Origin of the sequence: Pseudomonas asturiensis (assembly GCF_900143095.1) — a bacterium.
GTDB lineage: Bacteria > Pseudomonadota > Gammaproteobacteria > Pseudomonadales > Pseudomonadaceae > Aquipseudomonas > Aquipseudomonas asturiensis.
Window position 1 is genome coordinate 171,549 of record NZ_FRDA01000002.1, and the last position, 57,671, is coordinate 229,219.

48 protein-coding genes and 1 pseudogene (2 of these 49 cut by a window edge) are annotated in these 57,671 nt (G+C 56.6%); 22 read left to right on the forward strand and 27 right to left on the reverse strand.

The features are described from left to right. The 7 genes from BUB69_RS03915 to BUB69_RS03945 form a co-directional block, all read right to left on the reverse strand. Positions 1 to 216: the 5' portion of an ABC-three component system protein gene (locus BUB69_RS03915; protein WP_245825257.1), read on the reverse strand. Its footprint begins 1,005 nt before the window's first position; 216 of the gene's 1,221 nt are visible here — the first part of the coding sequence; it begins with the start codon at positions 214 to 216; its stop codon lies beyond the left edge, outside the window. A 73-nt stretch (positions 217 to 289) separates the two neighbouring features. Next, complete coding sequence (locus tag BUB69_RS03920) at positions 290 to 1,342, reverse strand: ComEC/Rec2 family competence protein (RefSeq protein WP_073162558.1); 1,053 nt, start codon at positions 1,340 to 1,342, stop codon at positions 290 to 292. A gap of 231 nt (positions 1,343 to 1,573) precedes the next feature. Continuing rightward, positions 1,574 to 5,806, reverse strand: a complete 4,233-nt coding sequence (locus tag BUB69_RS03925) for a HEAT repeat domain-containing protein (RefSeq protein ID WP_073162559.1) — start codon at positions 5,804 to 5,806, stop codon at positions 1,574 to 1,576. Positions 5,807 to 5,893: 87 nt separating this feature from the next. Next, on the reverse strand, positions 5,894 to 7,198 hold the full coding sequence (locus tag BUB69_RS03930; RefSeq protein WP_073162562.1) for an RES family NAD+ phosphorylase: 1,305 nt from the start codon (positions 7,196 to 7,198) through the stop codon (positions 5,894 to 5,896). A gap of 34 nt (positions 7,199 to 7,232) precedes the next feature. Then, positions 7,233 to 9,002 carry an alkaline phosphatase D family protein gene (locus BUB69_RS03935; RefSeq protein WP_073162564.1) on the reverse strand — a complete coding sequence of 590 codons (1,770 nt, stop codon included), beginning with the start codon at positions 9,000 to 9,002 and terminating at the stop codon, positions 7,233 to 7,235. A 5-nt stretch (positions 9,003 to 9,007) separates the two neighbouring features. Next, the gene (locus BUB69_RS03940) at positions 9,008 to 10,132 is read right to left on the reverse strand and encodes a DUF4062 domain-containing protein (RefSeq protein ID WP_073162565.1); all 1,125 of its coding nucleotides are present in this window, start codon (positions 10,130 to 10,132) and stop codon (positions 9,008 to 9,010) included. 118 nt (positions 10,133 to 10,250) lie between these two features. Further along, complete coding sequence (locus tag BUB69_RS03945; protein WP_073163221.1) at positions 10,251 to 13,181, reverse strand: DEAD/DEAH box helicase; 2,931 nt, start codon at positions 13,179 to 13,181, stop codon at positions 10,251 to 10,253. Between the two features lie 424 nt (positions 13,182 to 13,605). On the opposite strand from BUB69_RS03945, the gene BUB69_RS03955 reads away from it, so the two are divergent. Further along, positions 13,606 to 15,729, forward strand: a complete 2,124-nt coding sequence (locus BUB69_RS03955; protein WP_073162569.1) for an ATP-binding protein — start codon at positions 13,606 to 13,608, stop codon at positions 15,727 to 15,729. Beyond that, positions 15,693 to 18,662 carry a HEAT repeat domain-containing protein gene (locus BUB69_RS03960; RefSeq protein ID WP_073162571.1) on the forward strand — a complete coding sequence of 990 codons (2,970 nt, stop codon included), beginning with the start codon at positions 15,693 to 15,695 and terminating at the stop codon, positions 18,660 to 18,662. The genes BUB69_RS03955 and BUB69_RS03960 overlap by 37 nt, the downstream gene beginning before the upstream one ends. A 414-nt stretch (positions 18,663 to 19,076) precedes the next feature. Here BUB69_RS03960 and BUB69_RS03965 read toward each other — a convergent pair. Then, a pseudogene (locus BUB69_RS03965) lies at positions 19,077 to 19,687 on the reverse strand (substrate-binding domain-containing protein); the annotation flags it as partial. 320 nt (positions 19,688 to 20,007) lie between these two features. On the opposite strand from BUB69_RS03965, the gene BUB69_RS03970 reads away from it, so the two are divergent. The 3 genes from BUB69_RS03970 to BUB69_RS03980 are packed head-to-tail and all read left to right on the forward strand — an operon-like array spanning position 20,008 to position 23,084. Further along, entirely contained in the window at positions 20,008 to 20,931 is a 924-nt protein-coding gene (locus tag BUB69_RS03970; RefSeq protein WP_073162574.1) for a TIM barrel protein, read from the forward strand. A 20-nt stretch (positions 20,932 to 20,951) separates the two neighbouring features. Continuing rightward, the gene (locus BUB69_RS03975) at positions 20,952 to 22,121 is read left to right on the forward strand and encodes a Gfo/Idh/MocA family protein (RefSeq protein ID WP_073162577.1); all 1,170 of its coding nucleotides are present in this window, start codon (positions 20,952 to 20,954) and stop codon (positions 22,119 to 22,121) included. Between the two features lie 60 nt (positions 22,122 to 22,181). Beyond that, a complete protein-coding gene (locus BUB69_RS03980) occupies positions 22,182 to 23,084 on the forward strand; it encodes a sugar phosphate isomerase/epimerase family protein (protein ID WP_073162579.1) in 903 nt (300 codons plus the stop codon). Between the two features lie 273 nt (positions 23,085 to 23,357). On the opposite strand, the gene BUB69_RS03985 is transcribed toward BUB69_RS03980, so the two are convergent. Both BUB69_RS03985 and BUB69_RS03990 read right to left on the reverse strand, forming a co-directional pair. After that, entirely contained in the window at positions 23,358 to 24,227 is an 870-nt protein-coding gene (locus BUB69_RS03985) for an NmrA/HSCARG family protein (RefSeq protein WP_073162581.1), read from the reverse strand. 34 nt (positions 24,228 to 24,261) lie between these two features. Continuing rightward, the gene (locus BUB69_RS03990; RefSeq protein ID WP_073162584.1) at positions 24,262 to 25,197 is read right to left on the reverse strand and encodes an NADP-dependent oxidoreductase; all 936 of its coding nucleotides are present in this window, start codon (positions 25,195 to 25,197) and stop codon (positions 24,262 to 24,264) included. Between the two features lie 101 nt (positions 25,198 to 25,298). On the opposite strand from BUB69_RS03990, the gene BUB69_RS03995 reads away from it, so the two are divergent. After that, positions 25,299 to 26,174: a LysR family transcriptional regulator gene (locus BUB69_RS03995; protein ID WP_073162586.1), complete on the forward strand. Its 876-nt coding sequence runs from the start codon at positions 25,299 to 25,301 to the stop codon at positions 26,172 to 26,174. A gap of 41 nt (positions 26,175 to 26,215) precedes the next feature. Here the strand turns inward: BUB69_RS03995 and BUB69_RS04000 are convergent, their stop codons facing one another. Continuing rightward, positions 26,216 to 26,746 (reverse strand): hypothetical protein, encoded by a 531-nt coding sequence (locus BUB69_RS04000; RefSeq protein WP_073162588.1) that lies wholly within the window; start codon positions 26,744 to 26,746, stop codon positions 26,216 to 26,218. A 299-nt stretch (positions 26,747 to 27,045) separates the two neighbouring features. On the opposite strand from BUB69_RS04000, the gene BUB69_RS04005 reads away from it, so the two are divergent. Then, a complete protein-coding gene (locus BUB69_RS04005; protein ID WP_073162591.1) occupies positions 27,046 to 27,678 on the forward strand; it encodes an SMI1/KNR4 family protein in 633 nt (210 codons plus the stop codon). Between the two features lie 37 nt (positions 27,679 to 27,715). Continuing rightward, positions 27,716 to 28,321, forward strand: coding sequence for a DMP19 family protein (locus tag BUB69_RS04010; RefSeq protein WP_073162593.1), 606 nt, complete (start codon positions 27,716 to 27,718; stop codon positions 28,319 to 28,321). A gap of 144 nt (positions 28,322 to 28,465) precedes the next feature. Here the strand turns inward: BUB69_RS04010 and BUB69_RS04015 are convergent, their stop codons facing one another. From BUB69_RS04015 to BUB69_RS04025, 3 genes are all read right to left on the reverse strand, one after another. Further along, positions 28,466 to 29,722, reverse strand: coding sequence for a DUF4303 domain-containing protein (locus BUB69_RS04015; protein ID WP_073162595.1), 1,257 nt, complete (start codon positions 29,720 to 29,722; stop codon positions 28,466 to 28,468). Positions 29,723 to 29,749: 27 nt separating this feature from the next. Continuing rightward, positions 29,750 to 30,103, reverse strand: a complete 354-nt coding sequence (locus BUB69_RS04020; protein WP_073162597.1) for a hypothetical protein — start codon at positions 30,101 to 30,103, stop codon at positions 29,750 to 29,752. An 85-nt stretch (positions 30,104 to 30,188) separates the two neighbouring features. Further along, positions 30,189 to 30,605, reverse strand: a complete 417-nt coding sequence (locus tag BUB69_RS04025; protein ID WP_073162599.1) for an immunity 22 family protein — start codon at positions 30,603 to 30,605, stop codon at positions 30,189 to 30,191. A gap of 156 nt (positions 30,606 to 30,761) precedes the next feature. Between BUB69_RS04025 and BUB69_RS04030 the strand changes: the two genes are divergently transcribed. After that, a complete protein-coding gene (locus BUB69_RS04030; RefSeq protein ID WP_175561647.1) occupies positions 30,762 to 32,018 on the forward strand; it encodes a M20/M25/M40 family metallo-hydrolase in 1,257 nt (418 codons plus the stop codon). Between the two features lie 49 nt (positions 32,019 to 32,067). On the opposite strand, the gene BUB69_RS04035 is transcribed toward BUB69_RS04030, so the two are convergent. From BUB69_RS04035 to BUB69_RS04050, 4 genes are all read right to left on the reverse strand, one after another. After that, positions 32,068 to 32,340 (reverse strand): hypothetical protein, encoded by a 273-nt coding sequence (locus BUB69_RS04035; RefSeq protein ID WP_073162601.1) that lies wholly within the window; start codon positions 32,338 to 32,340, stop codon positions 32,068 to 32,070. A gap of 105 nt (positions 32,341 to 32,445) precedes the next feature. Beyond that, the gene (locus tag BUB69_RS04040) at positions 32,446 to 33,267 is read right to left on the reverse strand and encodes a hypothetical protein (protein WP_073162603.1); all 822 of its coding nucleotides are present in this window, start codon (positions 33,265 to 33,267) and stop codon (positions 32,446 to 32,448) included. 152 nt (positions 33,268 to 33,419) lie between these two features. Then, positions 33,420 to 33,824 carry a hypothetical protein gene (locus tag BUB69_RS04045; RefSeq protein ID WP_342744002.1) on the reverse strand — a complete coding sequence of 135 codons (405 nt, stop codon included), beginning with the start codon at positions 33,822 to 33,824 and terminating at the stop codon, positions 33,420 to 33,422. A 364-nt stretch (positions 33,825 to 34,188) separates the two neighbouring features. Then, positions 34,189 to 34,758: a hypothetical protein gene (locus tag BUB69_RS04050; protein ID WP_073162608.1), complete on the reverse strand. Its 570-nt coding sequence runs from the start codon at positions 34,756 to 34,758 to the stop codon at positions 34,189 to 34,191. A gap of 411 nt (positions 34,759 to 35,169) precedes the next feature. On the opposite strand from BUB69_RS04050, the gene BUB69_RS04055 reads away from it, so the two are divergent. From BUB69_RS04055 to BUB69_RS04065, 4 genes are all read left to right on the forward strand, one after another. After that, positions 35,170 to 35,544, forward strand: a complete 375-nt coding sequence (locus tag BUB69_RS04055) for a hypothetical protein (RefSeq protein WP_073162610.1) — start codon at positions 35,170 to 35,172, stop codon at positions 35,542 to 35,544. A gap of 10 nt (positions 35,545 to 35,554) precedes the next feature. After that, entirely contained in the window at positions 35,555 to 35,683 is a 129-nt protein-coding gene (locus BUB69_RS29285; protein ID WP_281250894.1) for a hypothetical protein, read from the forward strand. Between the two features lie 114 nt (positions 35,684 to 35,797). Then, positions 35,798 to 36,127 carry a DUF7716 domain-containing protein gene (locus BUB69_RS04060; protein ID WP_073162612.1) on the forward strand — a complete coding sequence of 110 codons (330 nt, stop codon included), beginning with the start codon at positions 35,798 to 35,800 and terminating at the stop codon, positions 36,125 to 36,127. 228 nt (positions 36,128 to 36,355) lie between these two features. Next, the gene (locus BUB69_RS04065; RefSeq protein WP_073162615.1) at positions 36,356 to 36,961 is read left to right on the forward strand and encodes an SMI1/KNR4 family protein; all 606 of its coding nucleotides are present in this window, start codon (positions 36,356 to 36,358) and stop codon (positions 36,959 to 36,961) included. Positions 36,962 to 36,968: 7 nt separating this feature from the next. On the opposite strand, the gene BUB69_RS04070 is transcribed toward BUB69_RS04065, so the two are convergent. The 9 genes from BUB69_RS04070 to BUB69_RS04110 all read right to left on the reverse strand — a co-directional run bounded on the left by BUB69_RS04070 (position 36,969) and on the right by BUB69_RS04110 (position 46,687). Beyond that, positions 36,969 to 37,589, reverse strand: coding sequence for a DUF7716 domain-containing protein (locus BUB69_RS04070; protein WP_073162618.1), 621 nt, complete (start codon positions 37,587 to 37,589; stop codon positions 36,969 to 36,971). Positions 37,590 to 37,902: 313 nt separating this feature from the next. Then, complete coding sequence (locus BUB69_RS04075; protein WP_073162620.1) at positions 37,903 to 39,225, reverse strand: MFS transporter; 1,323 nt, start codon at positions 39,223 to 39,225, stop codon at positions 37,903 to 37,905. 82 nt (positions 39,226 to 39,307) lie between these two features. Beyond that, positions 39,308 to 40,186 (reverse strand): SMP-30/gluconolactonase/LRE family protein, encoded by an 879-nt coding sequence (locus tag BUB69_RS04080; RefSeq protein WP_073162622.1) that lies wholly within the window; start codon positions 40,184 to 40,186, stop codon positions 39,308 to 39,310. A gap of 57 nt (positions 40,187 to 40,243) precedes the next feature. Beyond that, the gene (gene kce / locus BUB69_RS04085) at positions 40,244 to 41,176 is read right to left on the reverse strand and encodes a 3,5-dioxohexanoate:acetyl-CoA acetone transferase (RefSeq protein WP_073162624.1); all 933 of its coding nucleotides are present in this window, start codon (positions 41,174 to 41,176) and stop codon (positions 40,244 to 40,246) included. Positions 41,177 to 41,268: 92 nt separating this feature from the next. Then, positions 41,269 to 42,057 carry an SDR family oxidoreductase gene (locus BUB69_RS04090; protein ID WP_073162626.1) on the reverse strand — a complete coding sequence of 263 codons (789 nt, stop codon included), beginning with the start codon at positions 42,055 to 42,057 and terminating at the stop codon, positions 41,269 to 41,271. After that, complete coding sequence (locus tag BUB69_RS04095; RefSeq protein ID WP_073162628.1) at positions 42,054 to 42,776, reverse strand: GntR family transcriptional regulator; 723 nt, start codon at positions 42,774 to 42,776, stop codon at positions 42,054 to 42,056. Before BUB69_RS04095 ends, BUB69_RS04090 begins: the two co-directional genes overlap by 4 nt. Positions 42,777 to 43,017: 241 nt before the next feature. Further along, positions 43,018 to 45,258 (reverse strand): TonB-dependent receptor, encoded by a 2,241-nt coding sequence (locus BUB69_RS04100; RefSeq protein WP_073162630.1) that lies wholly within the window; start codon positions 45,256 to 45,258, stop codon positions 43,018 to 43,020. A gap of 110 nt (positions 45,259 to 45,368) precedes the next feature. Beyond that, positions 45,369 to 45,770: a ParB N-terminal domain-containing protein gene (locus tag BUB69_RS04105; RefSeq protein ID WP_073162632.1), complete on the reverse strand. Its 402-nt coding sequence runs from the start codon at positions 45,768 to 45,770 to the stop codon at positions 45,369 to 45,371. A 26-nt stretch (positions 45,771 to 45,796) separates the two neighbouring features. Then, the gene (locus tag BUB69_RS04110; protein WP_073162634.1) at positions 45,797 to 46,687 is read right to left on the reverse strand and encodes an HpcH/HpaI aldolase/citrate lyase family protein; all 891 of its coding nucleotides are present in this window, start codon (positions 46,685 to 46,687) and stop codon (positions 45,797 to 45,799) included. A 612-nt stretch (positions 46,688 to 47,299) separates the two neighbouring features. Here BUB69_RS04110 and BUB69_RS04115 point away from each other — a divergent pair. From BUB69_RS04115 to BUB69_RS04155, 9 genes are all read left to right on the forward strand, one after another. Beyond that, complete coding sequence (locus BUB69_RS04115; protein ID WP_073162636.1) at positions 47,300 to 48,694, forward strand: Y4yA family PLP-dependent enzyme; 1,395 nt, start codon at positions 47,300 to 47,302, stop codon at positions 48,692 to 48,694. A 14-nt stretch (positions 48,695 to 48,708) separates the two neighbouring features. Continuing rightward, positions 48,709 to 49,752: a PLP-dependent cysteine synthase family protein gene (locus BUB69_RS04120; protein WP_073162638.1), complete on the forward strand. Its 1,044-nt coding sequence runs from the start codon at positions 48,709 to 48,711 to the stop codon at positions 49,750 to 49,752. 28 nt (positions 49,753 to 49,780) lie between these two features. Continuing rightward, positions 49,781 to 50,941, forward strand: a complete 1,161-nt coding sequence (locus tag BUB69_RS04125) for an NAD/NADP-dependent octopine/nopaline dehydrogenase family protein (RefSeq protein WP_073162640.1) — start codon at positions 49,781 to 49,783, stop codon at positions 50,939 to 50,941. A gap of 39 nt (positions 50,942 to 50,980) precedes the next feature. Next, positions 50,981 to 52,831: an IucA/IucC family protein gene (locus BUB69_RS04130; RefSeq protein WP_073162642.1), complete on the forward strand. Its 1,851-nt coding sequence runs from the start codon at positions 50,981 to 50,983 to the stop codon at positions 52,829 to 52,831. A gap of 13 nt (positions 52,832 to 52,844) precedes the next feature. After that, positions 52,845 to 54,089, forward strand: a complete 1,245-nt coding sequence (locus BUB69_RS04135) for an MFS transporter (protein ID WP_073162644.1) — start codon at positions 52,845 to 52,847, stop codon at positions 54,087 to 54,089. Between the two features lie 12 nt (positions 54,090 to 54,101). After that, positions 54,102 to 55,286 carry an aminotransferase class V-fold PLP-dependent enzyme gene (locus BUB69_RS04140; protein ID WP_073162646.1) on the forward strand — a complete coding sequence of 395 codons (1,185 nt, stop codon included), beginning with the start codon at positions 54,102 to 54,104 and terminating at the stop codon, positions 55,284 to 55,286. A gap of 75 nt (positions 55,287 to 55,361) precedes the next feature. After that, positions 55,362 to 55,877: a sigma-70 family RNA polymerase sigma factor gene (locus BUB69_RS04145; protein ID WP_073162648.1), complete on the forward strand. Its 516-nt coding sequence runs from the start codon at positions 55,362 to 55,364 to the stop codon at positions 55,875 to 55,877. Continuing rightward, entirely contained in the window at positions 55,878 to 56,855 is a 978-nt protein-coding gene (locus tag BUB69_RS04150) for a FecR domain-containing protein (protein WP_073162651.1), read from the forward strand. A 96-nt stretch (positions 56,856 to 56,951) separates the two neighbouring features. After that, a protein-coding gene (locus BUB69_RS04155; RefSeq protein ID WP_073162653.1) for a TonB-dependent receptor crosses the window boundary here: on the forward strand, positions 56,952 to 57,671 show its start. 1,695 nt of this gene lie beyond the right edge of the window; the window shows 720 of its 2,415 coding nt (coding positions 1-720); its start codon is at positions 56,952 to 56,954; its stop codon lies off the right edge, out of view.

A 57,671-nucleotide genomic window follows, 5' to 3' on the forward strand; every position in this document is an offset into this window, starting at 1 on the left:
CAAGTGAGCGGCACTCCAGGATTTCTGAGATAGGTCAGCCTGATGCGTAATTTTTAATACTGCGCAATCTAAGGATTCCTGCTGACCCACCTTGGGGAAAACCAAGACGCCCAGCACTTCAATGGAATTCTGATTATGGTCAACTACCACGTTACGAGCAGCGTCTTCAAAAACGGCGTGCCTGGCCGTGAGCACGTAGGAAAATTCCTGAGTCATGGCATTCACCAGAACACCGCTTCCGCCATTAACCATTACACAGTATGACTGCATAATTTCCGAAACTGTCTTATTAGAATCTGATTTCATCATCGAGCACTTCTAGACGCGAGGAGTATTCCTCAATTTCATGAGCTAGTAGCAGGGGAGCGACCACATGATCATAATTAAAACACACTTTACCCCGAGTAGATTTTATGATTCTGGCGATCGTCCTTTTGTTCGGAAGCCCATGCCTAGATCCATCAGTGGACACAATATAAATCGGCGAATCCAGAACCCCCAACAAATCGCTACTGGTATTGTATTGGCTTCCGTGATGCGACAATTTTACAAGATCCAATTGAAGCTTGTTGGTTTCGCTGTGATCAAAAGCCCGTAAGCTTTCGCACACTACGCCATCGTGTGCATCTCCTAGAAAAAGCATGCGCCTACCATCTGCCTCGAGTATAAATGCTATAGAGCTACCGTTATAAATAGAGGCATCAGAATGAAACTTATCGTCTAACCAGATATCTTGAAACGCTAAATGATAGTCAGTGTCGTGCGCCGAGGTCTTTCCTGAATCAACTTCGAAAGGCCAAACATTCAATAACTTCATAAGTTGCTCACGACTAGGCGACAACACCTTGAACGTAAAGGGGCCAGCTTTATAAGTTTGCCCTGCCATTACGAGCGGAGCTCGAACGCAGCCAATCTTATCAAGCAATTCTTCCAGGTCTTTTCCTTGCTTGACCGATGTTTGCGGATCGTCATCAAGCAGCTTGATATTATTTTCGGGTATTTCGGGCACATCAAAATGACGTGTGATCAATCGCGAAGAATTAAACCAGATGGATTTGACCATATCACCTAGATAACCAGGTTTCTCAAAGGCTTTGATAAGTCCATTGATATGATCGTCATCAATGTGGGTGAGGATGGCTAGATCGATGTGCTGCCCTTTGGCTTTCAAATCATCGAGGGTATTGCACAGCGCACCGGCGTAAAGCTGCCGTGGCCCATGCCTGAAGGTCGTAGACGTTCCTCCATCTATCAGCAGATTGAACACCCCGCCAGGCCCCTCATGGCTGACGAGAATGCAGTCTCCTTGCCTCGCTTTGAGAACGCGGACGATTATAGCCATCAGGACTCCCTGTCACTGCCTGGCTCTGCCAGGCTGTCAAGATGCCAGTAGCATAGGCCCTACGCGGAAGACTTCCAAGGAAAGCGTCCAAGCCAATTTCTGGCGTCAGACAACCTACAGATTTTTCCCCTCATTTCGTACACTGCCTAGGCACTAGTCAGATAACAACAGATCTTTATGCTGACTAACCGCGCGACAGTCTACGAGTCCGTTTGCGCCTTAATGCCGGGGTCACTCCATTCCCCCTAACATCTCGGCAAACGTCATAATAGGCATGCCCTTCCTCCGCCGGAGCGACCACGGCTCGAAGGTGTCCTCGATGAATGATAGCCCCGTTCGAAGGGTCATCATCCACAAAAGCGTCGACTCGACGTCGGCTCCGCCCTGCATGGAAGACAGCCAAGTACGGCAGGATGAGGATAGTGCCCAGCGAGAGAGCTGAGCATCATCTGTAGAGAGGTCATCGCTGTCGTCAAACAACGGGTGGCTAGTCACCAAAAGATCGTGCTTGATGGCCAGCGCCCGTGCCACTCCTTGATCGTCGATCATAGATAGCGCGAGCGCCACGCGAGAATCGGAGGTATTCGTGCCGCGAAGGGCTTCCAAAGAATCAGCATCGCAGCAACGTGCCAGCTTCGCGCCAAGCGCCAGAAGCAGCGGCGCAGCTAACTGCGGATCAATGTGGTCTACCGCTCGATTAATCACTGACCAAGGCACGAGAGTGAGCTCGGAGGGATGATGGCTGAACCTGTGCACAGCGCTCCAAGCCGCCGCGTAACGTACGGGATAAAGATTTTCCTCGCCGCTACCGACCACATGGTTGTCGCAAAGACAGTGTTCGATCACCGTCCAGGCCGTCGGATAGTCTGGAGTGATCATGAGGTCGAGCAAAGCCCCGTGTAGAAGGGCATCAATGGCCTTGTCGTCTTCGCGGATGAGGAAAGCCGTGATGCGGTCTAAGACTGCCACCGGTAGGGAGTCTAACTGACCGAACGCATTCGTAGCAGCACGGGCGACGTGATACTCGGGCTCCTCTCGGTGCTGATGCATAAAATGCCTAGCATAGTTTCGACGGTCGCCAAGAAGCGTTAGGAGAGCCTCGAGTCCTTCAGCCCAGCGATGCTGACCAATGACAACGGCCAGTGCCTCTCGAACTGGCGCGCTCCTGTCTGTGACCAAGTCCAATAGTGCCGCCTTTTCAGCCCAGTCGGCCTTCGGGGCCAAGGCCCCTATGGCGGCGCGTCTTACCCTGTAGTGCGGATGAACGAGCGCCTTGGCGATCAAACGACGGGCCGTTGGGCTGCCGATCGCGGCTAAAGCCCCAACGGCCGCCTGGGCATCGTCTTCATCCTCAGATCCGACCCATTTTTCAGCTAATACTTGGACATCCTCGCCTTCAACAGCTGAGGCCTTAAGCAGTAGACGCGCCAGACCCCGGGGCCCTTCATTCAGCAGGGTTTGTCTCTGGTCCAGCGGGATATCCTGGAAACATTTTAAGAGGGTGGCGTCTTCAGCTCGGAGCTCACGCGAAAGCGCCAGGTGCAAGGCGGCCTTAGCATTGGGCGGGCTCGCGGTCAAAATGCGCTGCGCAAGCGTAGCCGCCTTTTTCCCGTACTCCAGGCTGGCAATCTTCGGTGCTAGCAGCACGGCGCGAACTGGCGACAGTTGCGGTAAAAGGCCCAACAGAATGCTCTGCGCCGATGGCTTTCCCGATCCCCCTTCCCCGTCGCTTTCAAGAAATGAAAGAGCCCGGACGGCGGCGTCGATCGCCTTGGTACCGCCGCCAGTCAGTGCTCGCATAATGCGGTCTCGCCCAAATTCGAGGCGCCGGTCAGCAATGATGCTCAGCCCTGCGGCCTGAAGCCAGTCGTCCTCACCAGCGGCCCCGAAAAAGGCGTCAAGCTCGACGGCCTTGACCGTGGGCCGACTGTAGCGCATGACCTCGGCCCAAAGCGGCAGAATAATATCCGGTCTAGGATGTTTCGCGATCCATTCGTGGCCTTGCAGGCGCCGGCGCGCGCTGACATAGCCTATGGCAAAGTGATCAGCCGAAGAAGGCCCTTCCTCCTCGGCGCGCTCCTGGATGGAGAGACTTACAGCAAAATCCAGCTCTCCTTGCCAAGCTTGACGGCGCTCCTCGCTGGACCGAGCCAAGGTAATGTCAACGCTCGCCCGCATGTCCATAATCTGATCCCACACCGCATCATACGGCGGCTCAGCACCCGCCAAGGCGCATTCCGAAATCGCGTCGGCACTCATTGCAAATTCGGCTCTGTTGGATACCATCTCACCTGCTGCCAGGAAAGCCTCGGTAAAATCCACCGCAAAAGGCCGCAGCCAGGAAATTAGATCCTCGGCAGCATAGTCGGTATCCGTCCATGGCAAGCAATAAGCGATAAATCCATTGACGATGCGCAGTTCTGGATCGGCGGCGACCACGGCATCGCGATCAGTCTTGGAAACCTTGGGTGGTTGCCAGCCGACAGCACCGAAGCCATCTTTCTTTCTCGGCCCACCACGCTCGAGCCAGTCTACGAGCCTGCGAATCGGAGAATCCGGGCTAAGTAGTCGAGTGGCCGAGCTCCACGCCCCTCTGAAGTTGTTGGCATCGCCCGCAGCCTTGATCAGGCCGTCAATCAGAATGCTATCGAAGGCTGCTACAACGGCCTCGTCGGATTCAACCCCATCGTCCTCAAGCGCCCTCGCCCCGGTCACCAGACGTTCGACTGCACCTAGGAACTCAAGATCTTTCCTGGCCAGGACGAGGGCCGCTCGGGCAGACGCATTGATCGCATCTTCAGCCGCGCGAGGCTGTTCACGAGCCAACTGTTCCATTGCTTCAACGACTTTGGCATGAGCGGTGTAGTTGCCCTTGCCGTCCTTGGTCAGTTGGGTCAGAGCCAAATGTTTAGCCAGGTCGTCGAGCCCGATCTCGACCACGCGCTCGCGATCAACCTCACGGCGAAGCTGGACAAGCTGGCTAGGTGGTAGGCTGCGCGAATTACGCAGCAGTGCCCAGAGCACGGCGGCGCCGCGGACGCCTCGATCGCCAAAGCCGCCAATCTGATCACGGACCACCTGCAACCGGCTATCACTGAGCGCCCGATCCACTAGCCGACTGATGTCCACTTCAGCGGGCTCGGAGACGGCTATCAGTTCGCGTGCAAAAGCGTTCAGCTCGAACGGCGACTTCAAGGCACGGAGCAACCATTTTTCATGCTGGCGCGTGAGGTCTTGGCGCCACGCGCCGGTAGCAACCAAGGGACCCATCAGGATCACCTTGCGCGCCGCCTCAACGTAGGCGTCGTCGTCGATGACGACGGTACAGTCAGCCCACACTGGCGCTGGCGCTGCGCTGAGAGCCGCGCGATAGATCTCACTCCGCGACGTGATGACGAACTGCTTGTCAGGGCCTCTATGGTGAATGAGGGCGCTGATCCGTTTGGTCCAATCCTCGGCCTCGCCCCTCTTTAACCCGGACTGACCCCATGGGTCTTCTAGATGGAAGAGCACCCGACCAGGAGCGGCGAATGCCTCTTCGATCGCTGGCAGCCCCGCGCTTTCGCGGACCACTTTATAAGGCGGATCAGCCTGGCGGCGGTCGAAGGCCAGTTTTTCGGCTGTGAGACTCTTGCCATAACCCGATGGGCCGATCAGCAACACTGCGCCGAGCTTAGCCAAGTAAGCTTCGGCAAGAGGAAGGTTGGAGGGAGGAACGTACCGGGCGAGCTGCGGGCTGGCGTGCGGCATACCACCGAAACCTTCGGCAATCTTCTGGATATGCGTCTTGCGCAGTGGATCGGGGACTGTGAGAAAACGATCCTCGACGGCCCGTTTGAACCGTTCAACGCAGGCATCAAGGCCCTGAGTAGGGACATGCAGCGCGCCACCGAGGATTGTGTCGATTTGTCGCCGCGTCTCCTCATGGGTCATGCCTTCGATCAGGGCGAAACGACCGGCTAGGCTAAGTTTTCCCGCTGCATCGAGATTGAGATTCTTAGGGAGGAAGGCAGCATCGGACTTCTGCTCAGGATAACTGACTCGTCCCTTGGCCAAATCACCATCCACGCTGGAGTTGGTGATGAAGACATAGCGACGACTGCTATCGGCAAGGAGCAGAGCTTTGGCACGGGATCGCGGCTTCGGCCCCTTGACGCCCTTCGCCCCCTTATCGTTGACTACGCTCGCAAACTCCTTGGCGCTCCAGGCGCCAGCGCCCTTGAACTTGATTTGCACATGCAGTTCGCCGCTAGCAGTGATCTTGAGGCTGGCTTCGGCCGCTTCCTCCGGCACTGCTAGGCGCGCCATTACGTCGTCGTGAGACGCTGGCTCAACCACCACCTGGTCTGTGACGGCACCCGGACCAAACATTAGGCGCAACGCCACCCAGACAGTCACCAATTTCTGGTAGTCGTAGCCGTAGTAGGACGCGTTGGCCCCACCTTCGTCATTTCCTATGGTCATAGAGATGCTTGTCCGCTCAAGATCGTGCAACCGGTTAGTACTCGGGTGTCTAAGTGGCCCTATGCATCGGTGATAAACAAATAGGTCTCAATAGTCCCATTCACCGTAGGGGTCTTGCTCGTAACGCCAATCCCTGATGACGATATCGCCGTTTATAACTAGCGGCTCGACCTCAAAGGTGACACAGCCGATTTTGTGGGCCTCCAGAGTATCCGGGATATACGCAAGACCAGACGGGAAAGGCCCATTGCCGATGATGGGGTCGTCCTCTGTCCTTTCCTGATAAGGAATGATGGCGAGCACACGTGAAAACAGAACAATGTTGATCCCGTCCTGGTGCTGAACAGAGGCAAACATCACCCCATCAATAGGTGGCTCAACCTGCGTAGAAAGGTACTCTGCAATCACTTGGGTCAGTAAATATTCATGTTCTTGGTCAGGCGTGACCGGCGAACTAATTTTACTGTGCAAGGTGCGTAGAAACTGTCTTCGCTCCATATTCATTCGATACGCCGGATCAAAACAACTCATAGGCTGAGAATCGAATATGTTCTCCAACACACCAAAATCGAGCACTCGGGCATCCCGTAATAACTGAAACGCCCCCGTTAGCACCATACCGCCCACCGATGGGCGCAACTCGGCGATGCACGTGTCTCGATCAAATGCGCCATAAAACACAGGAACGCCAACAGGATTCATTCGTCCTGCACGCGCCTTTTCCTTGGGAGGTGCCGCTAGTTCAGTTTCCGGGGAGACAAGAATGTTTTTAGGATCCGATGACGGTGGGCAGTAGCGCCCTCGATACAGTTCCCAACCATCTTCTACTTCAAACAATCGCACCACCTCCTGGCTGTTTTCGTCTTTGAGGTGATGAATACCTTTAAACAACCAATCGAGGAACGCTTTACCGTGATCGTTAAAGAAACGGCTGCGGTGCATCACACCATTTTTGAATTCTTGCCATTTTTCCTCGACTTCTGTCGGTCGGATACTGCGCCGCATGTACAGCGCATCAGCCTCAAAACGTGGCTCACCGCCTCGTTTCAAGTCATATTCAGAGCAAACAGTGAGCAACTCGACAATGGCAGCAGTGACGGAGCCTTCATTATCGTCGCACTCAAGCATTTCCGCGACGATGAGCGCCAAGGGATTGCCGGCGCGAATGTAGCGTCCCAGATCCCCAGCACCGCAAGTTCTGATGACCGGATCAGTCCCGTAGAAATTGTAAAGAATCTCTGCAATATCATCCGCTAAAACCTCAATGGCTATGCAGGGCCGCACATGCTCACAGACCGCACACTTGGCCATATCGCATTGATCACGAATACGTTGCCGAAGAAAGATATCCCCCACACAGCCATCACATACAATTTCTACGCTGCCTTTCAAATCATACCCCTTGAAAGCACCTATCCTAGAACCACTATTTCTGAGCCGGATGCACCGCTTGCAGATGGTTGGAAAAACCTACCTCAGTTTCACAACGCCAAGTCGCCCACAGCTTGCATCCCGTCTCGCCCCCCATGTCCAACTCAAACGCCAACCAGTTCCGAGCCGGCATCACATACCGATTAAAACCGGGGAACAACATCATCTCGACACAGTGCTGCACATCGATGGATTGGACCTTGCTGGCGGTATGGTTCAGCAACTGAAGAAAAAGCCGTTCGGCCACTCCAATCAATGACGGATGCACCACACCTGACGAAGTAAATTGCTGAATCTGCGCCCAGTTCGACGTTGGCGGAATATCCCTTCGGTAGCAACTGCCCCAGGCCGCGACATGCACGTCCCCAGAAGCAATGGATACACGCAGCATTCTCTGCTCAGCAATACGAGTCAGCGACTCCAGGAGTCGCTTACGCTCCCCCTCGTGATCCCCGTGCGACCAATGATCCTTAAGGTCATCAGCATTACTGTCGAGCACATGATCCTGCCCAAACGTATCGAGCAACCCTTCAGCCAGCGACAATTTGGGGTGCGCGACCGGAACCGAGGACATGAAGATCAAGTGCTGACATTTGCTTCCAGGATGAGCAGGCTTACCGTCACGGAGCGTGTTGAGCCAAGCCTGCATAGCAGTCCAGGTATCGGCCCCCAGTACCTGGGTACGTGAACGCTCAGTGCGCAGATCAGCAACAAACAACGATACCGGCCCCAAGTGATAGCCAAAACTAAAGCCCGGCTGACCATCCAAGAGCGGCAAGGCCAATCGATCTCCCTTTAATCGGGCACTCCATTGCATCGGCTCATACTGTGGATCCTGCTGGGAAACGTTTGCACGCTGGAGCAATTGCAACGGCGGCAAATCATCAAGGGCATGCTGCAACTGAAACACCCAGAACGCCCTACGCGCATGACGCATCAACACCTGGAATAACTCACAGTGCTGCATAGCCGGGCTGTAGGACCCCCAACCGTCGAAGATGTCGTGGTCGTCCCACATCATCACCGTAGGGATTCTCGCCATCGCATCAGCGGCATCAAGGTTCGGTTTGGGGTGCCCCCAGTCACGCCGCGTATCTGGCAGCCAACGATTGGCATAGAGCCCAAAATAGTAGGACTCGATCTCTTTCTCCAGCGCCGCACTTACCTTGAACGCCAATTGCTCCTTGCGCGACAGTCCGACCCATTTCTTGAGGGACTTCACATCCTCCCAAATCGAGTCAAAGTAAATTTGGTCGCCCCCCATCAGCATCAATTGGAACCGCTTCAAGCCCTTGTCATGAATTCGTCCTTCATGCCAAAGCTGTTCCTTGTCCAGCACGTAACCTGCAGCACGCAAGTCACTGTCATGATTGCTGATCAGGTCAGTCCAGACGGCGTTTTCAGGGCGCACCAACTTGCGCATCCCACTAGGGTCCGAAAAACCATTGCAAGAGACGTAGGCCATTCTTGGGGCATAGTCTCGACCGGGAATGGAGAACTGCCATTGCGGCCCTTCCTGCCCTACACCAAACTTTATTGTTCGCTCCTGCGCCTGCTGATCACAGCTCAGGTCGTAACGAAGGATGGTTTCTTTCGGGCGCTCCAGCAAAACCTTCGGCGCCGGACAAACGTGGCCGTCAACAGAAAGAACAGGAAATGCGGCGCCAGCTACAACTCCGACTAACGCGGTCACCTGCCACTGCCCGGTTTTGCTGACGCCTCGGAAGGACAATACTGGCCCCACAGTAAAAAGTGCTTTTGACATCCCTGTTATCTCCCTTCAAGTTCGGCGGCAATAACTTTGACAATCTTGGCGCGTGAAGCGGCTCTCTTGGCCAGAATTTGCGCTTCGCCTGTTTGATCCAACCATTCCCTAAAACGCTGGAGCGCATGGCGCGTTTGCGACGCATCGCGACAGTTGGCCAGGAAGGCAAACTGTACTTTCTGTACATCATCAGCGACAAAAATACCGAAGGAACCGCTTACAACCGTAGCATCCGGAAAGCCTAACAACGCAGTGGCCTGAGTCTCTGTCGCTCCACGGTGACAGGCGATTAAATGCAACGGTCCTTCTGCACCTTTCAACAGATCAGCATGCTCATGGTCACGTAGAAAAGGCTTACCCACCAGCTCACGCGCAGCAGCAACCGTGAACGCAGCCGGGATTGCATGGACAAACACAACGACATTCACTCCAGCAATTGGAACAATGGCGAACGCTTCGCTAGAAAGGACTTTGCCACCATTGAGCGCCTGCAGTAACACCGCTTCCATCGCTCGTTTGCGCTGACGGAAGTCCATCCGTGTCCAATCCAGCGCCTGGCCCATATCGAAACGGCTCGAAGCCGCAGCGGTTACACCGCGCTGGGTCAGAACGACCAACGCATCGAGAAGCGCTTCCTGAACGCGGCTACGCAATTGCTCAACGGTTGAGACCATTCCACCCCTGAAGGGTGTCTGTTGTGCAATAAAGGCCTGGAAGCGCTGATTACGTGCTGTCTCAGCTACCTGGCCATCGCCTGTTGGGATATTTGGCATAGCGATGAAGCGCACCTTCCCCCGAGTAGTGGCTAGTCCCTCCATGTACTCCGCATGGCAAATACCAATGTCGCCGTCACCACTGGCCCAGCCGGCATCACCATTGGACAGCACCAGTAGCACATCGCAATCCCTCACGGCTTGCAAACAGGCTTCCCAGCTGTCCTGCATTCCGTCCGCAGGAGGTGCATCTTCGTTAATCCAAACTTCAAATACCTGTTTGCCAAATAGCTTCGTGCCCTCTATCTCACGTTTGAGTTGCTCTCGGATATTGCTGAGCGTTTGATCGCTGTCCGCGGGAAAGCGATCGTTACAACGACTGGACAGCATTACTTTGATTCTCTTTGACTGGGCCATCCTTGCTCCTGCCCCACTTCCGAGGCCTCAAATTCTTTGATCAATGAATACCTTCCCGCCCTACCTCCAGATTCACCTGGCCAAGAAGCCGGAGGCAATATGGTGCCCCCCCTTTCTGTTAGGCACTGATTACGACCCGGACATCTGAACCAGATACGTTCTTAATGTAGGAGTAACTGGTGCCGAGGACAGCAAGCTGATCAGCGGAGATTTTCGCTGCCGAAATGGCAGGCTGTACGATCACGAATCTGAAAATCATCTCGTGATCGTGGCACTTGTTGCGAAGCAGCTCCAAATCTATTGGGTCACCCTTGAGGATTCTGTCGAACCCTTTCGGCAGCGATTGCTGGTACCGCCACATCAATCGATTGAAGAATTTTTCCTCGGTGTGCAGCCACTTCACCGATCGTGACGCTTGGCCGCAGACCTCGTAGACATCGTTCACGCGAGCACCAGGCCGATTTTTTTGGGGGCAATACTTGCAGTGGTAAAGGTCGACAAAGATTGCGTCCTTGCTTTCTTTGATTGCCACCAAATCCGCAATCTCACCTGCGCCATCATCGTTGAAAATGAATGCATAGTCGTCCTCGATTCGGCTGTAGGTGAAACCTTGGACGGTGTCCATGTTACGAGTTGCCCTCATGGACTCGCTGTGGATCTGGGTGGTCCCCCAGTCCCAAGCCTCAATCAGCGCTATAGGAAGCTTCAAGTCCAAACTATTGGGTGTGTAGAACCGGTAATTACCCTCGACCATTGAACCGTCTACGGCTAGCAGGACCAAAGGGTTCGCATCCAGGTACTGCTCAAACGAGCTCTCTTCAGCGAAAATGATCTTCACCCCTGGGCAAGAGACTTGGTAGCTGTCGTTCAGTAACCGTATCGTGATGCCAGGAAGCTGACACTCCGTGCCATCTGCTGCTATGGCGATGACGGGCACTTCTAGTGTCAGATCGTCGGTCCGCTGAGGCTTGCCAAGCTCGACATCAAGCAGGTTGAAGATCTCACCATTGAGCGCCAGCGAAATTTTCTGCTCGTTTTCGATCGCAATGGGCTCAGGCCAATCAGCATAGAAGAGTCCAGTTGGCCAGGCTCCCTCAATCTTCTCCGAGCGAATCACATCCTTGAGCACTTCAGAAGGATTTATCGTGGCATTGTTGAGTTTCTGTGAGGCGCGCTTGCACCACTCAATCCAGTAAATGATGCTGGAAGAGTTCATCTCCCAGATCTTCCCTTTGTGAGAGCAGCCAACGGTGGTGCGCTGTCCATCTTCATAGCCCGTTGCGAAGATGTTGGATTTTTTCGCCGTGCCGTTCTCGATTTCACTGATGACGGTATTGATGTCCCGCCCGACGTGCATCGTGAATCTCAGATCCTTGCGTGTCCTGGACAGCCCCACGTTCTGCAGCTTCATGAGCTTGATGTCGTGCAGGGTTCGGAAGGTAGGCTCGCCGTTGATTCGCCTGGCATCCTTTGCAATCAAATTCAAAAAACGCGTCGCTTGCGACTCATCACCAGAGGAGTGAATGAAGAGCGTCTTGTCAGGCGCGTGGTAGTACGCCAGGTACAGAATCCAGTTCGTGTCCACAATCGCCGAGGTCTGAGCCCATCCGACGGGTGTTTCTCGTCGGGTCACCATGATGATGGTGTCTGAATCGTCGTTGATAGAAAGGAACTGCAGCGGTTCTTTCTTCTGGGAGAAGTGATTCGCTTTCTCTGGCCGCCAATGGTCGCGCTCCACATGGTAGGCGATCGCACTGATCTTGGGGTTTGGGTTCAACCCGAAGATCTCCTCGGAGTCGGCATCACCCGGGAACTGTTCAGTGAACGTCTCTTTTTCGATTTCGCGGGCGATCTTGTCTTGGCTCACATCTCGAATCACGGCGCTCCAGTCGGCGCTTTCCTTGTAAAGCACTGCCATCTGGTAATCGACTTTCTGGTTGGCAATGTTTGAGACGAATTTGGCGTCGCCTAGCGTGTCATCAACCCGGGTTAGCCGGCCGATGAACTGTAGCGTGACGGCCGGACTGCGATGCTGGTCGTGAATAGCCGCGATTTTCAGCTCTGGCAGGTCGAAGCCTTCGCCCAGCATGTCCACGCATACGATGATCTTGTATTTCTTCTCGACAATTTCACCCAGCAGCTTGACCCGATTCGGCACCTTGCTGTGGATGAGAATGGGTGAGAGGTCTTCATGCTTTTTGTAGAGCTCAAACAGGGCTTCAGCACGTTTTTGCGATCGTGCGCGTACCATCAGTAGGTGGTTAAAGCCTTGCTCTCGATCACCTCGCAACAACTCTACCGCCTTATCAGCAACCACTTGGTCAGCCAACTCGAGGTTGTATTCGCGCACTGGGTGAAATTCGATCGACTTGAAGTAGCCATCGATCTGCGCATCCTTCAACGGGTAGTTGTAGATAATCTTGCCTTCGAGAGGCTGATTGTCCTCCCTGAAAGGCGTAGCAGTGAACTGCAGGCATGGCTTCTCTTTAAACGCGGTTTTCACCCGCCCCCATGTCATGGCAGCCACATGATGGGTTTCGTCGATGATCAGGTGGCTGCAGAGCTCAGCCAAGGCTTGGAGCGATTCTGTGTCGAATCGCTGCAATGCTTGCGGAGTAGCGACAATTAAATTCGCCTCGGCAAGCTGTTGGACATTTTCAGCCGACATTCCTGAGCCGATCGCCCTAACCACAGGGTTAAGTGCTGTGGCAGAAACAGCACCGATCTCCCGAAGTTTTTTCAGCCCGAGGCATTTTTCGACAAGCTGGGAACGCAAGGCATCTGACGGGACGAGCACCAATGTCCTTGCCAACCGCCCTGCGATAAGCAGACCAAGCATGGTATCGGTCTTGCCGGTACCCGTTGGCATCACGATCGTTGCCGTCGTGGCGGGAGACATCACCAGGTGGCCCAGTGAAGCGTATAGGGCGGCAAGCTGAGGCTTACGCAAGCCCGGCGTATTGGTATCCCGGACTGCCAGGTTGAAGTTGAAGAGGTGTTGCTGCCAGCTTTGATATACGTCTAAGTACTTCCCTGTAGCATCGACCATTGCGTTCACCAAATTGAATGTGAAAATCAGCGCTGATTATTCAATGGCCACATGCTATCAGTGAACATCAGTTCAGGTGTACCCTGAAAGTTTGCGGTCATACCCGCCACTCTCTCTACCTTCACCAACTGACGATCGATGCCAAACACTCAAATCTGAGACGGAGGTAAAATGCCCCCCAATCCACCCTAGTCTCCGTCAGAAAACGTCATTCGCGATAGCTCCCACACCCGGTGTGAATGAGGGCAAAAATGGGGGGAAAACTCGTTTTTTTCGAGCTGGCCCCATCGTAATAGCCCGGCCGAAATGTTGTTCGGCAGCCCTGAGAGCTAGTGATAACTGCTCATAAGCAACTTGCATAAGCTGGGGCTGGAAAGCGAGCGTAGCGCAAATATGGGCGACAGACATCATTCAGGAGACATTCATGTCAGGCGGCATTAGTGCAATCAAAGGATTTGATTACCAAGCGGCGGTTATTCTAGAACTGTTGCTGGAGCATTTCAGAAAGCACCCTGAGGGCCGAGTAAGGCCAGAGGGACTGGATGATCTGGACCTCTATGAATCTAAAAGCGCCGAAGGCGTTACGTTCGTTCAGATTAAAAAGCCAACAGAGAACGTAGAAGGCGAACTCACACCGTCCCCTTGGACTCTGCATAAAGCCGCCCGGCACTTGATGGGCTCCGCCGTAGATAATTTACGTAACGAAAAGGCCAGGCAAATATGGATTCTGGGTGATGAAAGCGACTTTGAGCTCAAACAGCTTATAGCCGCGGGAACCCAAGCGCCAGCGCAGTGCCCGGCGTCATTCTGGCTCATGGTCTTGTTGATCACTCGACAAAGCCTTGAAGCAGATGGTTTACCCGTCGAACACCTACCCAAGCCCAATTACAAGCGGCTGAAAGCGTGGACAATGACACATAACTCAGACACTTTCGTTAATTGGCTGGGGGAACACATCTCTTCAATCGCCACCCAACAAGGTGCATCGAAGCGCCTCGTCAACATCCACGCGCAGAAACTCTCAACCTACGCAAGCTCCATTCCGCATGTGCTAGAAAGAATCACTCTGCGATGTGGGTACGGATCAGAACAGCAGGTCAATGCTCGTGTAAAGAATACACTCTCCAGCGATTTGGCTCTTTCTGCAGAGGTCGTCAACAGCACGCTCTATCTCAACCTTCGAGCCTTTATCAATGAAATCTCGAAAAAGCCTAGGCAATGTTTCTCTCGGGATGATTTCGAAGCGGAGGTGCGTTGTGTATGGCCGCACATGAGCCCCATCCGCGTGCCCCCGGCCCTGTCCCCCCATCACATAACGCGCGCCGACATCACCCATTCGCTGATGTCTGAGCCTTTCACGGAAGTGATCGGTGTTTCGGGATCTGGAAAGACCCACCTGGCTACCGAGACTTATCATCTGGCCCGCCAACGTGAGCCAGGCCGCGAGATCTATTACATCGAAGTCAGGCCGGAGACTTCCCTGAGGTCCGTGCTGGCCGGAGTTTCCTTTCAGCTGCGTAGGATAGGTATTCGAGAACCTTTCAAAGTTATTACCCGAGCGGTCGAGACAGAACAAGAACGTATCTCGCAGTTAGCGGCGGCATTAAGCGTGTCCAGCGCCAGAATATTGCTCTTGATCGACATTGCCGACGGTACATGCGGTCCGTCGTTCAAGCGTGAAATCAGTTCATTTATCAAGACGCTGCAACCTGGCGCCGTATCAATACTATTTTTTTCCCAAGAAAGCCCGCTGCTGCTGAGCAACTTAGAACGCAAAAGCGCCCATGTTGCCACGCTGAACCTGCGCGGTTTTACGTATGAGGAATTCTCCAGGCTGGTAAGCCACTACCACGCCGACTCCCAAGACTGGCCGCTTTATAGGATCTTCAGGCGCATCACCGCAGGTCGAGAATCCGGTTTGTTCGCAACGCTTGCGGATACACTTGCACGCGCCTCAACGCTCGGCGAAATGCAAATGCTCGCCGCACAAGAACCAGAAAAGATTCTGCCCATGGCAGAGCGGATCAGATTCGCAAATATCAGTAATCGCGCCTGCTCTGCGGCGGAAAAACTCATATGTTTCGCCCTCCCATTCGACCACTCCGACGCCATAGAGATTTTCCCCAAGGAACCTGTGGCGCTCGCCATATCAGAAATGCTTGAGCTTGGCCTGTTGCGGACCCGAGGTGACGGTCTATTGGAAATGCATGAGGTCGTCAGGGCGGGGCTTGAAGAGAATATCCCTGTTGATACCCGCCGCTGTGCACACCAAACACTGGCCACTTGGTACGGGTCGTGCGGCGTCGTCAGCGCCGAGGTATTTCACCTTGATAAAGCCAACCTCACCGCAATGGCACAAGCCCGTGCCAAACAGGCTTTTCTTAAAGGGCTGAACTGGAACGAACTGGCAAGCTTTGTATTGCGCCGCAAACTCATCAGCGCAGAGGAAGTCATTACCACCTTTGCACAAGCCGACAAGGCCATGAGCGCTGTTTCATACTGCCTGACCTCTTGCGTGCGCTGGATTACAACGATGCCAATGCTCTGATCTCTGTACTGAAAGAACGGATCAAACATCCACAGCTCGACTACCAGTTTGACAGTGCGATTACTGAAGCCATCATGCAGATCGACCCTGGAAAAATTGAAGAACTGATAGTGCTTATCGTTGATGCGACCACGGATGAGGTAAAACGGAAATCCGCGTTTTCCACGCTGTCGAGTGGCATAAGAAAGTTCAAATTCGTACTTTCAGAAGCGACCCTTTGCCTTTTCGACGCCCAATCTTTCGAGACACAACGATCCCTGTTAGGCATTTTTTCGCAGGACAAACGCGTTGTTACACTCAGTCGCGTTTTCCAAGTCCATGCAGAAGAACTAAGAGCCGCTACTTGCGATAAACACGTAAGCCCTCTTCATCTGAAAATAGCTACACTGGAGGACGCCAAAGCCCTTATCACGGCCTTGCCGTCCGTTTCCATGCAGGCCATGTTGATTTCCAAATCGGCGTTATTAGGTCCGCTCGTCGACACTCTCCGTCCACTTAGAGTTGCCTTGAAACGCCACAGTATTGAAATCCTGAGGCAGCCCTCTATTGATCCGGGGTTGCACGCCAATGCCATTCGCGTGATCTCTCTGTTTGCAGACAGGCACACCCCTGTGCTCTGTCACGCGTCGATTGTCAACCAGCTACCAATGGCGGGCTTCCATGCAGTTATCCCAGCGCTGATGCCCTCGTTGTGTGAGCGAGGCAACTATGAAAGCGTCGTTCTAAACCCGTTAATATCGATTGGAGAGCGCCGTTGGGCCATGACAGCACTCGCGCTTTTAGGTGTCGACCTCGAAGAAACCTTGCACGCACTCGCAGCGCTGCCCGGCCAAAAAGACACAGACGACCAGTGGGAGCTCTACAGCCTACTGACCTGTAGCTTTAGCCCATTCAAGGGTGCCATAGCTCTATTGCGCAAATTCTTCGAAGCAAACCAAGGCAGCGCACCCATAGCACTGACCCTGGGCCCATTGCTCAAATTGAGCGAACTCGATGCACCCGACGCTTCAGCGCTTTTGGTCATGGCATTGACAAGCCCCCACAGAGAGGTTCGTTGCCTCGCTGCGATGCGATTGCAATACCGAAGGGACAGCACCGTCCTCGCCCCCATGATCCAGGCCTATCGCAAGGAACAGGACACCTCCACGGCACTTTATCTGGCCAGGGCCATCGTTGCTTCCGGTGCCAAGAATACAGGTGACCTAGACCATGACCAGCACCAGGATGCCCCGTTCATGGTGTGGCGTTGCATATTGGCCAGACGCAGTAAAGACCAACGGGCATCTGCTTTACTCGTCAAGCTAGCACTTGATAACGCCCAATCATGGAAGGTCCGCAGGGCAGCAATAGCAGCGGCAGGCGAGTTGCCGTACGACACTTTACTCTCGCTGATCCATACCCCTCTGCTGACAACTGCACTTCCGCTTGCCGATCACAGTGTCAGTCTTTCCAGCTACCTTATTCTGAGCTTGCACATCGAACATAGCGCCAGACTATTTCTCCAGTGGCATTCCTTGGGACGAATAACCTTTATTAAGCTCGTGGGGGGCCTCGTCGACCGTGAAATCAAGGACAGATGGTTTTCAGAATGCGCGACGTCAGGCGAGACCGCTGCCGAGTGGTTGTATGACAGCCTTTCACGCGACAACCGAACCGCGCCCGATAATCTTGGCGCTGTGGAAAATGCCATCCACCTCCCCTTACTTCAACTGGCTACAATCCGGTCATTACGCAAACATGGCAAAATCGACATCATCGAAGCCTTGCTAAAGACTACAACCTGCGAATGGTTGAAAATCCATGCCACCAAACAACTCGTTATAGCACGGGGAGGCGGCAGTGCCACGGAGTCCTACCTTCGCCACCTCTTAGGCGATGTGTGTTCCGATCACTCCTTTCTCGGAGCTCTCCTACCAGATCTCTGCCGTCGCAAGCCGGCCTCTAGCGCCCGAAGCCCGTATCCACCGCCCCACCGAACTATCAGCAATAAACCCCAGGGACTGGCCGCCTCCTCAATCATAAAAATGGTCCGGGAAGAAACCTTCGAACACGCCTTGCCACACGATTTCGTCATCACGGATTTATCGCAGACACAACTCATCGAGTTGATACAATTGCTCGCCCCTGAGCGCGACCCTTCTTCTTTTGTTAGCGAATTCCAATCCGTCCTTGGATTTATGTCAGACGGTCACTATGTCGCACAGGAAAGCTCGCGCTCCCGTCCGTCCTCGAATGCTCGCTCCAGACTCAGGGCCGCGCTGGCGGCTGCCAACGACTTCGACGTGAAAATCAACTGGCATAGCCAAAGCCTTTCCACCCCCTATTGCACCGACTACCGTGCCGGGTACTTTCGTGCACTGGTACTCAGGGGTAACTCGCAAAAAATCTATAACGAACTGGACGTCAATCGCGACACCCTGCTCATTGAGCTTTTGGAGAACGGCAGAATCGAGTCGCTCGCCAACCTGCTGGACGACCGGGTTATCCCTTTGATCTCGCCCTATATAGAACCTTGCAACCTCGAGCTGTTTTTATCACTCTGCAACGTTGCAGCGCTTATACAAACTCCGTCAATCGATGCCACACTCAAGCGACTTACCTATCGCTGGGCTAGAGAGTTCACAGCACCCGTGTCTGAGGCAATGGCCCATAACAAACGCTTTTTACATCAAGGCTTCCACCTTCTTTCTCGACACCCTCGATTCATCCATGCCGACGGCATTTATGAGTGCCTCGCCTCGGTCTACAGGCACACGCACGAAGTGTTCGATGATTTCGACCTGCCCGACATCTTCGAACATCACTCCCGCGCCTACGTCGATCTGGAGTCCAGGCTTGTAGACCTCGTGGAATTCGAGCACTACCAAGTTAGCAGATACGACAAATTGGATGATCGTTGTGCACAATTGTTCAGCTCCCTTTATGTTCCCTAGGCTCTTTACGATACCTTTGAAACCCTGTCAAAGCCGCTCGGCCTGATGTCCAATAGAGTTCTCGCCTTTAAGGCGAGGGCACTTTTCTAGCCCAGCAATACGAACTTTCCGACGCTTACCGGAAATGGTTATAAGCGTGCACCCGAGCGGCGCCACCAAATCCATCTATGGCATTACACTGAACTCCATCAACGGCTAAAGCGGAACGCAGTTAGGATCCCCAATCTCGATCGCCCGTGCATGATTTGCGAATGGGGGCAAAACTGGGGGCAAACAAAAGTTTTATCGACCTGAAAACACCGCCCTAGAGCCCAGTCAAAATGTTTTTTGGGGATCCGGACAGTCTCTGAATCAAGCCGCGCAGCGCTTAATTCCGCCTCGCCGCCGTGTATTTCTAACGAGCAGCGCAACGCGTCATGTAGAAGGCTGCGGGTCACTGCCCGCCCTGCCCCAGAATTCTTCGGCAGACTGGCTAAGAATTGCCCTTGGGCGGGTCAGATGAATTTCCAGGGGTATATCCCAGCTTTCGTCGAGCGCTCTGACTAAGCGTCCATCCAGGATTTCTTGCTCGGTGAGGCTCTTGGGCAGCCACCCCACTCCTTTGCTTTCCAAAGCCATGGACATGAGTACCGCTGCCAGGTGGCTGCTGAAAAGTGGTTTGAGCTGGAGGTAATCTTCCTTGCCACGCAATCTGTGGGCGACGATACGCCCCAGTCCAGACTCATGGGTGTAAGCGAGGTATGGCAATGCCGCAGGATAGGTGCCGAAGTTAGTGGATGCACTCGTGAGGGGAACGAGAACGTCCTCGCCCACTTTCTCGCTGGTGAACTGATCAGGCGTCAGTAAAGGCGGAACTTCGGGATGGCGGTGGTAGAGCAGAAACTGAACCTGATCATGTATCAGCATCTGCTCACAAACAGCCATGCTATCTGAGTGCAGTTGCACAGCCTCAATTGAGGCACCGTTTTCTGAGCTTCAAAGCCATTTCGGAAAAATGTAAATGACAGGGAATGAGTCGCTGCGAACGCGGCCGTTACCACTTTGGAAAACTCCATTGCACACACCACGACCTATCAAAAGGCTGGGGCTGACGCGATTTAACGTGTCGGAATAAAGGACTTCCAACATCTGGAGGCACTCGCCTCACCTCTTTCCGTGCCGATCATGCTGATCAATCATGCAAACCCAGGACGATTCACCTCTGACATGTTTTGACATCATGCTTCGAGATCATGAGAGGTTTTGACAGAGTTATCCGACGTGCCGTAGCCGTGCTCCATCCCCCTGAAATAGCATCGTCACAGGCTAAACAGCCCACTCATAATAAAAACACCGGAGTGTATCGATGACCATCCACATCTCTACGGCACCCTGCTGCTGGGGCGTCGACGATGTCAAAAACCCTTATCTGCCTCCCTGGCGCGACGTACTCGGCGAAGCCAGCGAAGCGGGCTATTGCGGCATTGAGCTAGGCCCCTATGGTTATCTACCGCTTGACCCAACCGTGGTGGCAGCAGCCCTTGGCGAAAATCGCCTGCACGTGGTCGCGGGGACGATTTTTGATGACCTGGTCACCCCGGCAAACCTGCCGTCGCTGCTGAGTCAAACCCGCGATATCTGCCAACTGCTTAAGCAACTGCCGCCCATCGACAAGGAGCCCGGACAGCGCTTTGCTGGGCCTTATCTGGTGATCATCGACTGGGGACATGAGGACCGTGACTACGCCGCCGGTCATTCAGAGCTGGCTGAACGCCTGGATGCTGGCGCATGGCAAACCATGATGGAGCACATCCGGGCCATCTGCCATATCGCCTGGCATGACTACGGCATTCGCCCGGTTATTCACCCGCACGCCGGCGGCTACATCGAGTTTGCCGACGAACTGGCGCGGCTGGTCGAGGACATTCCCGACGACGTTGCCGGGCTCTGCCTGGACACCGGGCACCTCTACTACGCGGGTATGGACCCGGCGGCGTCTTTGCGTGCTTACGCCGATCGGCTGGATTACATCCATTTCAAAGACATCGACCAAAGCGTGTTTGACGCAGTGATGAAGCTGCGCATCAGGTTCTTCGACGCCTGCGCCAGGGGCGTCATGTGCCCCATCGGACGCGGCGTGATTGATTATCCGAACCTGTACCGGCTTATCCAAACCTTGGGCTATGAGGGCTACATCACCGTCGAGCAGGAACGCGACCCTCGAAACGCCAATGGCAGCCTGGAAGATGTCCGATCCAGCCGCATGCACCTGGCAACTGTCGGATTCTGACCCCACACGAGGCACACCCCATGATCAACGGCAGCAAACGTATCTCCCAACCTATCCGCTGGGCCATGGTCGGCGGCGGCGGTCAGAGCCAGATCGGCTACATCCACCGCTGCGCCGCACTGCGTGACAACACCTTCGTGCTGGTGGCGGGCGCATTCGATATCGATGCAGCGCGTGGCCGCGAATTCGGCGAGCAACTGGGGGTCGATCCCGAACGCTGTTACGCCGATTACCTGAGCCTCTTCGAACAGGAAGCCCAACGGGCAGACGGCATCCAAGCGGTGTCGATCGCCACCCCCAATGGTACGCACTACGCCATCACCAAAGCAGCGCTGGAAGCCGGGCTGCACGTGGTGTGTGAAAAGCCGCTGTGTTTCACGATTGAGCAGGCCGAAACCCTGCGTGAACTTGCGCGCGCACATAAGCGCATCGTCGGGGTGACCTACGGCTATGCTGGCCATCAACTGATCGAACAAGCGCGGGAAATGATCGCCGCCGGGGAGCTGGGCGACGTGCGCATGGTGCACATGCAGTTCGCCCACGGTTTCCATAGTGCGCCGGTGGAGGCCCAGAGCCAGGCCACGCAATGGCGTGTCGACCCTCGTCAAGCGGGGCCCAGCTACGTGCTGGGTGATGTCGGAACACACCCGCTCTACCTATCGAAAGTGATGTTGCCTGACCTGAAAATCAAACGCCTGATGTGCAGCCGGCAGAGCTTCGTCGCCAGCCGCGCGCCCTTGGAAGACAACGCGTACACCTTGATGGAATACGAAGGTGGCGCGATGGGCATGGTGTGGTCGAGCGCGGTCAATGCAGGCTCCATGCACGGCCAGAAAATCCGCGTCATCGGCTCTCGCGCCAGCCTCGAATGGTGGGATGAACGCCCTAACCAATTGAGCTTCGAGATCCAAGGGCAGCCCGTGCAAATACTGGAGCGCGGCATGGGCTACCTGCATCCCGATGCACTGCTCGACGATCGCATTGGCGGTGGCCATCCCGAAGGCCTGTTCGAAGCCTGGGCCAATCTCTACTACCGCTTTGCCCTGGCCATGGATGCGACTGACCGCGACGATGCCCAGGCCCTAAGCGCAGTGCGCTACCCGGGCATCGACGCGGGCATCGAAGGGGTGCGATGGGTCGAGCGCTGCGTGCTGTCGGCCGACAACGACTCCGCCTGGGTCGTCTATTAAGGCCCTGCCCTGCTGCTGCCATCCGTTTACACCGAACAGAACAACGACCGGAGAACAACAATGAAAATCGCCCTGGACCCCTACATGCACCGCCACTTGAGCCTGCCGGACCTGTGCCGCAAAACCGCCGAACTCGGCTACGAATACATAGAGCTGTCGCCCCGTGACGACTTTCTACCCTGGTGGGTTCGACCACGCGCCCACAAGGAGCGCATCACCGAGTTCAAGAAAGCCCTGCGCGACCACAATGTGCAACTCGCCTCATTGCTGCCCATGTACCGCTGGGCCAGCCCCCATGAGGATGAACGTCGCGCTGCGGTCAATTACTGGAAAGAAGCGATACAGATCGCCGTGGAGATGGGTTGCACTACCATGAATTCGGAGTTCGGCCGTGGCCCCTCGCCTGATCGTGGGCACAAGGTCAGTTGCTGCGGCGGCGCCCACAGCCATGAATCCAGCGAAGCCGCCTGGTGGCGTTCCATGGAAGAACTGGTGCCGGAGTTTGAAAAGGAAGGCGTGACCCTCAACGTCGAGCCCCATCCCGAGGATTGGTGCGAGACGCTGCACCCGGCGCTGGATATGCTTAAAACCATCGATTCGAACAACGTGAAGTTCTTGTACTGCACGCCGCACACCTTTTACTTCGGTGATGACATGGCGCAGATGATCGCAGACGCGGGCTCGATGATCGCTCACGTTCACATTGCCGACACCTACAACCACAAGGCTTCGTCAGGCTTGCGCTATATCGTCAATCCGCCTGGGGCGAAAGTGACAGTGCATCAACACATGGACATGCATCAGGGCGAAATCGACTGGGATGTATTTTTCAGTGCCCTGGCGAAAACCGGCTTCGACGGCATCGTCACCGCGTGCGTATTCGGTTGGGAGGAGCGCGCTGACGCCTCCGGGCGATTCATGCGCCAGGAGATCCAGACCTACGTCGACAAGTACTTCAAGTAAGGAGTAATCGACACTTCACATGAACGGGCGGGTTCAACCTCGCCCGTACTGTGAGCTTGCGGCTTTCGAGGTTGTTCAGCGGTAGCGCGACTCACACCCAACGAAGGCCATCAATGAAACCGCATCGCGCAACGCACCCTTCTTGGATTGGCAACACGATCCTGTCCAACGCGCCGGTACTCAACCAACTGTTGAAGTTCAACCCGGCCAACGCCGCAGGGATCTGGGGACGACTCACTCACCAGGTAGCGATTCGCCCCCCAGTCATGACTGTCAGGCCTGCGCAATGGCCTCCCTGACGAACTGTTCATAGGTACGCAGTGGATGCCCGATGATGGCCTCTAACCGAGCCACTGTGCCGTCGGCTGTCTGCATGCCATACGTCTGAATACCCGCCATCATCAGGCGCATGTCGTAAGCCAGCCAGCCCGGACCGTACGAGGCCAATTGACCTTCGAAGGCCGCCACATCATCACCACCGTAAACGATCTCGCGACCCAGGGATGCACTCCAGGTTTTTGCCACGGATGCCCCCGTCAGTGCTTGCGGCCCAACCAATTCCAGCATTAAACGATCAAGAGCAGATGAGGCTTTGTCGCGTCGCAGCAGTTCTGCCACAGCGACATCGGCAATGTCGCGCGCATCAATCATTGATACACCGGCCGAGCCAATCGGCATCGGGTACACCGCGTAGTTCTGAATCGTCTGCTGAACCATCAGGTCGTTTTGCATGAAGTAAGCAGGACGCAAAATGGTTGCGGGGATGTCGAGGCTTTCGATCATGCGTTCAACAGTATGTTTACCGGTGAAGTGCGGAACATTGGTGAACGTGTCGGCATGAATGACCGACAGGTACACGATACGTTCGATCCCGGCTTCCTGAGCGAGGTTCAGCGTGATCAGGGCTTGCGTCACCTCATCGGGCGTCACGGCGTTAAGCAGGAACAGCGTACGCACCGAAGACAGCGCGACGCGCATCGATGCTACATCGGTGAGGTCGGCAACCACCTGAGTGACACCGGCCGGGAATTCGCGCCTACCCGATTGGCGGACGAGGGCTTTAACCTCGGCGCCTGCGCTGGCAAGGCCCTGAGTGACAAGAGAACCAATGGTGCCCGTGGCGCCAATAACGAGAATGCTCATGTTTGAATCTCCTGCAACAGATAGTGGGTGTGAATTAGCGGGAGAAGTCCGCTACGACTTTGCCGGTTCCTGAAGTGCTTCGATTACCTTCGATGGCCTCCGGGATGTCATTGAAGCCAACGACCTTGCCGATCCTGGACCTCAGCGCGCCGCTGGCGACTTCCTGGGCCAGCGTCTCCAGCAACACGGGGTCAGGCTTGTGCATAAACCAGAGGCTCCGGCGATTGGCCGGCGTGCGCGCCAGGATGTCGGGAGATGAGGTGCCAACGATCACGCCGTTTTCCGCCAACACCTGCCACGACCGATCCAGTACCTCGCCCCCGACGTAGTCGAGCACCAGGTCAATATCGTGGACGATGTCCTCGAAACGTTGGGATCGGTAGTCAATAACGTGGGCCGCACCCAAGCTGCGTACGTAATCCAGGTCAGCAGTGCCTGCGGTCGCAAAGACTTCGGCGCCAGCTCGCCTGGCGTACTGCACGGCGTAGGCGCCAAGTGCACCCGCCGCGCCGTGAATGAGGATTCGCTGACCTGGGTCAATCGGCCCTGCGTGATGAAGGCTCTTCCAGGAGGCCACGGCGGCGACCGGTATTGCGGCAGCCTGGATGTCTTCCAGGTTTTCAGGCGTCAGGGAAAGACTCGCTTCACTAACGGTCACGAATTCGGCGTACGCGCCCAGCCCACCTACCGCGCCCATGACCCGATCGCCAACACGCAAGCGACTTGCGCCGGGACCGACTGCCTCAACGACGCCCGCCATTTCGGCACCGAGGACGATGGGCATAGGCAGTGGGAAGGCATTTCGCACATAGCCTTCACGCACCTTCCAATCAATACCGTTCACGCCGGCGGCTCGAACGCGGACAAGAACCTGGCCTTGTTCGGGCTCATGTTTTTCGATCTCGGCCACTTGCGCGGCGTGCGTGCCGCCGTAGGCACGAATCAGTACAGCGCGTTGCATAGTGCTCATTGCAATTGTCCGTCTTGAGTGCGATGACAACAAAATAAGCTGTTGCACAGGCAAAGCACAGACGACAAAATCCAGACACTTCGTTTCAAAAATGGAACACCATGAACCTGAACGCGCTGATCGATTTCATACTCGTCGCCACGAATGAGGGGCTGGGGAAGGCAAGCCGTGCGAGCGGTATTTCCAAAGCTACCTTATCGCGGCGAATCGCCGACCTGGAGGAACAGCTGGGCGTAAGGCTGATTGAGCGCAGTGCTCGCGGCTTGAAGCTCACTGAAGCCGGCGAAAGTCTGATGGCACGCACAGAAGGTCCGTTGGGCGAGGTGGCCGAGGCCATGACGGCGGCCCGTGAGGGGTTATCGACACCTCGCGGATGCTTACGTGTTGCCTCCCCCGTGCTGTTCTCCCAGCTTGCGATGGGCCGCATTGGCGTCGAATTCTGTAACGCGTACCCAGAGGTTGAAATCGAAGTCGTGGCAGAGGATCGCTTGGTTGACCTCGTCGAGGAACATTATGACGTCGCCATTCGGATCAACCCGAGCCCAGACAGCCGCTTGGTGGGCCGCTGCTTCGCCAAGGACAGGCTGGTGGTTGTGGCGGCGCCTGAAGTACCCAAGCCTATGCCCGGCGTAATCAGACCAGTGCCCAGTATCGTAACGTCGACTTTTCAGCCCGGGCACTGGAGTCTTGATGGTGGACAGTTAATCCTGGAGCCGGTCCCGAAGCTGCGGTTCTCTTCGCTACTGATGGTTCGTGATGCGGCTATCGCAGGCGGTGGGGCGGCCCTGATCCCACAGTCCATCGCATGGAACCAGCTTGCCCGTGGCGAGTTGGTTCAATGGGGCACGGTATCGGGCGTAGAACCCGAGCTCTGGGTCCTGCATACATCCAGGCGACTTGCTGCGCCAAAGGTTCGCGCTTTCGTCGACTTCATGTGTGCGAAATATCCGGATAGGTCTTTGGCGCTAGAGGGTTAGAGGACCGGCACGAGGGCATGCTCCATTCGGCCGTTCGCCCATCAATAATAATCGTCCCAGTTTTCAACGGGAGGCGTGCGGGTCGTGCAGGGTTCATATCGTGTGTAGTATCCCAGATAGGCCTTATCCAGCGGACTCATCGTGAGGGTCTCCTTGTCCTTCAGATCCCCTGTGTACATCGTGCGCCTGAAATACCGGCGTCTGGCCTTGGGGTCGGCGTTATCGCAGGACTCGGCTACTTCGATGTATAGCCCGGTCAAGTACTCGGCCGTAAAGTCGAGCGAACCGCTAGTGGAAAATTCACCTTTGAAAACAGGGAATTTTTTATAGGTTGAACAACTCTTTCCACCACCGCCCAATGTCGGGATGCTCAGGCAAAAAAACCTATCGCCGGCGGGCACAAGCTGGTGGATTTTTATTGCAGTATTGGCAAGTGGTTCGCCGTTGTCATCGACCACGCGCACGGTAAGATGCAAAGGCTTGCGCAATCGATGCTCTTCCGTGTCCGACATGCATCCGTTCAGAGACAGTGTCAGTACGGCGATGGTGGCCAAGAGGGGCAGTAGTTTCATGTGTGCTGTGGTCTTCCATGGAGGATTCCATCCCGGATAGCCGTGCCGTTTCCTTTAATGCACCCAGGTTAAACATGCGGCATTGTTACATGTTCTACGGATCGCTGCTTTAACGTTAGAGTGTCGGGCTTTTGGCAACGAACGGCTTCCAGCCAACGTTGGTCATGGGACTGAGCCCTGTGAATTTACCGCTCTGGCCGGTGGCAGTGATTATTCGGCGACAACGGTTTCCGGCCTAAAGGGTCTTCGGCCAGTCTGCTCATCCACCCCTTATCGTGAAGCAAAGCCAGGACGCTGAAATGGAAGCCACTTTTCAAACGCTCGCACTCAAGCTCGGCATTGAGCTGCCGGAACGTTTTTCAGCACTGATCGCCATGGCGCAATCGGACAAAGGAACCATGCGCAGTGCCTATGACTTGTTTTGGCTGGATGCCGACGAGGCCGAGCGCGAAATTGATGAGTGGCTCAATCCGGATGACCAACAAGGTCGGACGTTCCTGCCTTTCGCAGACAATGGTAGCGGAGAGTCTCACTGCTTCGTGCGGCTGGAAAATGGGGCGACGGGTATTGCGCAAGCACTGCACTACGGGCAGATGACGAGCCTTGCCCATGCCGACATATCGTCATGGGTGGCGAGCCACTATGTGCGCGTCGCAGCCAACCTGTCCCGGCTGACACATCAAACAGAGATGGGCGCAGCACTCATCCATGAGGTGCAATTGCTGCATCCGGCATTGCTGCCAGCAGACCGTGCGCTGCTGGCCGACCTTTTTTCCCGACCCTGTGTGACCATGGCATTCAAGGACGGCCCCAAGAGCGTCTCGAAAACGGTCAATGCTTTCATTTCTCAAACCGAAGAGAAGTCATTGCTGCAAAGGCTCGAACATCCAGACCCTATCGAATTCGCAGTACTGCGTGACTGGATGCGCTGAATACGCCTTGCATTTGCAGAACAACAACGGAGTGCCCATGAGCGAAAAACAACCCTGCCGAATTTGCGAAAATTTGATATTGGCAACCACAGCTGCGCGCAACGACGGGATGTGCATGCCCTGCAAGGGCGGCTATCGGGAGCGTATCGAGGATGGCAAACTCCGGGCCGACGAGCACAGGCGTTACCTCGCCAGCCCGCAAGCGCTGTATTGGAACGCGCTGGTCAACCGCGTCTACAGCACTCCCGAAGGTTTTTCGGGCCTGGCACCGGCAGAACAGCGCTATTACGCCGTCAGCGTATTACAGGGCGAGGTCTACAATGGCGGATTCGACCAGTACTTCGGCAACTCTTCGGGGGAGCACTACGCCGATGCTTGCGCGGGTCTCCTCGAACTGGGCGCGACGCAAACGCTGGCGCTGTTGGAAGAGGCCAGGCGTCTGCTGTTCGGTACCCAGCCCGTGCCTAGCGACCAGGGCTTACGCCAGTTGAGCATGCCCACCTATGCAGACCAGCCGGACCTTGAGTGCGAAGCCGCGCTGGATGCCCTCGACACGCAATTTTATCGAAACACCGAACAACTCGACGAGCGCTTACTAAAGTATGCCCGCGAGCACCGCTTGTTCGACATGGAGGCTGATTGACCATCAGCCCTGCCGCCAGAGACTCATTACCCAGGAGACACCTGACATGGACGTTCCCTGGCATAAATTGAAAAGCAACGCCAGGTTCGCCGTAAGTGCCCCGCTCGCCCTCTTGCAAAACATCCAGCGTGCGTTTCGTCACGATTAAACAACCACTAGCGTCTGCATAGCTTCCAGGCCAATGCCCGCGAGGTAACGCACCTGCTCATCGGTATCCTGTGTTGCCCGGCGTAGCCCCTTGACTGCCCGAAGCGCGTCTTCGGGCAGCAGGCCACGGTTGTTCAATCCACTCACGGCATGACGACGAATGGCTACGTGGGGTGAAGACAGGCCGCGTAAGGCTTCGCTGACGTCGACAGGGGTGATATCGATTCTGCCGCAGGCGTCTTCAAGGGTTTCTTCAACTGCGGCCCGAAGTTCGGGGCGCTGATCAAGTAGCCGCTCAAGGGATCTGTAATTCAGCACCGGGGGCTGCACGCTTCGCCAACGGAAACCGTCAAAGTTAGCGCAAAGACCAGCGACTGCGACATCGGGCGCTTGCTGCATAAGCCAGTCGACATCCTGAAGGTAACCCAGGGCCTTCGCACACCAGTTGCGTGTCGGCTGCTCACTGGCTTCGATCGCCTGTCGGCGCAAGGCCTGGATGACGGGCTCATCAGCAATGCCGACCAGCCCGAGAATGCGGGCTGCAGGTGTCGGTTCCCTATGCCCGTTGAGCTGTTCGATAAGCGCCGCCTGTGCAGGACGGCCGTTGGCAATCAGCCAGCGCTCTGCGTCTTCCCCGGAAACGCCGTGAGAACCATGCAGGCGGCTGACGTAGAACGCGGCCTGCTCGGCGTACGGCAAGGCAGAGACTGTGCGCAGGGTGTTTTCAATGGCCCGTTCGACAGGGAAATTATCCTCGAACTGCTGGCGGGTCATGCTGCGCCGGGCCAGGGCGATATCACCCGCAAAGTCATGGAAAATCACCACGAAGCCAGGCGTTACACCGGGATGCTGATTGAAATGTCTGCCCAGCGCCCTGGCGGCACGGCTAACCGTGACCAGAAAGCGTCGCTCGGCCGCTTGCCATTGGCGCGGGCCAAGGCGATTGGCATGGGCTTGCAGCTCATCGTCAAGCGGCGTGAACCGCTTAGCTGCGCAGATTTCCCAATCCCAGCGCCAGTCCGCCGGGTTCCACTTCACCGAACTGAAGCTTTCATCTTTCTCATCGGGGTAGTCTTCGCTGAGTGCATGCAGGCTGTTTGCGGCAAAGCTGGGCAGCGACAGAACCGCCTCTTCTTCCCGGTAGCAGGCATGAAACGCTGCGGCGTACAAAGGGCTGCCCCCTTCATCGAGCAGTGTTTGCAATGTATGTCTGGCGGCGTCGAACAGCGCCTGTTCCAGAGCTTTCCAATTCATCGTTCAGGTCCTTGCTGACAAGTGGGTTCAGCCGAGCAGGTCGATCATGCCCTCAAGAGTGCTTTCCAGACGGGCCAATTCGATGTGCGTGCCATCGCCATATTCGGCAGTGCGCAGCGCACATTCAATAATCACCCTGAGCCCCAGAGGTGCCCGGTGGCCGGGGTATTTTCGCAGTTTGAGTTCGACCCGGGTCGGGCTCAGCCAGGTGCTGAGGTCTGCTGACCACAGACGATCCTCGAAGCCGAACACCACGTTCCCGTTTTGGGTATTAATGATTTCCGGCGGGAACAGCCAGTGCGTGTTGCCTGCTTCCCAAGGGAGCGCCTGGACTTGATAGCGACCATCTGGAGACAAGGACAGTATTTCAACGTCGCTCATTACGTTTCCTTGCCATTCAGTCATTGGTCGCCTGAGTGATGTCCGTCACAGTCTCCGGCGTCCATAGAGCAAATCAGTCCCGTGCTCAGTTCCCTTCGAACAGCCCCAGATAGCGTAAACCGTTGTAACTGTTTTCCGGCGGGATGCTGAGTACGCCATCGCCGTCGGTGTACCAGAACGTCGCGTTGGCCTCAGTAATGCCTAACGCTGCGCAGGCAGCCCTGGCCCTCGCCCAGTCACTCACATCAATGGGAGCGTCTTGCAGGATTTCCTCAACCGCGACCAATTTATCGCGCCGTTTAATGATGCCGATAAAATCTTCGTCATACCACCTGACACCCACATCCTTACAGAACCCACAGATCCGATATTCGGGGTCATCAAAGCCATCTTCCGTGGAATAATCCAGTTCGAAATATTTTTGATAGTCGCTTTCTGGCGAAAAGTTAGTGCCTACCCACACATGAACCTTGTCATAGTTTTCCAAATCGTACGTTTCCATTGAATGTCCCCCTTGTACGCACGCGCCATGATAAATGCCTGTCGCACTCAACGCATCGGTGCGCTTTCCGACGGCACCCTGCATTTTTCGGGTGCACAGCGCCTCGCGAGTGGTTAGGGTACTTTGAATAAATCCAATCTGTTCAAGGACTCACTCATGCCGTTGATGTTTTCGCGTTCTGCCCACCCTCGCGCGCTGCTGCTTGCTGTCACGCTGGGAGTGAGCGCCCTCGCTCAGGCTGCGGCTCCCGATGCACGGGTTCAATCGGCATCCGAGCAATACAAAGAACCTGCGCTCAAGTTGCTGGAGCAACTGGTCAACATAGATTCCGGATCGGGTTACGAGCCAGGTTTGACTCAGGTGAGTGCGATCGTCATTGATGAGTTGAAAAAGCTCGGCGCGACCATTGAAACCGTACCCAATACTGCACCTGACAAGAGCAGCCACGTGGTTGCAACCTTCAAAGGCACAGGTAAAGCGAAAATATTGCTGATGGCGCACATGGATACGGTGTTCAAGGAAGGCTCGGCCGCAGCCCGTCCTTTCCATATCAAGGACGGCCGCGCTTACGGCCCTGGGGTGATGGACGACAAAGGCGGAATTGTCGCGGGCATCTACGCGCTGCAGATTCTGAAAAACCTGAACTTTACTGACTACGCGCAGATCACCTTCCTGCTGGACGCCAGCGAAGAAACGGGTTCGGTCGCCGCGACCGAGCTGATCAAGACAACCGCCAAACAACATGACGTAACGTTGAATCTGGAACCAGGCCGTCCAGCCGATGGCCTGGTCGTGTGGCGCAAAGGCAGTGCCACCGCAGAGGTTCAGGTCAAGGGCAAAGCCTCACATGCCGGTGTCGCGCCAGAGCTGGGACGCAACGCGGCCATGGAAGCTGCCCATCAGATCCTGCAGCTGGGACAGCTGGGTGATGCCGAGAAGAAAACCACCATCAACTTCACCACCATCAATGCCGGTGACCGGACGAACGTCATTCCTGATCAAGCCATTGCCAAGGCCGATGTTCGTGCAGCGGTGCCTGAAGAGTTCGACCGCATCGAAAAGGACCTTGCGCGAGTCTCGGCAGACAAGCTGATCCCGGAAACCGAAGTCTCGACTCGCCTGATTCGCGGACTGCCACCTATGCCGCAAACCGCGGAAACCGACCGGCTCGTGAACATCGCTCAGGGTATCTATGGCGAACTGGGGCGCAAATTGACCATCGAAGGCAGCGGCGGCGCAGCCGATGCAAGTCTGGCGGCGAGTGTTGGTGTCCCCACGCTTGACGGCTTCGGCATCGTCGGCGGCAACATTCATACCCCCGAAGAATACGCCGAAGTCGAAAGTGTCTCGCCCCGTATTTACCTGCTGACGCGCATGATCATGGAGCTCTCTGGCACCCCATCCAAACAGTAATTGACGGACGTTGGCGCCGGGGCCTTGCGAACAGTGAAGCGCCCCGCCGCTACCAGTCGCCGCGCCACCGTTCGAGAAATTCAGTGTCTCTGGACAGACCGACTTTTTCACCTAATTGGTATAAAACTTCCATCAGGGACTCGCGCTCTACCGTTTCAATCCCGTCTTCAAACTGGTTGATGTGCAGCATCGCGCCTTCGAACAGCGGTAGCGCGCGATCACCCGCATCAGGGCCCTGCCCTCGCATCTGGGCAAGGCTATAAACGCCCTCATCCACTTCAACAACGAGCACAGCATCATCAACCCACTTGATTGTTTTCACTGCCCAGACGCCTCTTTTTTAACAGGTCAACCGTCCGGTTGAGTCACCCGCTTTGCCTCTTCCATGATTCGGTCAATCACGTTGCCCGACAACGCAGCTCAAGTATCAGGTTTTAGTCATCGCCCTTTTCGCAGCCTCGGCTTTGAGCGCTTTGGTTTTACCGTGCTCTGCCAGCAGCGCCAGCGTGTGCTTACTGGCCTTGGGATGGTTGAGCAGATATTCGTGAAGCCATTTGTTGCCGGCCCGAATGAGTTGCAAGACAACCGCTGGGTCGTTGTAGTCCTCTTCGAAGCGCATCATCTGGTCTTCCAGTCGATAATGATCTTCAGCCGTTTGCTCAGAAGTGTCCTGGGTGAAAATCTGCACCCGTAGCTCATCGTGCTCCAGCACGTGCACAAACAAGAACACGGTGGTAACGAAGGTCAGGTATTGACGATTGGTCGCGGTTTGCGGAAGGTAAACTTGTGAGCAAAAATGGAACAGTTGCCCGTTACAGGTAGGAATGCTGGCTTGCGATGCGTTCCACTTGGGTGGGCGACGCAGAAAGAGAATGTCTTTCTTTTTGATCATGTCAACGCAGACCGGCCGAGCATCTTCCCCCTTGCGGCTGTACATCACTTCTTCATTCTGTGAGAGAGGATGATAAATCAGTGTTCCGCTGCTCAGTTGCCTCTCTATGACCAGGTAGTGAACTCGCCATAATTCGCCGTATTCGGGGTGGACTTCACCCGTGTGGACGGTGCCGCCAAACAGGTAGAGTTCCCTGTCAATCTGGCTGCCCAGCATCTCCAGGTCGGCCTGCGCGAGTGTTATCCGCTCAATAAACACAGCCTGGTTACCGTGTATGTCTGGCCAGGGAATATCCAGCACCGGATCCTGGCCGTGCATGTTTACCGCGATCATGAATGCTTCAGGCGCTTTACTCACATTGTCGACCTTTCCCGAGGAGCAGGATATCTCCTGATCGTGGTTGCCATCCTTGTGCCCAGGGCTCAGCTCAGGCTGTTAGCGGATAGCAGTTGCGTAAGGATAGGGTGTGCCTGGGCGCACACACGGTGCGCTCAGGCCAGACAGCAACCTTACTTCTGTTCGAGGTACTCAGTCAGGAACGCCTGTGGACGGCCACTCATGGACAATTCGTCGTTGTAGCTGACGCGCAACTCCTGGATTTCACCCGGCAAGTACAACTCGCCGACGTCCCGATTCAATCGCAATACTTCGTAGCGCTTGCCGTCCCTCAGGACGGAATAGCGCGTGTCCTCGTTGGTTTTCTCCACCTCCATTTTCTGAATGCGCAGGTTCCACTCGTTATCGACGCCGGCCACTTGCACCAATGCTTCGTTGGCAGAACGATCACCGATGCGCAGGACCCAGACCTTGACGCCCTTCTCACCGCTGTAAGCGAAAATTTTATCGGCGATTTCCGGGCGGGCCTCTTCGGCCATCGCCATGGATGAACCCAACAGGCAGACACTGAAAAGCACTGCCCAAACACTCCTGATTACTGACATCTATCGTCTTCCTTAGCGAGAAAAATTCCGGGGGATAATACCTAAATAAACACATCAATGAAGCGCAGGTAACGCTACCTATTCGCTGTCAGTCTCTGGACATTCTGCGTTGCCATCCGACGCGGTGAATGCCCACACGCCGTTCGACGTTTTCCTGCCAGACGACCTCAATGCGAGGGCTTTCAACACCGTGCACGACCGTTGCCCGACTGATCAGCCAGTACAAACCGCAGATCTGCACGTGCCTGTCATGGACTCTGGAACCGTGTCGTAGTTCTCTGTGTGCATGTTTTTCTCCTTCCCAAAACAGAGTCTTCAGCCAGCGCAAAAAACCTGCTCATACCCGGTCGATCCTGAAGTCCCATTGATGAAAGTTCGCCTCATCATGCACAACTGGCAGCGACTCCACGGCAGTGATACCCAGCTCATACACCTTTCGTGGCAAACCTTCATTCAACAGGCTGAAGCCAGTGATGCTCAATGCGTAGAGCCCTGGCAAGATATCCAGGTAGTCATTATTTCCCAGGCGCTCCGGCAGCCGGGCTTTGTAATTCAGAAAGAACTCAGGGTCCCAATCCGTCAGTGCATGCAGATCGGCAACCATCAACAGGCCGCTGGTGACGGTCAGTGGAATATCCGTGTACCGAAAAACCGTCTCGCTGCATCGCTCAAAGGGCGACACGTGCTCATCGCGCAAACGAAACACATAGTCGTCTTCAGGGAGTGGATACAAGGGCACAACCGCCCCGCTCTGGACTGCCATCCGTCCTGTGTCGCTGTGCTCGACGAACACCTCAAAGAGATTGGAACCATCAGGACACTGCTCGGCGATAAAACGGCTCAACACGACCGGGTCGAAAATAACCACACCGCAGTTGAAGGTTTCTATGTTTGCCTCGGTTTTCATCTGTCACTCCCACAGATTGACCTTGATCTCAAATTCATGACTGATCCGTGGGACCGAAATCAATCGGGAAGGCGGTTTCCAAGCGAAACATCAGTTGCGGATGTACAGGCTCGTTCGCCGATGACTCAAGCGTGCCACTGTTGAACCATCATTTCAAAAGTCGATCTCAAGGCGTGATGAATGCGCAGTTATTTCGAGCGCATAGACCTCTCGGCTGACCCCATGACAGGCGCGGACATCAGCTTGCAACTTTATAAAAAGCCCAGCAAGGCTGGCATGTCACAAACGACGAGGACCTGAATCCAAAGCCCGTCTTTCTGGATAGAGTCAGGCACGCAGTCGGTAACGTTAAAGGCGCCGACGTGGATGGCTTTATGAAGTTTCTTTTTGAATGAACCCGGGTGCCCTCCAATGAGCCTCCTTTACACCTACAAAAATCCACCTGCAAGTGCTGAAGACATCACGACGGCCATGCAGCAGTGCGCGATAAAACCGGACGCCTGGATAACCGGATTCTGGGCGCAATGCGACGGTGCGATGATCGAAGACCTTGTGCAGATTTATTCCACAGACGCCATTGCTGAACGTCAGGAGACCTACGAAATTGCGGCGTATTTTCCTGATCACCTGCTGATTGGTGACGACTCTGGCGGTCGCTTTGTATTACTGGAGCGCTCTGGAAAGCAAAGGTTTTACCTTCAGGACTCGGGAGATCCGTTCATCGATGATGCCGCGTTTTTTTCATCCATTGACGCCTTGATCAAGGCTGTCGTTGACGAGCTATGAGCACAACCAAATGGACGACAGGGCTGATATCCAACCCGCACAGGACTTCATCTACCAGCCAGGCTATCAGGCGCTGTCTGCGCAGCAGCAAAGACGGGTGATCGCCATCTATACGTTTGGAAGCGTGCGTCTTCTGTAATGCCCGCCACCCTTGAGTCAATCGCATTAATGGCTTTGCCCCATAGACTGTGATTGTTGTTGAGCCTGATAGATGGTTCGATACGCCTGATTAACCAGCTCGACGTGAGGCCCTATGAAAACTTACAGCATTCGGGAAGTGCTGCAGAATATCGCACACATGCCTGACAGCTGGTTCTACCTGCCAACGACTGAATGGACGCTGGATACCCGTGGCGCGTTCTCGCTGAACAGTCGGGATTTCGCCCCTGACTCCACCGACTACCTGCCCCCACAGGTGTTCAGTGACGGTTGGGTGTCGACACTGGAGAAGGCCATGATTGAAGACGTGATCTTCAACGCCGACCAGCAGCTGCCCAACGCATCGCTGGAGAGCTATTTCAAGGCCTTTGAATACTTTTACCAAAACGATGCCTTCATGGAGTTTCAGCCCGCCCCGCGCTGATTCACAATGACCGTTAGCTACAACCCGCGACGAGAACCCCATGTCGACTTTGAACATCGAGCAGTTTCAACGAGATGTCCTGAACGCGTCCCTGAGCGCCATCGAACAGTTTCGAGCGGACTTCCCGAACGAACAGGTCTGTGGATTCGCGCTGTATTCCGAGCCTGTTTTTAACACAGCATCATCCAGCGCAGCCACTTTACGTACAGAGGGCCAAGGATCTCAATCATGAGCCTCGTCGATACTTATCTCGCCGGTCTACGCCGGTCGTTATTGGCCGAAGATCTCGATCAACTGAAACATGCACACGGCGCTTCGGCGTCAAACCTGCAGCGCCTCAGCGCGCGTTACCCGTTGTGCCCTGTGAGCCTATTGCAACTGCTCGGCCAGATTGACGGGACACATTATCGGGATTACCCGAGCGGTGAAATCATGGTGCTGATGCTGGGCTCCGACCTGCCCGGCTACCCCTACTATCTGAGTTCGGTAGAAGACATACTTGCCGAGGCTGACGGCCCTGATACTGAAAGCATCGCAGAGCTCTATGAAGGCTGGTTTGAAAAAAACTGGCTGGATCAGGACATCGATCTGATCGGAGAAGGCATTGACCCCACAGTGGGCATGAACGAGCGTCTGTGTTTTTCGCACTGCGTCAACAACGGGGGCACTTCGAGGTTGTATATCGATTTCAATCCGGCGCCGGGCGGCACGGTAGGCCAGGTCATGCGCTATCTGCACGACCCGGATAACTATGAAGTGATTGCGCCGAGCTTCGATCACTACCTGCAACAACTGATCGATGACGACTACGCGTTCATTCGCCCAGAGTCCTGAAGCCCGCTTATTGCCAGGGAAATGAGCGATGGGTCACTCGCTGCAACGGAACCGAAAGCGTGGAAAAACGCGCTTCGATCTTTCTGCACTGATCGCCGGTCATGCGCTCTCCCAGGCGCAAGGGCAAAGCCCGGCAACCCTGCAACGCGTTGGCAATGTTGATTTCAAGGACAGTGCTGACCTCCCGCGCCGCAACAGTCAACCGGTCAGGCGCGCATTCAGCCAGAAACAGGTCGTACTCGGCGTATAAGTCGCGCGACAAGCCGGGTTCTGCGGGCTTTGGGTCATCACCGCCGGGCACCTCCAGGAACGCATCCTGTTCAGAGTAATGCTCAAGAGCGATAGCGTAGTCCTCCAGGCTGGAGTGCGGCTGCTGTCGCTTCTGTACACTCAACACGTCTGCAAAACTGGCCGCTTCCAGGCATGAAGAAAGGTCGTGCCGATCGGCAAAGTCCAACAGGCGACGTTCATCGTCTTCATCAATATTCGACACCAGGTAAAAGCGGCTCTCCAGCAACGCTTTATCGCCCTCAACGTAAACCCACGCGTATCGCTGCCATAGCGCCCGATCATCAGAGCAGGCGGCAATAGCCTCTACTGTCTCGCGAAACGAAATAAGTTTGAACATCCCGCATCGTCTCCTTGCACGTAACTGTCGAGCCCAAACTGATCAACCCGACGCATATTCTGAACCAACACTAACTGACACCGCCAATGCGCGATGAGTCAGACTTTCGCCAATAACCGGGGCAGGTCCGGGGGACATAATTCCGATTCAACAGCCTGAAAAGCCCGCCTGGAACCCAGTCAAAATGGTTTTTTGTGGACGCTGTGAACGGTGGGGCAAAAATGGGGACAAGCTAAACACTTTTCGACCTGAAACCACCGGTCCTTACAACCGTTGAAAGTCCCGGCGGCGCTGACCGCCGGGCATCACACGATCAAAGATCCGGCTGAGCGAGCAACACGTGCGGCCGATGAGAAAACAGCTGCAGGAAGGCCCCGCCCAGCGCGCAACCTGCCATGACAAAGAAGCATACGGTGTAGCCTTTGAGGCTGGTCCAGCCACCGCCCATGCTGATCAGCGTCCCCATCAATATCGGCGCGATACCGCCACCGATAAACATTGCCGTGGTGATAATGCCGTTGGCTGTCGATGTCGCAGAAGGCTGTGCGGAATCGGAGGCCACGGCGTAGTAAATCGGCCAGACCGCGTTGGCGACCAGACCGAACAGCAGTTGTACGACGATAATGATCAACGTGGTGTTGGCGAAGTAGAACGCTGCGACGCTGACGGCCATCCACACGCCGCAAATAAGCAATGTCACCCGGCGACCGATAATGTCCGACAGCGACGGCCAGACCAGTTGCCCAAGGATGCCAGTCAGTGTGAACACCACACTCATGCCTGCCGATTCGGCCAGCGACAAGTGAAGTATGTTGTACAGGTACGCAGGCAGGATAATGTTGACGCCCATGTACACCACTTGCGTCAGCATCGTGTTGCCTGCGGTCAAAGCAATGTTGCGGTTACTGAGCGTCGCCTTGAACGTTGTCCAGGCCTGGCCTTTGACGTTGGCTGATGGCGTGCTGTCCGGCGGGGTCATGCCTTTGGCGGCGATGTCCACGTACAGTTTGGTAATGCGGTCGGCGGTGGAATAGCGCGACCAGAAAATCATCAGTGGCAGCGCGACGACGAAAGCGAAAAAGAACACGTAGCGCCAGTTTTCCTCACCGAACGTGGTGATCACGAAGCTGGCGACAATACCACTGAGCATAGCTCCGATGGGGTAGCCGGTATGGTGGGCGCCCAAGGCAAAACCTCGGCGCTCGACCGGCCACCATTCGGCGGTGTTACTGACGCCTACCGGCTCGCCCCAACCGGCACCCAGGTTTACGCCCACTCGCAGAGCGACGAAGCTGACCAGGCTTGCACTCAGGGCCTTGAAGCCGGACAAAAAAGAAAGCGCGGTGTAACCCAGCACCAGCGGTACCTGGAAGCGGGCTCGTTTCCAGCCGCCACCGTAACGGTCACTCCAGATGGATCCTGGAATATCCAGTACAGCCAGGGCCAGCATGACGACAGTGGCCAGCGTGCCCCACTCGTCTGCCGACAACTCGAAGTGCTTGGAAATTGTCGGCCCCAGGCGCAGGACAATCTCGCGATCGTAGGCGTTGAGGATCCAGATAAGCCAACACACCAATAAGGATACCCAGGAGAAACGATGGATCTGGCCCAGCGAGGTTTTTTTATTATTTTTCACGGGAGAATCTCCAGGCGTGCCACGCACGCGCTGTAAAGAGAGTTCAGTTGTCCTTAACGGTCAGGTCCGATGTGTGGGTTGATCAGCTGGCGAAGCGTCTTTCGGCAATGCCCCGCACACCCAGTCCGGTGATGGCGAACAAGGCACCGCGTTGTTGACCGTCCTCGGGAAAGCGCGGCAGCGGTGGCTTGGCCATTGAGGTGACAAACAGCGTGTCCAGATCCGGCCCACCAAAAGCCAGGCTGGTGACTTTCTTCACCGGCATATCGATGATGCGATCCACTTTTCCGTCCGGGGTGTAACGCACCAGTTTTCCGGCGTACACCAGCGCTTGCCACGGGCAGCCTTCAGCATCCACAGTGCAGCCATCTGCAGCGCCGCCAGCGGATGTATCGACCTTGGCAAAGGTCCGACGGTTGGCGACCGTTCCTGTCGCATTGTCGTAGTCGTACGACCAGAGCTCCCCGGACCAGGTGTCAGCGAAATAGAAGGTTTCGCCGTTCGGGCTCCAGCATGGGCCGTTGGAAACGATGATGCCCTCGTCCAGTGTATGCAGGCTCAGGTCCGGATCAAGGCGGTAGAGTCTGGCGCTGGCCTGGTCTTCTTGAGTATCCATCGAACCGACGATGAATCGGCCCTGACGATCGACTTTGCCATCATTGAGCCGATTATTCGGTTGCCCCGGCTCCGGGTCGACGATCAGTTCAAGATCGCCAGTCGGTAAGTCCAGGCTGTAGAGCCCGCTCTGCAAGGCGACGATGGCCGCATCGCCGTTCTTGCGCAAAGCCATGGAGCCGATTTTCTGTCCGACGTCCCAGGCACGCAGTTCGCGTCCATCCTCGGTGCAACGCAGAATCCGACCGTCGAAACTGTCGATCCAATACAGGCGTTGCTGTTCGACATCCCAGACCGGACCTTCGCCCAGCGTGGTCTTCACGTCGACGACGATTTCGATACGCATGTTTCACCTCTGTCTTGTTGTTATTGAGATGGCACGTTTCGCAACTGAAAACAGGTCTTAAAAGTCGACCTGGTTCTTACCCTTCAAATCGAGCATTTCCCGCGCCTCATCTGGCGTCGCCACGCTCCCGCCCAGGGCTTCGATCACCGTACGGATGCGTTTGACCTGATCGGCGTTGGACGCAGCCAGCTTGCCAGGACCATCCCACAGCGAGTCCTCAAGCCCCACACGCACATGACTGCCCATCGACAGGCCCATCGTGCCAAGGGGAATCTGATTGCGACCAGCGCCCAGAATCGACCACTGATACGCATCGCCAAACAGGCGGTCAGCCGTACGGCGCATGTGAGCCAGGTCTTCAGGGTGACCGCCGATTCCACCTCGCAAGCCAAACACCGACTGAATGAAAATCGGCGCCTTGAGCAAGCCGCGCTGCAGAAAGTGCGCAGCCGTGTAAAGGTGGCCGATGTCGTAGCATTCAATTTCAAAGCGCGTGCGGTTTTCAGCACAGGTGTCGAGAATGTGAGCGATGTCGCGGAAGGTGTTACGGAAAATCCGGTCGTCGCTGTCGGCCAGGTATGGCCGCTCCCAGCCATGCTTGAACTCGGTAAAACGATCGAGCATTTCGTATAAGCCGAAGTTCATCGAGCCCATGTTCAGCGACGCCAGCTCGGGCTTGAGTTGGGCAACTGGCTGCAAGCGTTCCTCCACGCCCATGGTTGGCGCACCGCCGGTGGTGATATTGATCACCACGTCACTCTTGGCTTTGATCTGCGGCAGAAACTGGCGGAACAGCTCCACGTCCTGACTGGGCCGACCGTCATGGGGATCGCGAGCATGCAGATGAACAATCGATGCGCCCGCTTCAGCGGCACCAATAGCGGCGTCGGCAATTTCCTGCGGCGTGATCGGCAAATGTGGCGACATCGAAGGCGTATGGATGGCGCCAGTCACGGCGCAGGTGATGATCACCGGGCGTTTTTTGGACATGAGTCTTCTCCATTCTTGTTCTTGGCGAGAAAGTGGTCGGGATTGCCCGGCCCACGTGCGTGCGGCCGTTGTTGTCGGTGAAGTCGAGACGTTTAGAGGTACTCGACGTTGCCATCCACACTGATGGCCTGGCCAGTCACGTTGCGCGCGGCGGGCGAACACAGGAACAACGCCATTGCAGCGACGTCTTCTGCGGTGACCATGCGCTTGAGCGATATTTTTTTCAGGTACTCCTCGCGCATTTCGGTCTCAGGCACGTTCATCTGTTCGGCACGGGCTCGAATCACACCGTCCATGCGCGGACCTTCGACGATACCGGGCAGCAAGGCATTGACGCGGATGTCGCTTTCACCCAGCTCGGATGCCAGGGACTTCATCAAACCCACAATGGCCCATTTGGTCGCTGCGTACGGTGTGCGCCACGCATAACCCAGGCGACCAGCTACGGAAGCGATATGGATCAGGTGCGCATTGGGTGATGCCTTGAGCAGAGGAACCGCGTGATGAGCAAAGCGGTATTGTCCTGTGAGGTTGATGTCGACGGTGCGCTGCCAGTCTTCATCCGAGATGGCGTCGATGCCTGCCGTAGGACCTGCGATCCCGGCGTTGTTGATCAGCACATCGAGGCCGCCGAACCGTTCGCGCTGAACCTTGAACACCGCTTCGATCTGCGCCGGATCACCCACATCCGCACGAGTCGCGACACTGTCCGGATACCGGGCGCGAAACGATGCGAGAGCAGTTTCACTGACATCACACACGTGCACGCTGGCGCCTGCTTCCCTGTAAGCCGCCGCCAATACTTCGCCAATACCCGCTGCACCTCCAGAGATCAGGACTCGCAGGCCGGTATAGGGAATCAGTCGATTGAGAACGCTCATGCTTTTTTTACTCCAGAGGCAGACGACCTTGAACGGCCGCTCTTGACGATCAGACGCGCCAGTGAGTCGGCGGCCTGCATGATGTCGTCGGTGACTGCCGCTCGGGCCGCAGCGCCATCGCGCGCTGCAAGCGCCTCGACAATGCGGTCATGCGCTTCCATTGAGCGCTCAAGGTGCGTCTTGTCGGGGGCTACAAGCGCAAAGCAGGGGCCCATGTGCAGCCAGAAGTTCTCCACGGCAGCGATGGTCAGCTCGGCTTTCGACACCGCGTAGATGCGCCGGTGGAAGGCAAAGTTGGTCCATAGGTAACGGGACACATCGACGCTGTCGGCGGCTTGCTGCATCTGGTCACACAACTGGCTGATTTCTTTTAGATCGCTGTCCTTGAGCAGAAGGACTGCTTTCTCGGCCAGCAGGCCTTCGAGAGCGACCCGGGCGTCGCGGATCTCGCGCAGTCTTTCGGGGGTCATCATGCGCACACGCAGACGCGAGGTTTCAGTCACTTCAAAGGCGTTCTCGGCGCTGAGACGATTGAGCGCTTCGCGTACCGGCATCGGGCTGGAACCCAGCGCTTCGGCGAGGCCGCGTATGGTCACCTTCTGGCCTGGCTGAAATCGACCGCTCATCAACGCTTCACGGATCTGACGGTAGATCTGATCCTGCAGGGTATCGCGGGAAACCTGACGCATGCTGGGCAGGAGGGTCGGACTGTCGGTCATGGGTAGAGCTCACATTTAGCGTTCTTGTGCGCTCAATATGTGATCACAAATAACATATGTCAAATTGTTTTCTCGCCGTGATCAGGAGCCATGAATCAAGGGTGACTGCCAGGCAATCATGCCTCGCCGCTCGCCCCTTCACCTTGAGCCCGGCAGGTGTGCCCGACAAGAGGATGGATAGGCCAGCGCTGCGCTGGCCAGATACAAGGCTACCTTTTCGGTGGCTGCCCTTTTCGCTCCATCAAAAATCAACAGTTGCCGACAACTGCAACGTACGCGGATACCCCGCAGAAAAAGCCCCGTACGAAGCAACGCCTGACCAGTACTCGCGATCAAACACGTTTTGTACCGTGGCGCGGAAGGTGGTCGGGCGACCTTCGATTTTGGTGGCGAAACGTGCGCCGGCATCGAAGCGCGTCCAGGAGTCCAGTTGCTGGGTATTGGCCTGATCGACGTACTGGCTGTCGGTATAAATGGCGCCGCCGGTCAGGGTGAAGCCTTCAAGCCAAGGTGTGTCCCATTCGGCCCAGAGGTTGGCCTGCACGTCGGGCACACCCACCGGTTTGTTGCCGCGGTTGGCGGCTGTCGCGGTATCGGTCAGTTTGCCGTCAAGCATCGTCACCCCGCCCATTATGCGAGTGCCCGCCGCAACTTCGCCAAACATGCTCAGCTCAATGCCACGATTGCGTTGTTCGGCCTGCACCGAGAACACGTTGCCAGCGCCGACTTCGCCACTCGGCTTTTCGATCTGGAACAACGCCAGCGTGGTCATGAACGTACCGTGCTCATATTTGACGCCGATTTCATGCTGCTTGGATTCATAAGGTGCGAACGCTTCGCCCGCATTGGTCGCTGTACCCGGCGCGATGTCTCCTTTGCTCAAGCCTTCAACATAGTTGTAGTAGAGCGAAACATCTTCCCAGGGCTTGACCACCACACCGACCAGCGGCGTGGTGGCACTGTCGCTGTATTTGGAGCTGACTGAACCTGCAGCATTATAGTTGCGCGACTCGATGTCCTGACGCCGTACACCCACGGTCAGCTGAAAGCGGTCATCCAGCATGGATAATGTGTCGGTCAACGCGACGCCAGACAGGTCAGATTCGGAGATGCGCAGCACCTTGGGCGAACTGATAGCAGGCCTGGGCGCGTCTACCGGATGGTAGATGTTCGAGCGGACCTCAGGACCGTTGTTGATTCCGCGAGACAGTTCATCCTGATAACGGGTCGCCATCAACGTCGTGGTGTGAGTGACAGGACCTGTCACGAACACACTACGGATACCGACGTCGGCGGTCGAACGGTCAACGTTGAATTTGTAGTAACCCGGAATATTGCTGGTATCGCCCGCTGCATTAAGGATTCTGGGCACCTGATCAGACATTCGTTTGACGTCCGACTTCCCGCCGCCCGCATGGGCAAACACGGTCACTGCGTCAGTCAGATCATATTCACCGCCCAGCAGAGCCGACTGCTCTTTGGTGTCCGAAAAGCCCCAATCCTGTGGCAGGTTGGTGCGCCCATCAGGCGCCGACGGGACATCGACACCGGGAGCGATGGTGAAGGGTCGCGAGGCGGCGTCGTAACTTTCCTTCTGACTGATGTAGTCCAGATTCAGGCGCAAGCGCTCGCCGCGGTAATCCAGTGCAATGGCACCGATGCCCACGTCTCGGTGCTGATCGTCGATGGCGGTGTCGCCCCCCTGCAGGTTGCCGTTGAAACGCACGCCGAACTGATTGTCCTCGCCGAAGCGGCGGCTGAGGTCCAGATGACCGCCAACCTGAGAGTCAGAGGCGTAACTGCCAGTGAAGCGGGTCAGGTCCTCTTCCAGCGCACGCTTGGGAACAATATTGATCACGCCACCGACGCCACTGTTAGGCGAGATGCCATACATCAGCGCGCCCGGCCCCTTGAGCACTTCAACACGCTCGGCGTACTCGGTGAACACCCGGTAATTCGGCGCTACACCGTACACGCCATCGAACGCCAGCTCGCCGAGGTTGCCCTCTCCGATCGGGAAGCCACGAATGAAAAACGAGTCGACGATGCCGCCCGTCTGGCCGGTGGAGCGCACGGATGGATCGCGTTGCAGTGCGTCGGCAACCGTCACGGTCTGCAGGTCAGCCAGGGTCTTGGCGGTGTAACTGGTGACACTGAACGGCGTGTCCATTACGTCCTTGTTGCCCATCATGCCCAACCGCGCACCCCGTGCGACCTGGCCGCCGGCAAGCGTTTCCGGCAAGGACGTCGGGCCGTTGTAACGAGCGTTGATTTCGGTGGTGTCGAGGGTCAGCGCCGCGGTGCTGTCTGCGCCCGGCGCTGTGGCCACTGTATTCGAGGTCTTGTCGGCGGCAACATCCTGCTGCTCGGGGCTGGCGGCCCAGGTATTGGCGCTTCCTGCGACCAGGGCAAGATTCAGCAAAGCGGTACGAATCGCGAGGGTTAACACGCGCTCACCGCAAGGGCGACTGACAACAGGCATGACGTGAGGATCCTTTTCATCAAGAGAAAATGGTAATCACTCCTATTGCCAGTCGATCGGAGGAAAAGTATCACTCTGCGTAAAGTATTTTTGCTTCACCGCTGCCGGCATCAGGCGTACAGGTGCTCCAGCGGTATGGAAACCACTGGCAACGCGGGGTCAAATGCGTGTCGGGTGGTCTTGTACGGAAAGATCTCGCCTCGAGCAATCGTGGTGAATATGCGCGCTACCTCGAATGCCTGCCCGGTTTGCCAGTGCCTTACACGAACCCGCGGATCAGCGTAATCGAGCTGAATGCACGGCACACGCTTCAAGCCCAGTTGCAACGCTGCGTTGAAGCGGTGATTGCCATCCATGACGATGCCTTGCGAACACTCGACGATGATCGGCTCCAGCCAATGCCCGGCCCGAATGATCGATTCGCGCAACCGCGCAACATTCGCCGGATCGACCTGTTCCGAGGGCTGCACGTCGCACAGCGGCCGCAGCGCAATCTGATACCCGTGTTTCATGGTTGATCTCCTGATTCGGCGGGAAGTCAGCATGCATCGGCACGAACAATCGGGGCGTGACGGCTGGCGACATCAAGCAGGCGCTGAGCGCGCTCGATGAGCGGCAAGTCGACCATTTCGCCATCCACCTGCACCGCGTGGCTGCCCGAAGCCACGGCCCTCATCACCCGGTCAGCCCACGCCAGTTGGCGCGAATCGGGCAGAAACGCACGCTGCACCGAGGCCAATTGCGAGGGATGGATGCACAGCTTGGCGCCAAATCCCAAGGAGCGGGCGTACTGCGAGTCCTTGCTGACAACCGCCTGATCGCTGATCGCGGGCGTGACGCCGTCGATGGGTGCCGGTAAATCCGCCGTGCGCGATGCCAGCACGATGCGGTTGCGGGCGAAGAGAAACGCCTCGGGCGTCTGGCTGCAGTCGATGTCGAGCGAGAAATCCAGCGACCCGAATGCCAGACGTGCCAGCCCCGGAATCGACGCGATGGCGTCAACCTGTTGCAGGCCCTTGGCGGTCTCGATGATCGCGACAATCTTCAGTTGCGGCTGCCGCTCCAGCAGCCGTTCGATCACCTGCGTCAAGGTCTCCGGGCATTCGGCCTTGGGTAAAAAAATACCGTTGCAACGCTCGGGGTAGCGCATATCACCCAGCCAGGTCAGGTCCTGACGGAACAACGTGCTGCTGACACTGTTCAGGCGGATGTAACGCTCGCAAGACACCTGTGGCGTGCTTTCCTGCCAGGCCCAGATGGCGGCGCGAGCGGCGGCTTTGCTGTCTGGGTGAACGGCATCCTCAAGGTCGAGAATGATCGCGTCCGGACCGGCCTCGACGGCCTTGGAAAATCGTTCGGGGCGGTTGCCGGGGACGAACAGGTAGCTGATGGCGTGTGAGGTGTTGCTGCTCAGTCGATCCGATTGCATGGTGATGCTCCTTGGCGTGAACCAGTCGTGTTTTCTAAAAAATTCCAGGCCCGGTCGAGGGCAAACTTGCCTCCCCGTTCGAGACTTATCGCAACTGCCCTTAATGCCTTATTGATCAAGGTATTAAGTGTTTTTTTGTACAGGGGCGAACGCGTACTTGGGCGCATAAATACCCAGCCGGACATTCGCCCTGCCAAAGCAGGCGATGGAAAATATTTGAAAACCTTACTTGATAATCATTCGTGTTCGCAATATGGTTCACGCCACCAGCAGGCACTAGCGCCTTTTCAAAACCTGCCAACCAGCAAAACGGAAAGTCCGTATCAGTGATGTCATTTAAATGTCAGTGACTGAACCGGTACACGCGGGATGGCCATTAAACTTTCGGCCCGCCTTTATACCCATACACACCTTATGGAATAGGTTTTATATGCACGTGTTCTATGAGCCCTTATTCTTCAATGGCATCAGTGCGTCTGCGATTATGACCTGGCCTCCGCCGCCGTTGCGTTGAATCGCTGATGCCAGACGCCTCAGTCAATGACACTTCTTTTCGATAATTAGGGTTATCGAAATACCCATGGCGATATTATTTAACGTCAAGGACTTACTATGCCTGCCTTTCATACAGTGCGGCCTGAAAAACACTTCGGCGTTTTTCTTCCCGAGATGCTAAGACCGCTGATCGATCCCGTTATCGCGGCGTTTATCAATGAACAAACACACACACTAAGCGCACTGATTGAACAGTACGGTTCGCCGTTGAATGTGGTCTGGCCTCACGCCTTCGACATCAATGCAAAGGCGCTGCAAGCCGTATTGAAACAACAGGGTGTCCGTCACGCTCTGTTCTATGGTGCCAAGGCCAACAAATCCCAAAGCCTGTTGCAGGCTGCGGCGGACGCCGGCATCGGCGTCGATGTGTCGAGTATTCATGAACTGCAGGCCGCGCTACGAGCGGGTACACCGGCGACACAAATATGCGCCACGGGGCCGGCGAAAACAGCGGTCTTTCATGAAGCACTGGTCAGCACGGGCGCGCTGATTTGCGTGGACTCCTGCGAGGAACTCGAACACCTGAAAACCGTTATTGAACAACGCGCCGCCCCCGTAAAATCGCGACTTTTGCTGCGTTATCGGCCAAAAAGCTGCCCGAAAAGCCGATTTGGAATGGGTGCGGAAGACGTGCTCGAGTGCCTGCAAAGTCTGGTCAGGCAACCCGATATTTTTCAGTTCGAGGGCTTCCATTTTCATCTGGGCGGCTATGGGTTCGAATCCCGCGCACAGGCCTTGCGTGAGGTGACCGGGTTTGTCGACGCCGCGCGGGAGATGGGCTTGAATCCGCAGATGATCGACATCGGTGGCGGCCTGCCGATTCGTTATGTCGACCCCCATGCCTATGAACTTTATTTGCGAAACGAGAACACGCCCGGTCACTTTTATACTCAAGCCGTGCCTGAGGCTTATTATCCATACGGCAGTGAGCTGACCGCTCCCCACTGGTTATCGCTCTTGCTTGAAGCCGACCATTCGCCCGGACTTTCCATTGCGAATTACCTTAAGCGTGAGTCGATAACACTGGCACTGGAGCCCGGCCGAAGTTTGGTCGATCAAGCGGCCATTTCACTGTTTCGCGTCACCCGCACAAAGAAACTCGCCCACGATAATACGGTTGTCTTCGTTGAAGGCAGCAGCTTCAGTGCCTGTGAAACCTGGTTTGCATCTGAGTACCTGGTCGACCCTGTTTTGATCAGTACACACGCACGCACGCCTATTCCCACTCAAGCATTTATCGCCGGCCACAGTTGCCTTGATGATGATGTAATTACACACCGTCTGATCAACTTTGGCAGTGCGCCGCAACCCGGCGATGTATTGATTTACGTGAATACCGCCGGTTATCAGATGGACCTGCTGGAGAATGAGTTTCATCGCCACCCCCTGCCCCTGCGTTTAACGGCGACCTGTTGTACGGAAGGTAACTATACGTTTTCACCTGACTACTAAAGGGAACACGCGACATGATACTGAATAAAGTTTCGGACCTGATTGGCAATACGCCGATGCTGGGCATTTATGTTCCGAACACCGACGCACGTTTGCTGCTGAAAATCGAAAAGAATAATCCCGGCGGCAGTATCAAAGACCGCATGGCACGCAACATGGTGCTGGCAGCGCTCAAGTCCGGTCGCCTTAAACCTGGCGGCGTGGTTGTCGAATCGTCCTCCGGCAACACCGGTATCGGGCTGGCCATGGCGGCGGTCGAGTTCGGGTTGCAGTTCATTGCGGTCGTCGATCATCACGCCGCGCAGGACAAGATCGCCGTGATGAAAGCGCTGGGGGCCGACATTCGATTCGTCAAAGGCACCTATCGCGAGGACGAAGTCGCGGTGGTGGAGCGGCAGCGAATGGCAGCTGAGCTGGCGAGCGAAATCCCGGGCGCCGTGTTCATGAATCAATCCGACAACGCTGCCAACGCCGGGGGCTACAGCGATTTCGTTCGCGAAACCATCGTCCAGGCCGAAGGTGCTATCGGCGCCTACGTCGGCTGTGTCGGCACAGGTGGTTCGATGACCGGCATCGCTCGCGGCTTGAAACAGCACAACCCCGACACCGTCACTGTCGCAGTGGAGCCGGCGGGCTCCATCGTCTTCGGCCACCCCGGCTACCCCTACTACCAGTCAGGCACCGGCACCCCGGCAGGCGACACGGTCGGTCTGGTACTCGACTACAGCTGCATTGATCTGGGGGTGCAAGTCACCGACTCACAAGCCTTCGAAACCGCGCGCTATATCGCTCGCAACCTTGCGCTGCTGGTGGGTGGCTCGACCGGCGGGGCGATTTTCAAAGCGCTTGAGCTGATCCACAAAGGCGTATTGACCGGCAACGTTGTCGTGCCCATCGCCGACGGCGGCGAAAAGTACCTGCACACGGTATTCGACGATGCGTGGCTGCAGGAGCGTGATCTGCTCGACCCCGGTATCGCGCAGCAACTGGACGCCTGGCTGGGCAAGACCCACTGGCTGGAATCCGTTTCTGCGCCGCGACAATTGAGCGTCGCATGACCCGCCCATCACTCAGGAAAGCCACACGATGAAACTGTTGAAAGTCGCTATCTGCGGCGGCGGCCGGACTGGCCATCTCAATGCCATCCTGTTCAAACAGCTGCCCAATGTTCAGGTCTCGATGCTCACTCGCAATCCGCAGATTATTGAACAGCACATACGCCAGACGCCCATGCAGGCGCTGCTGCCGGACGGCTCTACGCTGAGCGCCCGGCTGGATCGGGTCACCACCGATGCGAAGGCTGCGGTTGAAGACGCCGACATCGTCATCATCACCGTGCCCGCCCATGCACGGCCACAGACCCTGCAGGCCATTGCGCCCTACCTGAGCGTCAGCAAGCCGGTTTACATCGGCGCCATTCCAGGCTTTTGCGGTTTTGACTGGCTGGCCGAAGCCACGTTGGCCGAGCGTTCGAATCTGGTGATCTGGGGGATGAAGGACGTTCCGCACACGGCCTTCGAGCTGACGCCAGGGCGATCAGTCAAAATGGGCGGCGGCAAAAGCCAGCTGTATGTCGCAACCCATGCCCGGGAATCCCGCAAATCGCGCCAGCAGTTGCAGGAGATACTCTGCACGCTGTATGGCCCCTGCGTGACCATGCTCGATCACTACCTTGAAATCACCCTCACGCCGGGCAACCCGATCATGCACAGTTCGGTGATCTACGGGCTGATCGGCCCCTATGGCCAATGGCATCGCAAGATCTTCCCGCAACGCATGTGCTGGTGGACCGAATGCCCGGAGCTGGGCGCTTACTTCCTCGAACGCATGGATCAGGAAAGTCAGGCTTTGTGCGCCGTAATCAGCCAGCGCATGGGCATCGACCTGTCTTCGGTCAAATCCCTGAAGCAGGAAATCGTCGAGGCCTACGGCGACCAGATCCGCGACCAAAGCAGCATGCTGTCGATTCTGCGCACCAACCAGGCTTACAACGACATCCTCGCGCCCATGGTGCCCGCCGACGACAACCGCGCCGGTTATGTGATCGAGCGCGAGAGCCGCGCTTTCAACGAGGACGTCGCCTACGGCCTTGTGTTGCTGGTGGAGATGGCCCGGCGATTCGAGCTCAGGGTGCCCTACATCGAAGAGGTCCTGAACTGGAGCATTGCCTACATGCAGGGCCTGCGCGATTCGGCGCTCGACTACTTCCCAAGCCAATGGCCACGCACGGCAGACGCCGCCGCCTGATCTTCTTTTGTTCACCTTCCGCACGAGCAGACCGCTGATATGGATGACCTCAAAACACTGATCGCCTTTTCCCGTAAAAACGCCCTGCAACGCTTGATTCGCTGCCTTTTCGCCGAAAACATTCTCGACCGTTCGGCCCTGAGCTTTTCCGCTGGAGGCAACCAGGCCACGTACCCGTTGAAAAACAGCCGCGCGCACCTTTTCTTCGCAGGCATCACCAAAGGCCCGGCCGACACGTTCGTCAACGAGGGCAATGTGGAGCTGTTGACTGATGAGGGCGTGCGACAGCTCATCTCCAGCCATCAGGACATGCTGGACGTGCTGCGTGACAGCTTCGACTTCGAACCGAGCGACGAAGGCATTGCCGGTCTGAAATCGGACATGGAGAACAGCCTGATCAACGATGCTCACGCCCGCCAGCATCGTCAGCAATGGAATGCACAACTGAAAAAGGCAGCCGCAGACCAGGGCCTGCACAGCTTCACTGATTATCTGCGCCAACATGCCAGCACCAAGGACGCCGCGATTCTGCTGGACCAGTGGGGCTCGCTGGAGGGTCATCCGTATTACCCGACCTGGAAGTCGCGTCCGGGCCTGACCGATGCTGAAGTCGAGCAGTTATCGCCCGAATTCAATGCCCAGGTGCCGCTGCGCATCGCGGCGTTGCGTGCCGAGCATTCGATGAGTGAAAGCATGCCGCACGTGACCCACTACCGCGACTGGTTTGCCAGCCACTTCCCGACGCACTGGGCACAATGGAAAGCCGCTCTGGAGCGCAAAGGCCTGGATGAAACCCAATGGTTACCGCTGCCGATTCACGCCTGGCACTTGCAGGCCTACGTGCTCAAGACCTTCGCGGCGGAAATCGAAGCCGGCATTCTGATTGTCGATGGGCCGGACATCACGTCACTGCCCACGATGTCCTACCGCACCATGATGCCGGTGCTCGATGGATGCGCGCCGCTGATCAAGCTGCCGATTGCGGTCTGGATGACGAGTGAACTGCGCAGCCTGCAAGCTAAATCGATCCACATGGGGCCGCGCATCAGCACGATCATCACCCGGATTCTGGCCACTGAAAACGGCTTCGACCATCGTCTGGAGATCTTCCCCGAAGAAATCGGGGTGCGTTACAGAAACGCAATCACGCAAGACGATAATCCCGGCCGACACCTGTCCGTCGTGTTTCGTGCCAGTCAGCAAGCATTCGAGCGCAGTGATGGTTGCCTGCCTGTGACCGTGGCGTCACTGTTCACGCGCTTGCCCGGCAGCGGTCGGCCGTTGTTCACCGACCTGATCGAGCGCGACGGTGCGCGCGCAGATGCCACTCGGGTTGAAAACTGGTTCCGCGATTACGCCAGAGTGGTGACCCACCCGGTGGTGGCCATCTACTTGCTGTACGGCATCGGTCTTGAGGCGCATCAGCAAAACACCATGATGCTGTTTTCCCCGGACGGCAAAGCACGTAGCCTGCTGATCCGTGATTTCGGCGACGGCAGGACCTACGCACCGCTTCTGGAAGCACGCGGTCATACGCTGCAGCCTCATGTGCAGCCGGGTATTCTGCCCACCGTTTTTTCGGGCGATATCGAGCCGGTACGCATGTTCGTACTCGACGCGGCGTTTCTCACGCATCTGCATGAAATGGCGCTGTGGCTGACCCGGGAGTATGGCTTGAACAACACACGCTTGTGGGAGGTGTTGCGTGAAGAGACCGACCTTGCGTTCGAAGCGGTACGTGACCGGGTCTCGCCAACGCTGTGGGAAGTCGAGCACACGGCGTTCGTGGAAGATCCATGGCCTACCCGATCGTTGTTGCGCATGCACTTGATGCAGTATTCCAACTATCGCTTGCAACATACCCTGAGCAACCCGCTCGCCCGCGTTTAACCGAGGCTGACTCATGTCCCATGCAGGTGTCATCCAGGGTTCGAGAGTACGAATCCTGATTTATCTTCTGTTTGCGATCCAGCTGGTGTCCATGGGCGCGATGGAAATGAGCGGGCCGTTCTGGCCTGTCCACCTGCGTGGGCTGACCACTTCGGAAACGGTTTTCAGCTTCGCCAGCATCGCCGTCTACGTAGGGCCGATGCTGGGCATCATTCTGACCAGTGCCTTCTGGGGCCGCATCGGTGACCGCTACGGGCACAAATTGATGATGATCCGCGCCCTGGCCGGGTTGTCCTTGACCCAGCTTGGGCTAGCCCTTTTCAGCGACATCTGGGTGATTCTGATTCTGCGTTTTCTGCAGGGCGCGTTTGCCGGATATATCGCCCCGGCGCAGGCTTACGGTGTGAGTATCGAAGCGCCCTCACGTCGCGCACGGCTGTTCGCCATTCTGCAGATTTCAACCAACGTCGGTTCGCTGCTGGGCGCAGTGGTCGGCGGGTTGATCCTCGATTACGCCACGTTCTTCTGGATCAATATTGTCGCCTCGGCGCTTTGCGCGGTGTGCACGGTCATCGCGGCCATCACCCTGCCGGATGTGCCACCGGTGAAGAAAGCGCCGGTCGTGGACCCGGCAGCACAAGCCCGCCGGTCAGGCAGTATGTGGCAGGGTTCGCCACTGTTATCGCTGCTGGGGGTGATGGGCATCCTGCTGCTGGCGCGAATGCTGCCGCAAACCTCGTTTTCGCTGTACGTGAGTTCCGTATTCGAGGTCAGCAATTCGGTGGTGGGCCTGTGTTATGGCCTATTGGCGCTGGGTTTCATTCTTTCAGCCACCGCCTGGTCACGGTATTTCGAACACCGGGGCCAACAGGAGACACTGCATCGCATGACCTATGTGGTCGTCGGTTGCATCGCCCTCACCGCAGTGGCAGGCATTACGCGCAATCCGGTGGTTTTCATCGTTGCCTATTTCATCTGGGGCGTCCTGCTGGGCGCCACCACACCCGTGCTGACGGCGCTGATCTCCAAGACCGCCGACAGTTCGCGGCAGGGCCATGTACTGGGGATCGCTCAAAGCACCTCCCAGTGTGCCTCGATTGCCGGCATTTCGGCTGGCGCGCTGCTCAGTCAGGTCTACAGCCTGCAGTACACCTACCTGTTCGTTTGCCTGGCCTACGTGGTCGCGCTGATCCCTATTGTCGCGTTGCGTTACTGGCCTGCGGTGATGCAACCGGGTCATGCCCCGCCCGGGGATTGAAGGAGCCTTGCCTTGAATATCGAACAACTGCGCGCCGATACCCCTGCTGTCGCGCACCTGATCCACTTCAACAACGCCGGTGCAGCGCTGATGCCTGCGCCGGTGATCGACGTCATGACTCGTCACATTCAGCTCGAGGCGAGCCTGGGCGGTTATGAAGCGGCCGCACAACAGGCCGCGCCACTGGAGAATGTCTACGCTGCCATCGGCCGTCTGATCAACGCCCGACCTGATGAGATTGCAGTGATCGAAAACGCGACTCGTGCCTGGGACATGGCGTTTTATTCGTTGCCCCTTCGACCTGGCGATGTGGTGCTGACCTCTACCACCGAGTACGCCGGCAATTACATTCCTTATCTACAACTCAAGCAGCGGCGCGGCATTGAAATCCGAATTATCCCCAACGATGAGCACGGTCAGGTGTCACTGTCGGCCCTTGAGCACCTGCTGAGCGATGATCGCGTCGCCCTGATCTCGCTCCCCGTGATCGCCACCAATGGTGGGCCGGTACAACCCATCGAGCAGATCGGTGCCCTGGCGCGCGCAGCCGGTGTGCTGTATTTGCTGGATGCCTGTCAGGGTGTCGGGCAGATGCCTGTGGACGTGCAGAAAATCGGTTGTCACATGCTCGCAGCCACCAGCCGCAAATACCTGCGCGGGCCTCGGGGGATGGGTTTTTTGTATGTCGAACACGCCCTGTGCCAGAACCTGGAGCCTGCCTTTCTCGACCTGCATGCGGCGTCATTGCAAACGGCCGACACATTCAAGGTCAGGGCCGACGCCCGACGTTTCGAGAACTGGGAGTGCAACGTCGCCGCAAAACTGGGACTCGGTGCTGCTGTCGAGTACGCATTGGCGCAAGGTCTTGAGCCAATGTGGCAGCGCATCCAGCACCTGGCCGGTTATCTGCGCGAACGGCTGGCGGACATACCGGGCTTCACCCCGCGTGACCTGGGCCTGCAGAAGTCAGGCATCGTGACGTTCACCCACAAGGACAGCAGCGCTGCACAGCTTCAGCAATGGCTGGCCGGACAAAAGAAACGCATCAACGTCAGCACCTCGACCGCACGCTCAACGCTGCTCGATATGCAGCAGCGGGATTTGCAGGCGGTTAGCCGTGCCTCGCTTCATGCCTACAACACCGAAGCGGAAATCGACACCCTGATTACAGCGCTGAGGCAACTGAGCAGGGGCTGAAATCGGCGCTTGCGTCGCAGCCAGTTTGTAACCTAGTATTGGGAATACTTCTCAATTGCATGAAAATCTGCAGCCATGAGCGAAACCCTTCCCGCACATAACGCCAGTCACCTGCGGGCGATCGAAGCCCTGTATAGCGGCCATCACAGCTGGCTGTATGCAACGCTGAGAAAAAAACTGGGTAATGCCATGGATGCGGCGGATCTGGCGCAGGACACGTTCACCCGTATCCTGGCCTCGCAAGTGACCGTCATCGAGCAGCCACGTGCTTATCTGAGCTGTGTGGCCAAAGGTATTCTGGTCAACTGGTATCAGCGCAAGGCACTTGAACACGCCTATCTGGATGCCCTCTCGCATTTGCCGGCCCCACAAGTACCTTCGCCGGAACTGCGCTTCATGGTGCTGGAGACCCTGCACGAAATCGATGCGATGCTCGACGCTCTGCCACCACTGGTCAAACGCGCATTCCTGCTGTCGCAGATTGGCGGCCTGAAGTATCAGGACATCGCCGAGCAACTCGACGTGTCGCTGATCACCGTCAAACGCTACATGAAGCAAGCCTTCGTGCAATGCCTGTTGCTGGTGGAGTGAATGCTCACCCGCCGCAAGGAAGCGCACCTTGATCATCAGGTACTCGAAGAAGCCGCAGACTGGCTGATCCGTCTGGGTGAAGGCGAGTTCAGTGAAACCGAACGCAGTGAATGGGAATGCTGGAAGGCGAGCACGCCAGAGCGCGGCCGAGCCTGGGCCCGCGTGGAGTTGCTGCAGCGCAAAATCGGCGGGTTGCCGCCGTCGCTGGCGATGTCGGCACTGGACCGCCCGAACAGCCCGGAGCGGCGCACGATGCTTGGCAAGCTGGCGATAATGCTGGCGATCCTGCCGACCGGTTGGGGCGGCTGGAAACTGGCAGAATCCAGACAATGGTCTGCCGGCTACCGCACCGATGTCGGCGAGCAGCGCCAAGTGACCCTGGCCGACGGTTCAACCATCACGCTGAACACCGACACCGCCATCGATGTGCTGTTCGATGCCGGCCAACGGCTTGTGCATCTGCGCGAGGGCGAAATACGGGTGCAGACCTCACCGGACAGTTCCAGTCCGACCCGCCCCTTTCTGATCAGTACCCGCCAGGGCCGGATGCAGGCGCTGGGTACGCGTTTCATCGTTCGGGAGTCGCAACCGCGCACCCACCTTGCCGTGCTGGAGGGTGCAGTCAAGGTCCAACTCGCAGACAGTCCCCAGCAGACGCCCCTGATCGTCAACGCCGGGCAGCGCACCGATTTTTCATCCAGCACCTTTGGCCAGGTAAGCCTCGCTGATCGCTACAGCGAGGCATGGACCCAAGGCATGCTGATGGCGGACAAGATGCGGCTGGCGGACTTCGTCGCCGAACTGACGCGCTATCGACGCGGCTTCGTGCGTCTGGACCCTGCGATTGCCGATCTGCGCATTTCCGGCGCCTATCCGATCCGTGAGACCCAGCGCACGCTGAACATGCTGGCGCAAACCTACCCGATACTCGTCAGCGGCCACCTGAATGGCTACTGGGTTCAGCTCTCCCCCGCCTGAGGGCAAAAAAATCGCCTGACAGGTGATACTTTTTTGGGTCTCGACTGGCTTCAGGGAGCACGCCTTTTTCCATCCTGCTCATAGGTCCATCCATTCATGCTCGCTGCACGCCATCTGCGTCCGGATCATCGACTCAAACCCGTTGTTTGCAGTGCGTTGCTGAGCCTTTTTCTGATCGGTGCCGTTTGCCCCGTCGCACTGGCTGTGCCCCCCGGACAACTGGATGCCGTGACGGTCCGTGCCTACAACATTCCTTCCGGGCCGCTTGGCGCTACCCTGTCGAGCTTTGCCGTTGACGCAGGCATAGCCTTGTCGTTCCAGCCGTCGTTGACCGAAGGCCTGACCAGCCCTGTGCTTTCCGGCCGTTACTCCACGCAAGAAGCAGTCACACGGCTGCTGGAAGGCAGTGACCTGTCGATGGTCTTGCGCAGCGACGGCAGTTACACCCTGGTACCACGCAGCGTCACACTGGATGAAACGGCAATCACCGGCACCGAGCCGCGCAGCGATTCGCTACCGCCGGTATACGCCGGCGGCCAGGTCGCCAACGGTGGTCGCCTGGGCGTTCTGGGCAATACCGATGTGATGGACGCCCCCTTCAGCGTCAGCACCTACACCTCGGCACTGATCAAGGACCAACAGGCCGTTACCGTTGCAGATGTGCTGGAACGTGACTCATCGGTGCGTTCCACAGGCCAGACCGGCGGGATTGTCGATTCATTCTTCATCCGGGGCTTTCCTGTCGGTGAAGGCAACCTCGGAGAACTGGCGTTCGACGGGGTGTACGGCGTAGCGCCGAACTATCGGGTGTTCACT

Coding starts and splice junctions, on each gene's coding strand:
- BUB69_RS03920 (WP_073162558.1), bottom strand. CDS start 1,342: ATGGCTATAATCGTCCGCGTTCTCAAAGCGAGGCAAGGAGACTGCATT.
- BUB69_RS03925 (WP_073162559.1), bottom strand. CDS start 5,806: ATGACCATAGGAAATGACGAAGGTGGGGCCAACGCGTCCTACTACGGC.
- BUB69_RS03935 (WP_073162564.1), bottom strand. CDS start 9,002: ATGTCAAAAGCACTTTTTACTGTGGGGCCAGTATTGTCCTTCCGAGGC.
- BUB69_RS03940 (WP_073162565.1), bottom strand. CDS start 10,132: ATGGCCCAGTCAAAGAGAATCAAAGTAATGCTGTCCAGTCGTTGTAAC.
- BUB69_RS03945 (WP_073163221.1), bottom strand. CDS start 13,181: ATGGTCGATGCTACAGGGAAGTACTTAGACGTATATCAAAGCTGGCAG.
- BUB69_RS03955 (WP_073162569.1), top strand. CDS start 13,606: ATGTCAGGCGGCATTAGTGCAATCAAAGGATTTGATTACCAAGCGGCG.
- BUB69_RS03970 (WP_073162574.1), top strand. CDS start 20,008: ATGACCATCCACATCTCTACGGCACCCTGCTGCTGGGGCGTCGACGAT.
- BUB69_RS03975 (WP_073162577.1), top strand. CDS start 20,952: ATGATCAACGGCAGCAAACGTATCTCCCAACCTATCCGCTGGGCCATG.
- BUB69_RS03980 (WP_073162579.1), top strand. CDS start 22,182: ATGAAAATCGCCCTGGACCCCTACATGCACCGCCACTTGAGCCTGCCG.
- BUB69_RS03985 (WP_073162581.1), bottom strand. CDS start 24,227: ATGAGCATTCTCGTTATTGGCGCCACGGGCACCATTGGTTCTCTTGTC.
- BUB69_RS03990 (WP_073162584.1), bottom strand. CDS start 25,197: ATGAGCACTATGCAACGCGCTGTACTGATTCGTGCCTACGGCGGCACG.
- BUB69_RS03995 (WP_073162586.1), top strand. CDS start 25,299: ATGAACCTGAACGCGCTGATCGATTTCATACTCGTCGCCACGAATGAG.
- BUB69_RS04000 (WP_073162588.1), bottom strand. CDS start 26,746: ATGAAACTACTGCCCCTCTTGGCCACCATCGCCGTACTGACACTGTCT.
- BUB69_RS04005 (WP_073162591.1), top strand. CDS start 27,046: ATGGAAGCCACTTTTCAAACGCTCGCACTCAAGCTCGGCATTGAGCTG.
- BUB69_RS04010 (WP_073162593.1), top strand. CDS start 27,716: ATGAGCGAAAAACAACCCTGCCGAATTTGCGAAAATTTGATATTGGCA.
- BUB69_RS04015 (WP_073162595.1), bottom strand. CDS start 29,722: ATGAATTGGAAAGCTCTGGAACAGGCGCTGTTCGACGCCGCCAGACAT.
- BUB69_RS04020 (WP_073162597.1), bottom strand. CDS start 30,103: ATGAGCGACGTTGAAATACTGTCCTTGTCTCCAGATGGTCGCTATCAA.
- BUB69_RS04025 (WP_073162599.1), bottom strand. CDS start 30,605: ATGGAAACGTACGATTTGGAAAACTATGACAAGGTTCATGTGTGGGTA.
- BUB69_RS04030 (WP_175561647.1), top strand. CDS start 30,762: ATGCCGTTGATGTTTTCGCGTTCTGCCCACCCTCGCGCGCTGCTGCTT.
- BUB69_RS04050 (WP_073162608.1), bottom strand. CDS start 34,758: ATGAAAACCGAGGCAAACATAGAAACCTTCAACTGCGGTGTGGTTATT.
- BUB69_RS04055 (WP_073162610.1), top strand. CDS start 35,170: ATGAGCCTCCTTTACACCTACAAAAATCCACCTGCAAGTGCTGAAGAC.
- BUB69_RS29285 (WP_281250894.1), top strand. CDS start 35,555: ATGGACGACAGGGCTGATATCCAACCCGCACAGGACTTCATCTACCAG.
- BUB69_RS04060 (WP_073162612.1), top strand. CDS start 35,798: ATGAAAACTTACAGCATTCGGGAAGTGCTGCAGAATATCGCACACATG.
- BUB69_RS04065 (WP_073162615.1), top strand. CDS start 36,356: ATGAGCCTCGTCGATACTTATCTCGCCGGTCTACGCCGGTCGTTATTG.
- BUB69_RS04070 (WP_073162618.1), bottom strand. CDS start 37,589: ATGTTCAAACTTATTTCGTTTCGCGAGACAGTAGAGGCTATTGCCGCC.
- BUB69_RS04080 (WP_073162622.1), bottom strand. CDS start 40,186: ATGCGTATCGAAATCGTCGTCGACGTGAAGACCACGCTGGGCGAAGGT.
- kce (WP_073162624.1), bottom strand. CDS start 41,176: ATGTCCAAAAAACGCCCGGTGATCATCACCTGCGCCGTGACTGGCGCC.
- BUB69_RS04090 (WP_073162626.1), bottom strand. CDS start 42,057: ATGAGCGTTCTCAATCGACTGATTCCCTATACCGGCCTGCGAGTCCTG.
- BUB69_RS04095 (WP_073162628.1), bottom strand. CDS start 42,776: ATGACCGACAGTCCGACCCTCCTGCCCAGCATGCGTCAGGTTTCCCGC.
- BUB69_RS04100 (WP_073162630.1), bottom strand. CDS start 45,258: ATGCCTGTTGTCAGTCGCCCTTGCGGTGAGCGCGTGTTAACCCTCGCG.
- BUB69_RS04105 (WP_073162632.1), bottom strand. CDS start 45,770: ATGAAACACGGGTATCAGATTGCGCTGCGGCCGCTGTGCGACGTGCAG.
- BUB69_RS04110 (WP_073162634.1), bottom strand. CDS start 46,687: ATGCAATCGGATCGACTGAGCAGCAACACCTCACACGCCATCAGCTAC.
- BUB69_RS04115 (WP_073162636.1), top strand. CDS start 47,300: ATGCCTGCCTTTCATACAGTGCGGCCTGAAAAACACTTCGGCGTTTTT.
- BUB69_RS04120 (WP_073162638.1), top strand. CDS start 48,709: ATGATACTGAATAAAGTTTCGGACCTGATTGGCAATACGCCGATGCTG.
- BUB69_RS04125 (WP_073162640.1), top strand. CDS start 49,781: ATGAAACTGTTGAAAGTCGCTATCTGCGGCGGCGGCCGGACTGGCCAT.
- BUB69_RS04130 (WP_073162642.1), top strand. CDS start 50,981: ATGGATGACCTCAAAACACTGATCGCCTTTTCCCGTAAAAACGCCCTG.
- BUB69_RS04135 (WP_073162644.1), top strand. CDS start 52,845: ATGTCCCATGCAGGTGTCATCCAGGGTTCGAGAGTACGAATCCTGATT.
- BUB69_RS04145 (WP_073162648.1), top strand. CDS start 55,362: ATGAGCGAAACCCTTCCCGCACATAACGCCAGTCACCTGCGGGCGATC.
- BUB69_RS04150 (WP_073162651.1), top strand. CDS start 55,878: ATGCTCACCCGCCGCAAGGAAGCGCACCTTGATCATCAGGTACTCGAA.